This window comes from Methanomassiliicoccales archaeon, from assembly GCA_013415695.1.
Taxonomy (GTDB): Archaea; Thermoplasmatota; Thermoplasmata; order Methanomassiliicoccales; family JAAEEP01; genus JAAEEP01.
Genome location: JAAEEP010000010.1, coordinates 1 through 57,671, shown reverse-complemented (window position 1 = coordinate 57,671; position 57,671 = coordinate 1). Strand labels below are relative to the sequence as shown.

The following is a 57,671-nucleotide window of genomic DNA, read 5'->3' as shown; positions in this document are numbered from 1 at the left end:
AAGTGGAATATGGCTGGATTTTCGACCTCGTGCAAAGTCATCCGAGGTGATGCCTACAAAGACATCCAGTCCCCTGGAAAATGCAGCATCTAGCAGAACCTTGTGGCCCTTGTGGAGAATATTGAATGTACCACCAATCGCGACTTTCATTCATACCGCCATGATGATGACAGCTACAGTTAGTATGACAAGGGTAACTACATAGAGGATTAGCAGCTGCCTCTTGCGGGTTTTCAGTATCTTCTCCCCGCCTTTCTTGCATTCGGTGGAGCAGTACTTTTCGCTGCCGATAAATGCTTTTCCGCATTCGGAGCAGTGCTTGTGCTGAGGTATCTTCTCCATACTATCGGGCCGCTTAACGCTTTACCCCTAGAAGAACCTTTTTCCATTGGTCCTTGTAGTCCTAGCGAAGCCTCCGGTCTATCTCGTTATTCACCACAAGGATGCAATGATCTGAGTGATAGCTTATCGGTCCAAGGCTCACATTCTCAGGACTGTAATCCATCAGTATCTCCTCCTCCTCGGCGGATAGATCCTGGTCGTCACTCAGAACGAAGGTCACGTCATCACCCAGGTCAATATTCCTGATGTCCATTCCATCCTCTTTTAGATATACGAACTGGGTCCCCTTTGGAATGGTCGAAAGGACGTCCTTGTAAGACCGGTTCGAGATGTATATGCCAGGTGAGGATTTCTCCTCCCCTTTGGCTTTCTTCATGAGGGCGTTACGTATCAGCGCACCCGTGCTCCTCTCATCGGGATTCAGGTACTTCAGTTCAGATCCTACCAGCCTAACGGTCTTTGGAGGCTCAGGCTCACCCAGTAGTATCAGATGAAGCTCAACATCCTTCCTGATGTCATGTGAGAGAAAGAATGATGAATTGATGGCTCTCAATAGCACATCTAGTCTACCAGCACTTCCGCAAAGGTCATCCAGCTTGAAGTCGCCCGAGGTAATGGCCCGGTGACCCACCACGACGAATCTCCTCATGAGAATCCTCCAAAGTCCTCAATGCCCCCGGCCTGAAGCTGCTTCAACATCTGCTTGCGGAGCTTGCGGTTTCCCATGAATCCCTTGACCGCCTTCTTGGAGGTGTTGTATTGCCTAAGAAGTTCCCGAACATCCCTGGGATCGACTCCAGCGCCACGGGCGATCCTTATCACCCGTGATGACTTGATGATCTTCGGGTTCTCCATCTCCTCGTCGGTCATGGAATCGAGTATCACTCTGAACCTATAGAGTTTCTCCTGGGATGCCTCAAAGTCCACTTTATCTGTGAGTCCAGGCATGCCGGGTATCATGGAAATGAGCTTCTGCAGGGGTCCCATGTTGGTGAGCATCTCCATCTGCTCGTACATCTCCTTGAGCGTGAAGCGGCCAGCCATGATCTTCTTGGTGGTCTCTAAGGCCTGTTCTTCGGTCATTGACTCCTGGGCTTTCTCCATCAATGTTTGTATGTCGCCCATTCCCAGAAGGCGTGAAATGAATCTCGCGGGCTCGAATGCCTCTAGGTCCCGGAGGTGCTCCCCCGTGCCAATGAAGACGATGGAAGCTTCGGTCTGGGCCACGGCACTTAGGGCTCCCCCGCCCTTGGCCGTGCCGTCCATCTTGGTGATGATGACGGAGGTCACTCCTACAGCATCATGGAAGGCCTTTGCTTGGGGTCCCGCTTGCTGACCTGTCGCTGCATCAAGAATGAGGATACGTTCGTCCGGCTCTGCGACCTTGGACACTGCCTTGAGTTCCTCTATGAGATCATCCTCAAGTGCATGTCTGCCCGAGGTATCGATTATTACAATATCCGTGTCTGAGAAATGCTCCATCCCCTTTTTCACAATATTTGGAGCGTTTTTCTCATTCGGATCTCCGAAGACGGGAATACTGATCTTCTCCCCCAACTGCGCCAGCTGATCATAGGCCGCAGGTCGGTGAACATCGGCGGCTATGAGTCCAACACTCATTCCTTTTTTGTTGAAGTAGTATGCCAGTTTTCCGCAGTGTGTTGTCTTCCCTTGGCCGTAGAGACCGACCATCATTATGGTCTGGCCTTTGATGGGGATGCTGCGTTTCTCCCCCAGTATCTTCACTAGTTCCTCGTAAATGATCTTGACAAGATGCTCCCTTATACTCATGCCAGCAGGGGGCTTCTCGTTCAATGCCCTCCGCTCCAGGTCCTTGGTCAGCTGGAGCACCAGTTTGACATTAACATCTCCCTGGAGAAGGGCTCTCTGGATGTCCCTGGAGATCTCCTTTACGAGCTTCTCGTCTACATGACCCGCTTTGGCCACTTTAGCGAGAATATCCCTCAGTGATTTCCCCAGTCCTTCAAGTACCATGTTCTTGCACCTTTCACGGCTCAAATTACGAACTTTGTAATTAAGGTTTACATACAAAGGTCTTTGTTCGTAAGCGATGTTAGAAAAAAGGGTTGGGAAGGGCTAGCCTGTCAGAAGGGATGGGATGCACTCTACAACTAGCCCAGAACTTCCCGACAATATAATTAACTTAACACTATATAACCTTTGCCGTTTAAACATACCTTGATGAAGGAATCTTTAAGTAAGAAAACATTAAGATATCTTAACAATTGGCAAAAATAGAGGTCATAGATACCCAGATTTTTGAAGCGCCATGATGTCCTCGGTGGAAAGCTTCTCGCCGCTCCTGAATTTTTCGAAGATCTCCTCCGCTTCCTTCTTAGCATCGCTCTCTTCCTTCTTCTTCTTTGCTTTACGAACCTTCTGTCTGAGACCAGTGATTATCTTGTCGTAATCGTGCACCTGGCGGATGAAATCGATATGCTTTCTGTGTTCCTCGTCCGCCTTCAGCTTGCACTCGATGAATTTCTCCTGAGCCTCATCGGCCTGCTTTCTCATCTCATCGGCCTTCTCATAGAGATCTATCATTGAGTCATGCTCAGACTGTGCCTTCTCAGCAAGCACGCCCACCTGCTTGTGGTGATCTTCGGCCTTGTCTCTAGCTTCCCTCAGTTCCTTGATGGCCTCTTTGATCTCTGAGTTCTGTTCCATGGACTTCTCCCTCTCCTTGATCTGCGCCTGCATATCAGAGAGGAGATCGATGAGCTCTCTCTCCTTCTCAGGAGATAGGACTGAGGTCATCTGCTTGAACTCCATGTTCTTGAGCTCCTTCTTGAGCTTCTTGATGGGAGGCCCTTCCTTTGGCATGTTGTCCTTCTTGAGCTGCATGACCGTATCGTTGAGATCGCTGACCTTCTTGTTCCAATCATCCCGTTGTGCCTTGGCCTCTTTGACCTTGGCGTTCAACTGATCCCTGGTTTCTCTGTGTTTGGAGGCCTCCTCGATGAGCTCGCGGACCTTGGCATTGAGCTCATCCCTGGTCTCCACCCATTTCTTGGTCTCCTCGTTGAGCTGATCTCGCACCTGCTTGTGCTTTTCAGCCTCATAATTGCTGGCTTGTCTCTTTTTTTCAAGGTCCTCCAAGAGTTCGGTCATAAGTTCACACTCGGTTATTTAGGAAATGGAAGCAAGGTGGACATAATGAGTTTCGTTTATAACCCTTTCGGTGAAAACGAGCCTGATGTGGAGTAGGCCAGCCTCAGTTATTCTCGCTGTCATCACCGTTCTCGAGCTCCTCCTCACTCGTCTCCTCGGAGGTCTCGTTATAGGTGGTGATATCTATGTCGTGCCATCCGTCACCGTAGCGGTCCGCACCGCCTGTTTTGAGTTGGAAGCGCACCCGAAGTTTCCCGCTCTCGAAAAAGACATATGCGTTCTTCAGCAGGGAGATGTAGTACGAAATGCGTTTTCCTTGCCGGGAGAGGCGGCGCTCAGTACATTCTAGAAGCCCCAATCTCTCTAACTCCTTGATGCGCCGGTAACATGCGGCAATCGGTATCGCAAACTCATTGGAGATTTCCTGGGCACTGTGGGGACACCGAAGAGTGGCTACAAGTATCTTCACGGAGTACTCGTCGGTCAACAGCTGAGAGGTCTTCAGCATATCCATATTCCAATCCCCTGAGACTGAACCTTTCCTTTTTAGGTGAATACAAAATAGGATATTAATAAGAACGGTTCTATATCAAAGTCCTAGAATGGTCTTGGAATACACTCCTGGAGAATCGAAATCATAACACCATTCATTTGATGTGACTATTTTTCGAGGGTTGATCATCCCTCCGCGCCAAGCTCTTCACAAGGAGAGAGCTCTTCTTCAGGGATCCAATCGACCTCGATGGTGAAATCACCTTGGTCGAATAGGTACTTGACCAGCTTGACAGCACAGGAGAAGAACTTCACCTTTTTTCCTCTGTACACCTCCTCCTGCCTCACGCAGCGAACCAGACCATGCTCCTCCAGCTCTCCGATGCGTCGATAGGCCACCGCAATTGGGATGTCGCACATCCTGCTCAGCTGCTGCACCGACATGGGACGCTGGTACGTGGCTTTGAGTATCCTCGCTGCATATTCGTCAGCTATTAAACGTGATATCTGACCTTCGTTCAAGGAACCACTGCCCATCATCTTGGTTTAGTTGATACTCTTCTTAAAACATTTATTGTGAGGATATCAATGCTGATAGTAATATTCAGACCATGGGTATAAGTCTGGGTCTAAGTCTATCATCATTAAACTCTAGGTAGTGGTACTTGGTATGTGGCTTATCGCCGCAGATCATCACCGTTCCCGATAGGCTCTCTATTTTGATATGAACGGTAGATTGGTTGGCCAATGCTTTCAGGGAGTTGGATGAGCTGGTGGCCTCCGCCACGATCACATTACCCAAACGCCTCATGGCATCTAGATGGCCCGCAGTGGAGTTCATGACATCGGGGCCGTAGATAGATTCCAAAGCATCGTAGCCCAGCAGGGAGAGATGTGGAGAGGTGCTGCCCGAGAGCAGGTACTTCAGGGAGTTCCATTTGAGATCGTGGGACGCATCGGTTCCCTCGACCACATTGATGAATGGATATCCAGTTTCTGTGTAGCTGTCATGATGAAGGATCTTCAGGCACTTGTTCACACAATCGGGGTTGATGAGTTGGTTTATCTGCTGGTTGAACAGATTGTAGTTCATTGAAGTCAAGGGGAACCACACGATCCCTCTCATCTTAGAAAGGAAATCCGCAACCAGAGAGAGTTCGATCCTCTTCACGGCTTCCTGGGGCACGTCTGGTCCCACCTCTATCAAGGATATCGCCCCTCGCGGGAACCCGCCAAAAACAGTGTCGATGTTCTCGTTGCCGGAAGAGACTCTGCTAGGGTTGGGATCATTGACCGGGTAGTGAGGGTTGAACTGCTCAGGCATTCCAGGCCAAACTGGATCAAAGATGTGCATCCTCCCGTTCAGAAGTGTGAACATGTACTTCCATCGGTCTATCTTCGAGCCCCTGAGCTTCTCTGTGATTACCTCCCTCATCCTGCGACCTTTGTGCTCCTCTGAGTTAAGTATTACCACACCATCGCCTAGGTAATCGAGGTCAGTGTTCTCCCAGGCTTCCATCACATAGACGACATTGGTACCCGAACTCTCGACAAGATCCTTCTGGAGCGTTGACATGATCCGCTGGGCGGTTATGCCGTATTTCTCCGATAGTGCCTCAATACTGTCGATGACCATTAGCGACCTCTTGGGGAGATGAGACTCGGCTAGATCATAAGCCAGCTCCAGTTCCGGAAGCATTATTCCGAAATCTAGTGTCACTGAGCTTTCGTCATACTCCAGAGAGAAGTCCTCGCCATCGAGGTCACCTAGTTCTCCAGACTCTATCTGCCCTTCCAGCTTCTGCAGTTCAGAGCGGACAACGCTATACTCCCCGTTCTTTCCCGTGAAGGCGCTAATGAGTTCCTGGGCCGCCTTGAGTACGGAATCCTGTTCACTATCCTTACTCTTGGGTTCGGGAGGTCTTGCCTTGGTGAGGAAGATCTTACCCGCCTTCAGTATCTCGTTCCTCTTAGCCTTCTCCTTGAGCCACGGGAACTGCCTGTAAAGAGACTCGTCAGATACCCTCGTCGACAGGTAATAGTCCACCTGCTCCTCCGCCAACTCTTCAATGATCTGAAGTGCCAAGGTGGTCTTGCCCGTTCCAGCCCTGCCCTTGATCAGCAGGGAATGGCCTCCCGAAGATCTCAGAAAATCCAGTATTTCGCTGGGGGTCTTGCCAGTCTCGTATTCGCTCAAGTTGAACGCCGGGTATGATATCCTTATTTCACATTTTATTCTTTTGTCCCTATCTTCACTTACTGACGTCATGCTGGGGTGCCTCACCATAAGCTTAAAGTCCGACCATATTAATCTCCTCAAAGTGAGGAAATGCTTCTTTGCCCTCTAGACTACAGGTACGGAAGGGACGACATCAAGTCGATATTCGCCGAAGAGAGCAGGCTCCTGGCTCTATTAAAAGTGGAAGTATCTCTTGCCAAGGCCCATGCAGAGGTCGGCAACATACCTAGAGAGGCGGCTAGTGAGATCGCCAGAAAGGCCAATTTAGAGCATATCAAAATAGAGAGGGTCAAGGAGATCGAGGACGAGACTAAGCACGATATCATGGCTGTTGTCAGGGCCCTAACAGAGCAATGTGGAGATGCAGGAAGATTCGTCCACCTTGGGGCAACTTCCAATGACATCATAGATACGGCGACGGCGATTCAACTTGGTGAGGCTCTGAAGATAATCTCAAGGGATATCGACGAGCTCATCATTTCGCTGGCAACGGTGGCCAAGAAGCATCGAGGTACGGTGATGGTAGGAAGGACCCATGGCCAGTATGCCATTCCAATCACCTTTGGCTTCAAGGTTGCTGGATATCTCGCTGAGATGATCAGGTACAGGGAGAGGATCAACGAAGTGAGTGCGAGGATCCTCGTAGGGAAGATGTCGGGAGCTGTGGGCACAGGCGCTGCCCTGGGTGAGCATTTCTTCCGGATCCAGGAATTGGTCATGAAGGATTTGGGCATCGGCGTGGAGGAGGTCGCTACCCAGATCGTTGGCCGAGACAGATACACGGAACTCATAACACTGATGGCAAGCATCTGTACCTCGTGTGAGAGGTACGCAACTGAGGTTCGCAACCTGCAAAGGAGTGAGATCCAAGAGGTATGCGAGGCCTTCGATGCCGAGAAGCAGGTGGGAAGCTCGACCATGGCACATAAGAAGAACCCCGTGATCTCCGAGAACGTGTGCGGCCTAACGAGAATAGTCCGATCCTTCGTCACACCTACCTATGAGAATATGATCCTCTGGCATGAGAGGGATCTTACCAACTCAAGCGCAGAGAGATTCATCATACCACATGTCATAGTCCTGACCGATGACATCCTGGCCAAGACAAGGAAAATGCTCTCTTTCCTAGCGGTGAACAAGGATAGGATGCTGTCCAACTTGGCCATGGCCAAGGGAAAGATAATGGCTGAGGCTGTGATGATCGCCCTCGTAGAGAAGGGCATGGGACGTCAGGTAGCTCACGAGATTGTCCGTAGAGCGAGCATGGAGGCCGATGAAAAGGACGTCCATCTAATGGAGACGTTAAGGAATAATGACGAGGTCATTTCTCTGATATCCGATGATGAGCTTGAGAAGGTGATGGATCCCAAGAACTACGTGGGAAAGTCTCCAGAGATCGTCGACAGGACAGTAGCGAAGGCTGAGCTGCTCCTCGGCATAAAGATCTGAAAATGATCAATCCTTCTTGTCTTTGAAATCTGTCTCTCGAGTCTCTTTGTCAATAAGGTAATAATCTCCCAGATGGCCCTCTAGGTCCTCAAAGTCTGATGGCTCGCATCTAATCATTACATTGGTCTTGGGCATGCTTCCGCTTATCTCATCCTCAAGATGGCGGCATACTCGGAAGGCATCATTGAGCTTGACATCTGGCCTCATCACCAGATGCAGGTCAATGAATCTCTCTGCACCAGATTTTCTAGTCCTGAGTGCGTGGAATCCTTCGAAGTACTCTCTATGATTGTAAAGCACAGTCTCAATCTTACCAAGGTCCTCATCAGGTAGTGTTTCATCCACAAGCCCCTTACTAGCCTCCCTTGTGAGGTCTATTGAAGCCTTCACTATGAGCAACGCCACCCCTATCGCGATAATAGGGTCCAGAAAGGTCCATCCTGTGATGGTTATGGCCATCAGACCTAGGAAAACACCAATTGATGTGAGGACGTCGGTCCTGAGGTGGAGACCATCTGCAACAAGTGCCATGGAGTCCTCCTCCTTCCCAACCTGATACAGCTTTCTTGAGACAAAATAATTTATCACGGCCGAGAGGGCCATTATCGCAAGTCCCGCTATAAGGAACTCTACCTCCGAACCGAAGATCAGTCTCAGTCCTGACTCATAGACAATTATGGCGGCTGCGATGAAGATGAGTATGGCCTCTATCACTCCCGCGTAGTTTTCGAACTTGCCGTGGCCGTAGGGATGCCTCTCGTCCGCAGGTTCCTCAGATTTCTTGACTGAGTAATTGGCGATTATTGCAGCGACCAGGTCAATCGCTGAGTGTATGCCCTCAGAAATAACACTGACAGAACCCATTAGGAATCCGGTGATGAATTTGAGGACTACAAGGAAGGTGTTGCTGTACACCGACAGCATTGCGACCTTTCTTTTGCGAGAGACCATTTGGAAACCATAATATTACTGAGATATAGGGTTTACCTTTCGAAGACATGAGAAAGTGAATATGATTTGATGATGCTAGTGTGAAGATTCTTGTCTGGATAGATGCAATTAGTCAATCTCTAACTGGCCCATGGGTTGGTTGGGAAAGAGTTATATCCAACCTTCCGTTTGTGTGGTCGAAAGGGCCGATAGATCAGTGGAAGATCGCTGCCTTCGCAAGGCAGAGGCCGCGGGTTCAAATCCCGCTCGGTCCACCATCTTTTTCCCCCTAATATGGGTCCTAGGATAATTCAATTCGATTACTACAAATGAGATCCATCCTGGGCATCGAGGAAGTCATAGGGAGTGCTATGATCGAAACCGCCTTTCGCAATTCTTATTGTGAGGACAACGTCCATCACAATGCCCCCCGACCATCCAGACTTCAGAATCTGTCCTATCTTCTATATAATCATCTTATAGCAAGGTGGATTCCTTGTGAAATCTAATAAATCAAAGAAGCGATACCTTTTAAGAATAATGCTGGCCAATTATTCGGGTAAGGGCAAGGGGAGTGAGTTGAATCGAGGATCTTCACAATAAAGAGAGAGCACTTTGGCAGCTGCTTATCTGGGCTGCGATTCTTGGAGCCCTTGGTTCCGTCGGTATCCTTCTCTACATCGTTGGAGTGAACACAGTTAAAAGCCTAATTTGGCCAGAGATCAACTACGAACCCTTTGGAATGCCTTGGTGGATAATTCCTCTATTCACAATGGCCGGTCTGTTGGTGGGACTCATTTACCACCTCGTTAGCTTTGGAGAGGACAATATTTTCGAGTCAATGATGACCGGGGAAATCGAAGCTTCAAAGGTGTCGTGGAAGCTCCTCAATGGATTCATAACCCTTATCGGCGGATTCAGCCTTGGACCTGAAGCTCCAGCAGGACTGATGGCGGGCGGCCTGACTTCCGTGATTACCAAGAGGAGAGGATTCTCCGAGGAGGATAGCAAAGATACCTTCATCGCCAGCGTTAGCGGGGCGTTCGGCGGTCTGTTCACATCTCCCTTCGTTGGGGTTATGATGGCCTTGGAACTCTCGAATCCGAGCAGGCGCGAGTTCACCAGGGCCCTCGCCATGGATTCCATAGCAGCAGTGTCAGGGTTCGCCATCTTCTACACCCTGATCGGTGTTAACCCAGAGATAGGCTTCATCAACCTCCCCTCATATGATTTCCAGACCTGGCATATCCTCCTGGGCATATTCTTTGGTCTGGTGGGGACATGTTTTGGTCTAATCTTCGTCTTTAGTATGAAGTTGATAAAGAGTCTATTGAAACCATTGCAGGGGAGACCACTTATCAAGTGCACGATGATGGGCTTTCTATTAGGGACTCTTGCCTTCGCACTTCCACTCTCCCTGTTCTTCGGGTTGGAGGAACTTGCCCACGTTTTCGAGTTCGCCTCGACCATTGGCATAGTCGTTCTCTTGCTGGCGGTCATTGCGAGGATCCTCGCCACTTCGGGAGCCCTTGCAACCGGCTTCGTAGGCGGTCCCATCTTCCCCACATTCTTTATGGGTGGGACCCTGGGAACAATATTCACCCTGCTGTTTCCCGAGATTCCGATCGCGCTCTCGGCGGGGGCTTTGGCCGCTGCCATTCCCGCTGTCATCCTTCCAATACCCCTTAGCATCAGTCTCTTTGCCATGATGTTCCTAGGTCTATCCACAGGTGAGATGGTGCCGGTGGTAACAGCGGGAGTGGTCTCCTATGTGTTGACCCAGTCGATCAAGACCAGGATGGTCAGTCGCAAGGAAAAGAGTGCCCAAGGATGATCGGTGCGAATCCGTCTTAGAAGAAAGGATTGACCGCTATCGGAATCCTTCACTGCACTTGAGATGCGCGATAGAGACCTCATCTTTAGATAACATGTCAAGTCAGTGACATTTATATCTGCTAGAATGCATTAATCCCTAGTCATGGACTCGCTGTACTTCATCATTCTGGTCTCGGTCGTGTTCATACTGAACATGTACTCGTTCCTTCTTTTCAGGAGCGATAAGATGCGTGCAATGAATCAGAAATGGAGAGTCTCAGAGAGCAAACTACTGGTAGCCTCATTTTTCGGTCCGTTCGGTGCCTATGCGGGGATGAAGAGATTCCGGCACAAGACACAGAAATTGAAGTTCAAACTGGTGGCCGTCTTCCTGATCATCCAGATAATCGTGATACTGTTCGCCTTGGTCTACATCATATGGCCAGATATACTCGATCCATATATTCCGTTCTCTCTCTGATCCTTTACTATTGCGCACCATTACGATATCATACTGGAAAGGCTTCATTCTTACATAATCGGATATACTAAGCAGTGTCAACTTGAGAATGGGCTCATAGAGGTACGATAATGCCCTAGGATTTGAGACCGGTCGGTAGAGGCGGAGCAAGAAGAAGGACACGAAGGCTGAATAAAGAGGAGAATGGCACTTAGCGCTCAGCAGAAAGCAGTGGTTCAGCAGCAAAGCGATAAGAATCCAGATGATATGTCAGATGAAGAGCCAGACTACATGGACGAGCTCGAGAAATTGGCAGAGCTGAAGGACAAGGGCATAATACAGAGGAGGAGTTCGAAGCCAAGAAGAAGCATATTCTGGGCCTATGATCCTTAATGAATAGATTACTTATTTCTCATCCCTCACCAATGTAAAAAAGTAGATGGGAGTGTAATATCAACCTGATGGATAGAAGACCTGCCGGGATATGCGGGGCCTATTGTGGAGCCTGCACTATATTCCGGTCCTTCCAAGATGGTGGCGAGCTTCTAGAGGAGCTTTCAAATCAACCTAGGGCATCGAAAGAAGATATTCACTGCTCGGGTTATCGAGGTCCTTACGACCAGCTCTGGATGTACTGTAGGGCATGCGAGATCCGCAAGTGCATGGAAAAGAAAGGTATCGAGACCTGTTTCAATTGCGTAGAGTTCCAGAATTTGGGTTGCAGATCTTTTGAGGAAATTAGTGCTTTCGCCCAGGACAGGGGGAGGATCTCAGGGAGAATCTTATCCAATTTCACAAGGATGAATCTGGCTGGCTCGAGCAGCAGAATTCAAAATGGAGGTGTCCGAGCTGCGGTGGGCCAATCTCATGGTACGAATGCAGATGTCGTCACTGCCTTGGTCAACTGTGGCAAATGAACTACATGGAGGTGTGAAAATCGGACCGATTGTAAGGGAAGCACGCAAATCTGATACACTGATGATTGTCAAGAATAACATTCAACTCGCCCTTGAGACTGAGGGGATGAGTCTTGAAGAAGGAGTGGCGCTCAAGGGCGTGGAAACCGTTTTGAGCAGTTCAGACAGAGGGTTCTACTTAATCGTCGAGGATAATGAACGAATGATCGGTCAGTGCCTGATAACGAGGGAATGGAGTGACTGGAGGAATGGGTATTTCTGGTGGGTCCAGAGCGTCTACGTTTACAAGGATTGGAGAGGCAAAGGAATATTCTCCTCAATCTTCGAAAAGATTCGCTCTATGGCTCGTGAAAGGATTGATATTGTTGGGCTGAGGCTGTATGTTGACCGAGAGAATGCATCTGCTAGGGAGGTCTATCAAAGGCTTGGGATGAAGGAATCGAGATATGTAATGTATGATATGGATCTCTTGGATCCAGAAAGTGATTAGAGGTCTTTTCTCCTCGTCATTCTAATGAATCGATATTCGATTCCCTCAATATCATTGAAGAATTCTCCTTCACTTTGGAATCCAGCTCTCTCATAAACCCTTATCGCCCTGCCGTTAAGCTTCCATACTCCAATCCTGAAAATGTCGAATTCGAATCTGTGCCTTGCGAAATCCATCCCTGCCTGGAGAAGGGTTTTACCCATCCCCCTCCCCACCATATCTGGTCTCATTGCTATGCCAATTTCCAGCTCATTTCCTTCTTCCTGAAAGGACAGTTCCCCTAACAGTTCTCCCTTTCCGTTCAGGACAGAGAATAGGTTGGTTCCCCATTTACTTTCATCAAAGATCTCCTCGATGTCCTCAGGATAGTTTCTTAGATCGTAGAATGAGTAGAATCCAGGATAGTGCCAGTCGGTGATATCTCTTGCATGTTCCCATCGCATTGGAACAATCGTCAGCTTCCCCTGATAGGTCTCTTCATCTCTTTCGATACTATCATCTCCAACTGACCAGACAACCTTCTATCGAACCCAGTACTTGCAGATCCTTAGAAATTGCTGGCAAACCCAAGAACGCTATAACAGTGGGGACAGATGAACATGAAGTTCCTCATCTTGAACGGTTTGATCTTCACAACCTCCTCCACCTCCACATTGTCCTTGGTCACCTCTCCCTTGCAATGTGGACAGACCGCCATGGGTGTAGTATTGATGGTTTCAGAATATTAGAGTTGCGTTATCTAGATTCTGATAATTCGCGAGGCGATGGAGACGGGAAGTACTGCCGCAATGATGGCCAGAGCCGGTCCGACGAAGTAACCAGCCCACACGAACAGAGCGAGGATACCGATGATGAACATGGTGGCTCTGATCCCCCTGGAGGGCTTTCTAGATCCCATGAGTCCGATCCTGATAATCGCGATTCCCATGATCAGTGGTACTAGCGTGAATAATAATGTTATGATGATCTGCGAGTTGGCTGGCACCTGATTCAGTGCGTATATCATCTGGTAGAGCATAATGGCAGAGCTCCCTACGAAGAAGAGTCCCGCTATCGCACCCACCAGCCCATAGATGGGCACCTCCAAGCCCCGCTTTCTCATCCCGTACATCATCAGGATGAGTCCCATCACTACAGTGATGATGAACGGAGAGAGTACCTCTAGAAGGCTTTGACCTTCCCACTGGTACACGACAATCAGGTCAAGGGGAACCCTGATGAATTCAATGATGGTGAAGGATTCGATATAACCCACGACAAGAGCATAGTTGCCCTCTCCCTCCTCGGAATATACGGCAACATAATATTCACCCCCGGCTGGTGCGTTTATGTTAATTTCTGCCAGCTCGTAAAAAGTACTGGGTGAGAACCCCTCATACTCACCCTGTTCCGGGAGCATTCCCTCGATAACGATATATCCAGCATCTTCAGGTCTTTCTATGAAGGAGGGAAGCTCACCTTCTTCTCCCAATCCGGGCCCCATCAGTACGAAGCTGGGTATATAGCCCTCCTCTGAATTGATTGGAATTAACATTCCCAGGTAGATCCTCCCGCCTTGTTCAATGTGGAAGCTGTAGTATTGTGCCTCATCATTATGGTGGAGGTTGGAATAAACCACAATCGATTTGGCTGGATCATCGATATGAAGTGCAGTGTCGAGGGTATCATTGCCCTCGGGAAAGTTAGGAACATGGGCTGACACTATCGGGAGTGCTATGATCACCGCTATGAACAGGACTAGAAGTGAAGTTCTTGCTTTCAACAATGTAAGATTTGAGGTCATCCCTTATTTAATGCTCCTCAAATAGTGATGTGAAAGACCAGATTCATGCCATACGATCATTCTTGCAGAATAGGCCCTTCATTTCATTCGGTCGACGGTCACTATCCCCAAGAAACCGTCAACGGTTACCTTATCACCAGTCTCTATGACCTCGGTGGCGTCGGGTATCCCGGTCACGCAGGGAATGCCATATTCCCTGGCGATTATCGCGCCGTGGATGAGCATCCCACCCCTTCGTTCAACTATTGCCGAACAAAGGGGAGCCACGAATGTCATGTTAGGATCAAGCGAATCGCAGACCAGCACTTCCCCCCTCTTGAAATCGAAAAGTTGTTCCTCATCAATAACGACTCTTGCTCTTCCCGTCGCGATCCCCTTTATGGCTGGCTGGCCCACGAGTTGTCTGGATTTGAGGTGCTGCTCACTCTCTACCTTCTCCTCATTGAATTCCAACTCCATCTCAGGGTTTCGAAGCAGGCCAATGATAGAGGTCAGAGGAATGGACTTCAGATCAGGCGACTTATCGGCGATCCTTGAGATCCCCTCCACCTTCGATCTTTCCAGTTCCCCCTCGATCCTTCCCAGCAGAATGTTGTCATCATCTCTGAGACGATAGCTGGTCCGTCCTAGATCAAGGAGTTTCTTGGCCCTTTCCACTTCGTTTCCCGAGAATTCGGCCAGAAATTGATTCTCGAGTTCATCGACTCTTACCCGTTCCTCGCGATCAAGATCTCCAATTTCCACCATCTGGACTATGATCCTGCCGAGTCCCTCAATGGTACTGGAGGAGCCTCGGAGTCTACCTCCCATATTCTTCACTATCAGTTCCATTTCCTCCCTCAATGAGGAATCTTCGACCCTCCCATATCTGATCTGTTTCAACAATTCCTCATCTTGGGCCGCTCTCTTGGCTATTCCCACGAGGGCTTTATTGCGTTGAATGCTCAGCATATCATCGGAAGCCAGCACCTCTAGGAACTGATGCGGGTCCTTTGGCTTCATGGTAGCGTTGTAGACCTCTCCGAAAAGCCTCATGCCATGGGCAAATGGTATCAGATCATCTTTGTACACTTCTTCCCAAGAGTCCAAAATGGCCTTCCTATTCTCAATCTCACCTGCCAACTCTTCGTCTGATATTATGGCAAGGTCGATGGACTCCAGTTTGCGAGATTCATCTATCATATCCGGTAGAATCTCACCCTCTATCTTTTCCTTGAGCGCGATCAGGTTATCGAAACTGCGTCTAAGGGTCCGATACCACGCCCTTTGCCCGTCTTCAGTGATAGTGGTGATCGGTCTCGACTGAAGGATGAATAGCTCATGATCATCAAAGGTGAACTCGATGTCTTGAGGGGCTTTGAACAATCTCTCGATGGAGTAAGCCCTCTGGAAAACCTCCTTCACATCTTCATCTGACATGTTGACCGCTCCCTTGTCACCAATATTCCGATACTCAATCCCCTCCGAAGCGGGCACAGCCATCTTGTCTCGAGATGAAGGAGTGAAGCTCACGATCTCCCCTGATGAGCGGTTGATCGTCCACCTATCTGGTGGCACCGTACCGTCCACCATTCCCTGGTTCATGCCCGGGACAGCCTCCAACATAGCCAGGTTTTCATCGTCTGGATCGCGGGAGAATATCACACCCGACCTTTCCCCTTTTACCATCTTCTGTACGAGCACCGCCATGGCACTGCTCTCGAGATCAAGCTCAAGCTCTCGCCGATAAAGGAATGCCCGATCCGACCATAGCGAGGCCCAGACCATTCGCAGGTGGTCCATAATCTTTGAAGTTCCTTGCACATTTACGAAGGAATCATGGACCCCGGCGAAAGAGGTGCTACTACTGTCTTCAGCAAGGGAAGAAGACCTCACGACCACGGGGTCCGCCTCAAGAGTATTGAGCTTCTGGAGTAATGCTTTCTCGAGATCTCCCGGGAGGGCTGTGTTGAGGAACAGCGTCTTCATACGAAGGCTCAGATCCCACATCTCTTCCCATCGCATCTCCTCAAATATTTTTCTGGATAGTTCCAGGGTCATCTTTCCCTTGATGGGGGTTCTTCTCAGGAACTCCCTATAAGCGTCCGTCGTCACGCAGAGGCCCAGGGGAACTCTGAAGCCCCTTTGAACCAGAGACCCCAATGAGGTGGCCTTTCCACCACATCTGCCCCTGTCTTCCTCCTGGATAGAATCCAGGGAAATCACCAGTTCACCCATGCATCTTCAACTCCAGCACCCTCTGGAAACGCGTCACGATGTTGTACATCTCGACATCTATCACCAGTAATGCGATGGTGGGCGATTCCGCGAAGTCGCCCAAGTAGTCATGTCTTTCCATGTAGAGCCTTAGAAGCCCCTCCCTCTCCACTCCCTTGGGTTCTCTGGCCTTTCCCAAGGCGGTAACTGCCATGGCGTCCTTGAAATCCATAATAGTGTTTACCCTGTTATCCACAAGCATTGCCACATTCGGATTAAAAATGATGTTGGAGCACTTCCTCGAAGCGCGTGTAGTTGCGAATATGATCTTTTTAAGATCCTCGGTGAATGCGAATGCCACCAGGCTGGTGTGCGGCTTGCCATCTCCCTCAGTAGCCAGAACTCCAAGGGATTGTGAACTGAAGAACCTTCTCAGATTGTCTTGGGTCTCCATTCTTCCAACCATTTTTCCTCAGAATTAAATTGCATGACATCAGCCATTACACTTGCGGAGGGAAATGTTTGATATATTCTAAGGGGCGCATCAATCAAAGAGTGAGGTGAGAATTGTCCTCATATGACAACCTCGTGATCTGTCTCTTGAGAGAACATCGAATTTTCAAAATGGCATCAGTGCTGCTTCAGATAGTTAAAGACCCCCACTGCCAGTAAGAATCCACCTATCGCGGTCATCCCTATGCCCGCAATTCTTGTGATCAGTAGAACTACCAGACCCAAAGAAAAGAGAATCGATCCCATAAGGATGAACATTCTTGCATCCTCTTTTCCAAGTGATGTTCTGTCTGCCATTAATGTCTAGAAAGAACCCAACGATTATAATAAGCAATCATCTGGGACGGCACGCCTTCAATGAGAAGATCATCGGAACGTTGAAATTCTCATCCTTGAAGTACCAATAGCCATCTTCACCTTCATTCATAGAGGGGTGAATTGGGAAGAAACCAAAGGGGAACTCGTGCAGAAACTCGATGACCAGACCGTTCCGTATGAGCGAGTTGATTATTCCCCCCATGGTGTGCATCCACTCGTAGCTCAGCTTGTTCTCCAGCCTTTGATCCGGATCGATATAAGTCCCCTCGTCCTCGAATCTCAAAGCCTCATTGCAGAAGTAGGGGTAGCTAACCTGAAATCGGTCCTCGACGTTCTCGTCGATCATTATCCCGAACGGATGGTTCTCCACGATGTAGAAGAACCCGCCCGGGGCGACAAATGACGCGGCGATCTCCCCCCACCGATCGATGTCCGGAAGCCAGCATAGCACGCCGTAGCTGGTGAACACGATATCGAATTCCTCGTCCAGCACCTCATTGAGCTTGTAAATATCTGACTGGATGAACCTAGCACTAATTCCAAGCTCTTCGGAAAGCGATCGGGCGAGTGATATCGCCTCTCCAGAGAAGTCGACCCCCGTCACCTTAGCTCCCTTTCTAGACAGGGAAAGGGTGTCCATCCCAAAATGACATTGGAGGTGAAGAATACTTTTTCCAGAAACGTCTCCCAGCTCTCCGATCTCGATACTCTTGAGACTTGTATGACCCTCCTTGAAACCCTTTAGGTCATAGAACCTAGAAGCTGCGTTCTGGTGTACCCTCTCATCCCATCGCTTGCGGTTGGTTTCTTTGAACTGGTCCACGGCTCACCCTCCATGAAATGTGAAGTGGGCATCATTAATAAATGTCATGCTCGAATAGATATCAGAGAATATGGTGGAATCTCCAGAGTATGATGTCCTCAGGGTCCTGGGAAATGTAGAGATCAGACGCTATCAGACGATAACAATGGCAACCGTTGAGGGAATGACCGATGGCGATGCATTTGGAATACTCTTCAGGTACATCAGTGGCAACAATCGCTCAAGAAGAAAGATCCCCATGACCGCACCAGTAATCAACGCCGAGAGGTACTTCGAGAAGATCCCCATGACCGCACCTGTAATCTCAGACAAGGGTGCGATGTCATTCATCATGCCAGCTGGATACACCATCGACACCATCCCCGTGCCTATGGATGAGCGTATCATCATAAGCGAGGTCAAGGGGAGAACTCTTGCCGTCCTAAGGTTCCGGGGACATTCCAGCAGGGAAGTAGTGAAGGAGAAGGTCGAGGTTCTCCTGGACATCATCGGTGGGGAGGGAATATCGACTCGGGGTGAACCATTTCTATTGCGATACAATCCCCCATTTACCCCTGGTTTCCTCCGAAGGAATGAGGTCGCGGTAGAGGTCTCCTAGTGGTTCAGATCCTCTCCCTCATTGCAACCAGGGCTCCGAGCGACACCATGGTGACTATCGCCAAGGCAGCCAAGGCGGCCGCGGAGGACAAACCAATCTCTGCTAGGAATGTCAATGAAAGGACTGCCAGGGAAAGCACCATTACCCCGAATATGGCTAGGAGAGAGATACCAATAGATCTCAGTACCTCCCTCAGTAGATACCGTTCCTGGTCTTCATCCATCTCAGCTATGCCACTAACGATCCTCGATTGACCTGCCGCTGCAATGCCCAGTATGATGGAGAAGATCCCGATCGCAAGCAAAGACCACAGATAAAGGACGTCGAATCCCCTGACAATGGATGCGACCATGAGATCCACAATTATCAGGACGCCCGCTACCAGCGTGAAACTTGATATCCTATCGAAAAGCAACAGAGCTCCCATGAAGAACACCAAACCAGTCGCTACAAGTATCCAGGGTAGATCCTCTGAGGGTCTCTGGACTAGTGCAATGAGGCTGGCTACCTCCACAAAAAGAATGGACATCAACTTCATAACGATGAGGGCTCGCTTCAGGCCGAAGGCCTTCCCGTCCCGGATCTTCTCACCTCCATCAGGTGTTTTTCCAGAGGCTCATAGGTATTCCAGTCGTACACCTTGCAGTACTTCCTGAGCTCGGACACCAGGTTCGATCTCCTTACGCTCCATATGCGATATGCCAGATCCAATGAGGTCGATGGTTGCAGATTGTTCCTCTCCATCTCAATGGGAGATGGAGACACAATGGCCACACTATGTCCCTTCGCTACAAGTTTTTTCACACCTTCGATCACTCCTCTCCCAGTAAGAGGCGAAACGATTATCAGAGTGGATTCGAATGGGAATCTCCCTTCCAGGGAGGTCAGGGTGTTCCATAGCGATCTCACCTCTCCCGATTCCACCGAGAGCACATGGTCCACGATGCGGTAGAACTGCCGTCTCCCATATGCGGGCATAACCGTATCGATGTATTGTCCCACTATGACCATTCCCACCCTATGTCGGTTCCTGAGAACATTCGATGAGATGCTGACCGCCGCCTCCATTGCCCTATCCATCGTCTCCCTTCCCAACGCGGACTCGTCCTCTCCAGTTGCATCGAGTACGACGGTGATGTCGCCACTGCGCTCGCTCTCGAAATCATTCACTAGCAGTCCATCCATCCTGGCTGATGCCTTCCAGTTGACCCTCTTGAGCTCGTCCCCTGGGAAGTACTCCCGAATCGAATGGAAGTCCGTCCCCAGACCTCTACGCCTTGACCGGGTGCTGCCAACCGGCATGCGGAGCCTTTCGGGTGAAAGCGTTTGTCGACCGATTTCGTGAACATAAGGGATGACCGTAAGCCCACTCTCAACGTCTAGGAATTTCTCTTCCTGAAAAACGAAAAGGGGATCCCTCCAACGTACAATGATCGGGCCAATTCTTGGCTTCCCCCTTCTATCAAGGCGGATCGTGTAGCGGAACATCGCCTTCTGACCCGGGCCAAGGGCGATTGGATGGCGATTGCTTCCCCGGATCAATGTAGAACTCCTGGGAATCTTATCATGGATTTCGATGTGGCTGGAATGGCTTCCACGGTTCTCCACCTTCAGCTCAACCTCCACTGTGTCGCCCTCCATAACGCGGTTCAAATCGACCGCTCTTTCGGCAGCCACCGATATGTCTGAAGGGGGACGTAGAAGGCTAGCGACGAGAAGATAAAGGGAAATTGGGAGCACAAGACTGATCAGCTCCCAGTTCCTAGTGGAGAATCCCACCACGAGGATCACTATAGCCATTACAAAAAGGGCATAGGCCCCGCCGAACCTCACTCACTCCACCTTCGGAACGGGAATCTCCATGAGTATGCGGCCCAGGATCTGCTCGGCCCTGACACCCTTTATCCAGGGATCGGGCTGCAGGATGAGTCTATGAGCGAGGGCTGGAATCGCCACCTTCTTGACATCATCAGGGATGATGTAGTCCCTTCCGTTGATGGCGGCCAAAGCCATAGAAAGCCTCATCAGCCCCAATGAGCCTCTAGGACTCGCTCCAACCTCCAGCTGAGAGTTATTTCTAGTAGCATCCACGATACTTACAATGTAATCACGCATACTGTCTTCAACATGGACCTGCTCCACTGCGGCCTGCATTTCCATTATGGTTTCGGGGGAACACACCTGAGCAAGGTCAACCTCCTCGCGCTTCCTTTCCTTCCTCCTGTCAAGGATCTCCCTCTCCTCTTCGACCGAGGGATACCCTACCTCCGTCTTGAGAAGGAATCGGTCAACCTGAGCTTCAGGGAGGGGATATGTTCCCTCGTACTCCAGCGGGTTCTGGGTGGCGAGAACGATGAAAGGTCTTGGCAGGGGGTGGGTATTCCCTTCCAAGGTCACCTGCTTCTCCTGCATGGCCTCCAGCAGAGCGGCTTGGGTCTTGGGAGGAGCCCTATTGATCTCGTCTGCCAGCAGGATGTTTGCAAACACCGGCCCCTTTCTTAGGTCAAAACTGCCGCCATCCCTTCGGAAGACGTAGGTGCCCGTGATATCGGCGGGAAGCAGGTCTGGGGTAAATTGAATTCTCTTGAAATCGCAGCCACTGGCCACCGCGAATGACTTGGCCATTAGGGTCTTGGCCAGACCTGGGAAGTCCTCGAACAAAAGATGCCCGTCACAAAGCACGGCAAGAATGACCCTCTCCATGATCTCTCTCTTGCCAACTATCGCCTTCCCTATCTCGTCCATTATCGCGTTGCATGTCTTCCCCACCTGTTCAAGTCTCATCTCCAGTCCTCCACCTTATCCGTAAGCTTGTTGATCATTTGCCAAAACTCCCCCCCGCCATGATTCCCATCTTTGACCATATAGGTTTTCTTGAGGTCGATGTTCAGTAACTGCTCAAGCTGCTCATCCCTGATCACTCTGTGAAGGGCTGATCGGTCATTGATCAGGGTATTCAGCTCTTCTCTTGTATATCCCCTCATGACCATGATCTTCCCCCTGAAAGCGCTTCTCAGCTCCAGCATGGACAGCATCTGGCCATAGCTCGATCCTCCAGAGGCGGAATCGATCGACTCCTTCAGTCTTTCAAGTGGACCCCTGGAACCTTTCATCCTTTTCTTCGCGGTCAAGCTCGGCCCTGGCGGCTCTGCCAGCGCCACCTGCCTGAGAACGAGGATAGCCATGGCCACTACTATCAGGATTAGTGCTGCCCAGCGGGTATTGGGATCTTCCACGATGATATCGATGGCTGGGAGGAGCACGACGAGGAGTGATAGGGAGATGCTCACTATCACCAATAGGTCGAAAGCTCTCTTCCTTGCTGCCCTCGACCGATCAACCCAGCTGTATGACTCAATGTCATCCAAACGCTCAAGATACCGATCCAATGGATCCCCTCTTCTCATTTTCAAGAGATATCTTGATCGCCCTCAGGCACCGTATCGACCGCTCCTTCATCCCTTCGCCCACGAGATGATCGCTGTACCTAGCCTCCTCGAATAGCTGGGTGAGCTCCTCCACTTGCTGGTGGGGCAAATGGAACTCCCCGACCGCTATCGATGCGAACTCTCCCGGGGTCAGATAGGATATGTCTGTAAGCCCCCTTCGTTCCAGCAGGTTACACATGTTCATGTAGCTTCTGTACACTACCGTCCGTGGGTCACCGCCTGCCTCCAATGAGTCCACTGCTCTCTCGATTATGACCTTCATCTCATTATCTGAGGTCATCGTAGGTGGACGAGGCCTCCTGGACCTGAGCTCCCTAACTACGATGAACAGCACTACGCCGATTATAACGGCAGTGATTATAAAGATCAGATAGCTTTCCGGTCCCCCACCTCCCGTTCCCGGAATTATCTCTCCCGCTCCACCTCCACCTTCGCCATCATCAGATCCAGCCCCTCCCCCACTATCTCCAGTCAGGATCTTGATGACCACAATGAAGCCGATCAGAACCATGATAGATAGGGGCCCGGCCCAGGAGAACCCTCCATTAGTCTCTATCCCCTTGCGAGTGCCGGCCTTTCCCTTGAAGTTAATCACCATAAAGGAGATGAAGAGCGCGATCCAGAACACGAACAGAATCTCGGCGATTCTTTCTGCGATCAGGTTCCCTGCAGGTCCCAGTATTCCCTCTCCTTCCTCATCGGTGACATTTCCTATATTGGCGATTAGCAGAAGTACTGCAACGACGCAGATCAGCGCCAACAGGATGGCGATTGCCGGGGAACGTCTGAGCCCGAACCCAGTCACATAAATTGGCAGGTGGTGTACACTATATAAATGCTGTTCGTAGGTTATGTATATGATTAAAAATATTAAAATCTGGATAGTGGTTTTTCAAGCGAGTATTCATGGTAAGTCAGGAAACCAATCCTTCATCGATATGTGTCCATCCGGCGGTCATAAACATTGCTCCAGTGGTATGGTAAATAGTCGCTGAGACGTCCTTTAAATAAAGCGGGCAATCATCCTATTCACATTAAGGGGGGAACCGATGGTAAAGGAACTTGCTTTCCATGAGTGTCGCAATATTTGTGAGGACGTGACTTTCGAATGCAAGTCGACTGAGGAACTCACTCCTCTTCAGGAGATAATAGGCCAAAATAGGGCGGTTAAGGCCCTTAAATTCGGACTCAACATCAAGGAAAAGGGATTCAACATCTATGTGTCAGGTATGCCAGGTACTGGAAGGAAGACCGCGATAGTAGAGTTCATCAAGCACTTGGCGAAGGACATGCCCGCTCCACCGGACTGGTGCTATGTGAATAACTTCAAGGATGTAAACAGTCCCAGGGCGCTTAGGCTCCCAGCTGGCCGGGGAGTGGAGTTCAAGAAGAACATAGAGCGTTTCATTTCTGAGGTGAGGGAAGGCCTGAAGCAGGCCTTCGAGAGCGAGGAGTACGCCGATAAGAGAAGCCAGACACTGGAAGCGATAGAGGGAGAGCGTAACAATCTGACCAACATGATCGGCCGCACCGCAGCAGAATCAGGCTTCCAACTTCAACAGTCACCCATTGGATTGGTGCTAGTACCTATTATAGATGGACAGCCAGTGTCCGAGCAGCAACTTGCCCAGCTTTCTGAGGATGTTAGAAATCAGATCCTTGTTAAGAGAAAGGAGACTCAGGATAAGATTGGAACCACCTTTCGACAGCTTCGTGAGCTGGAGAGAAGGGCTAATGAAGGGATCAAGAAGCTGAACAATGAGGTTGCACGCTTTGTCATGGAACCATTCCTGGCGAACATCAGGGAGCTCTTCAGCGACTGTGATGGAGTGATCCAGTACCTATCTGAGGTGGAGGAGGACATATTGGAGAACCTCTTCATCCTTCTTCAGGAACCCCAAGCAGTCCAGGGTCAATTTCCTCAGGCACCCATGCCCGATCCTACCGAGAATTACATGGTTAACCTTGTGGTGGACAACTCTCATCTTGAGGGAGCCCCGGTGGAAATGGAGTGGAATCCCACATACCCCAGGCTCTTCGGGGCCATTGAGAAGGAACCGAGGTTCGGTGCCCTAATAACCAGTTACATGATGATCAGGGCAGGAGCGGCCCACAGGGCGAACGGTGGTTTCTTGGTAGTGCCAATCGAGCGCCTAGCCGTGGATCCCATAGTCTGGGAGAGTCTCAAGCAGACAATATCCAATGAGAGTTTGGAGATAGAGGAGCCAGCCCAACGCTTCGGATACATGGTGACCAAGACCCTCAGGCCAGAGGCGATCCCGTTTGAGGCTAAGGTGATCATTCTCGGAGATCCGATGATCTACAGCATCCTGTACGCTCAGGATAAGGACTTCAAAAAGCTGTTCAAGGTCAAGGCCGAATTCGACACCACCATGGACCGCAATGAGGAGAACATCATGAGATACGCGTCCTTCATCTGCACCCTCTGCGAGAAGGAGAACCTCTATCATATGGACCCTACTGGATTGTCAGCGATAATTGAGTACTCCTCTCGAATGGTATCGGATAAGGAGAAACTCTCCACCCAGTTCTCCGAGGTCGCTGACATCGTAAGGGAGGCGAACTTCTACGCAAAGGAGGAGGGCGACCAGCTAATCACCAAGAAGCATATCGACAGGCAGCTGGAGGAGAAGGTGTACAGGTCCAACTTGATCCAGGAGAAGATGCAGGAGATGGTGGAACGAGGTTCGATTCTGGTGGACACCGAGGGGGAGAAGGTTGGCCAGGTGAACGGTCTGGCCGTCCTTGGCTTGGGAGATTACGCCTTCGGGAAACCATCCAGGATAACCGCTAGCATCTCTGTTGGCCGTAAGGGTATAGTAGACATCGAGAGAGAGGCAGAGATGGGAGGCCCGACGCATACCAAGGGCGTGCTCATTCTGAGCGGTTTCTTGAGCGATCGTTACGCGAGAGAGAAGCCTCTGAGCCTCACCGCTAGATTGGTCTTCGAGCAGTCATACAGCGGCGTGGACGGTGACAGCGCTTCCAGTACCGAGCTCTACTCGTTGCTCTCTGCATTGTCTGGAAAGCCCATCAAGCAAAACTTCGCAGTAACGGGTTCTGTGAACCAGAAGGGCGAGGTCCAGGCCATTGGAGGCGTGAACCAGAAGATTGAGGGATTCTTTGAGTTATGCAAGGCTAGAGGCTTGACGGGAGAACAGGGATGCCTCATACCTCATAGCAATGTCCAGAATCTGATGTTGAAACAGGAGGTCTTGGACGCGGTCAAAGAAGGCAAATTCCACATCTGGCCGATTAGTACCATCGACGAGGGTATAGAAGTTCTCACGGGCGTATCGGCGGGTGAGAGGAAGCCGGATGGAAGCTGGGAGGAGGGGACCATCAACCAGCTTGTCCAGGAGAGGCTCAACCAGCTGGCGGAAACGATCAAGGGGTTCAAGTCATAGAGCCCAATGGCTGCGCCATAGCACAGTTCATTGACCGCTGACTGTCGAACTAGGGCCTCTTATCAGTCCATTCCTTCCATACCGTAGGTTTGAAGTGGTCTGAGTATTCCCCTATACATCCGCCTGGAGATCATCTCAACCCGAATGAGATAGCAGAAATGGCAGGCGTCAGCATAATTGTCTGAAGGCATCATCCCGCAGGTTCTAGAGAGTTCGGAAAGGCCACCCCTCATGAGTGGTCCGATTATCGGATGCTTCTCTGGAACGAATGTTACCACGATCTTGGACAAGGGTTGGATCCATATGTTTCCTATGGAAACTCCCTGGCAAAACTGTAGATTCCCGAAACAATCGACATGAAGCCTTCTAATGTTGGGAGGGTTCTCTGGACAGCCCCCCAATTGGTCGTGGGGGTATCTAGAAGCATTTTTCACAAGCTTCTCAGCCGCTCTTCCTCTGAAGTACAACTTATTTGCATCACTCTGTACAGGAATTTCCCTATCATACGCCTTTATGCCTTGTATCTCCAGAACATTGACTGGGAGCCCGACTTCCCTGGCAGCCTTAACAGCCCTCTCCACATTGCGCTTAGGCTCATTCGTCCCATGGTACTCATCGATGCTGATGCTGAGATCGACTATCCCTTTGTCCAGAAGAGGTTCAAGCCATAGAGAAGCGTCATCCTCATTGTTGGCCCAGTATGCGTTGGTCACCACACCTATATCGAATCCTCTGATTCTCGCATACTCGATGCCCTTCAAAAGGAGCGGATAGTACAGGAAGGGCTCCCCACCCTCGAAGTAGATGGTCTTGATGGTCGGGACCTCAGCAGCCTGATCGATTATGGATGTGATATCCTTCAGGTTCATCGTCGCCCAGGACCGGGGTGAGCTCCAGACGAAGCAATGATCGCACTCCATGTCGCACCTGTAGGTTAGCAGCAGGTGCAGTTCCTCCAAACCTGGAATTCCAGTCATCTGCATCTCCCATCGATCTATCGGGTTCAAAGAATATTTTCTTATCGATGATGCGAGTAAAATCGAGTTGAAACCTAATGCTCTAGGACTATTCTGAGCTATAGGATTGATCCAATCAAGCAATTGCTAACAAAGAAGTCAAGACTCTCAAACGTGACAGGTTCCGCCTCCCTTCTTCTCGAAGTAGCGCTGATGATATTCCTCCGCTCTCCAGAAATTTGGCGCTGGCACGATCTCAGTCACGATCTTCTTCCTGTATCGTCCCGAGGCATCGAGAGCCTCCTTTGACCTCTCAGCCAATTCTCTCTGCTCCTGGTCGTAGTAGAATATGACGGATCTGTACTGGGTCCCCACATCCACCCCCTGCCTGTTAGGGGTGGTCGGATTATGCATACTCCAGAATGTCTCCAGAAGCTCATGGTACGACACTTTATTCGGATCATAGAACAGATGCACGGTTTCGGCATGACCGGTCTTGCCTGAACACACCTCCTTGTAGGTGGGTTCTTCCTTGATGCCACCCATATAGCCAACCTCAGTGTTAACAACACCCTCGACCTCTAAGAACCTGGCTTCCACTCCCCAGAAGCATCCAGCCGCGAAAGCCGCCTCTTTTACATTCTCTGAAATCTGCATTTCTATAGCTCCTCCGATTAAATTGCATCACCGCATACTTAGAGTCTATCAATCTACAATCTCCCCCAAGAAATGGGAAAAACGATATCTGGGTTGAGAGATTCTGGTAGTGGTATTTGATGAGGTGTGTCACATGAAGTTCTCCGAGGCGCGGTTGGGCCGGATATTCATTCTGAGGTTGGAGGATGGAGAAGATCTCCACGGTATCCTGGAGCGATTCGCCGAAGAAATGAGGATAGAGACAGGGGCGGTCCTTGCTCTCGGAGGTGCAGCAGATGGCTCTAGGCTCGTTGTCGGTCCCGAGGATATCAAGGCCAGCCCCATCAATCCCATGAAGAGGATACTAAACGGTGTCAACGAAATCTCCGGAGTAGGGACGTTGGTGAGGGACGAAAAAGGAAAGGCAGTCCTCCACATGCATGTCGCGGCTGGGAGAGGAGACAGCACGGCAGCTGGCTGTACAAGGGCAGGTGTGAACATCTGGCAGGTGGCGGAGATAGTGGTATTTGAGCTGGTCGGTTCTGGGGCATTGAGAAAATTCGAGGAGGACACGGGGTTCGTTCTGCTAGACTTCGAATGATTGCCGCCTATCGAATATCTTCTTCAGGTCGGCCATCATACTCAATGTCAAAGGATGAAGTGCCAAATATGTAACCCCTTTCGTCACAACAGGGCTCGAATTTGAATTTGTTCGTACTTGAATCTTCAACAGGGTCGGTAAATTGCGATAATCAATTGATCCGGATGTGAAAAGCATAACTATCCTGATGTCCATGGCCCAATCTCGAGGGAGGCTCGTGCAGGCACTCATTGACCGACTTGAAGCGTTCAGAGAAAACTCAATGATATACGGAAGTGCGATCTCTGACATGATCGGTACTCGAAGGGTGCCCAACGACCCAAGATACGGCTGCTTCTTCTTGATCCACAACAAGGCGACGGTCACCACAGAGGTGCTGGACTATTTTCTGAAGGTCTGGAAGAACTACGAGCCGGTTCGTGAGGATTTACTAGCACAACTCATGATGGAGGAGAACACCGAGAGGTGCGTTGAGATAACGAGGTCCCTTTTCGTCGGGTGCATGTCAGTAGTGGAACACTGTGCGAAACGCTCATTGTCCATTTACCCTGATTCTAGGCTTTCCAGGAGACTGGATGAGCTGAGGTCTCGCAACCGCTACATCTTCCTGAAGGGGATCATTCAGGAATCTGGAAGCTTAGAATTGATACCGAAGGAACAGGAGACAGAATGGATGAACATCATGCTTCTCCGCAATCTCGCTGTACACAACAACTCAATATCAGATACGAATACCGATATCGAGGTTGGAGGCCGCAGCTTCAACCTCAGAATTGGTGAGATGATGCGGGGCGATCTAGACACCTATGTGCTCCTTTCGGAGAGATCGATGGAGCTGTATCACCGCTGGATCTGCAAGCTGGATTACGATGCCCTTTCAAATACAATAGAATAGGATTCATTCATAGGAATTGAAACCTGGACCCAATAGATCAGGGATTTCCAATTGTTTTAATATCCTTAGGATTCATTCTAATGGTATCATGAGGAAACATCTGTGGCGATGCCATGTCTGCAACGATATCCACCTGGGCATAAAAGGACCCGAGGTGTGTCCCACCTGCGGGGCCAGGAACGCTTTCGCTAGGTCTGACATGAATGAGGCACTGACGATTATAGGAGAGGGGGAGGACGTCACCTCTAAGGAGCAGATAATCGATATCTGGGAGGAGTTCACCAGGGGGAAAGAGTACACCCTGAACAAGGACATGCACGTGGTCGAGACACTTGCATCAGGCGTCCTAGAGAACCAGAAGAACCACGGCCTCAGGTTCTGCCCATGCCGCATCACCACAGGAGATTTGGAGAAGGATCTGAAATTGGTGTGCCCCTGCAACTTCCCCGCGCAGAAAACCTATAAGGAAGAGGGCGAGTGCTGGTGCAGCTTGTTCGTGAAGAGGTGATGACATGAAAGGTAACAGATTGATCTGGTTCTTTGGAAGGGAGTGCCCGCATTGTGCTCAGATCAGACCGCTGGTGGAGGCTTTCAAGGAATCCGAAGGTGTGGAGATCGTGGAGCTTGAGGTCTGGCACAGCGAGGCCAACGCTAACCTGCTCAGGGAGTACGGTGAACCGATAGCTGAGGCATGCGGAGGCGATCTAGGCGTCCCATCCTTCTACAACGAGAAAACCGGTAAGGCCTTGTGCGGAAGAGTGACCCAAGAATCACTGAAAAAGTGGTCAAAGGGATGATCGGGCAACGAGAGCTGCTCCAGGGCTTCTCCGAGAGGAAGGTGAAGGGTGGCAAGTTGGTGAGGGTGCGTCTCATCCACGATGGGGAGACGATCAGATCGGTGAGGATAACCGGAGACTTTCTTCTTCATCCGGAGGAGACGCTGGTAGATATTGAGATGGGGCTTTTTGGCATCCCTCTAGATAAGGGAAGGGACTTCTTCCTGGAAGTGGTGAATGGCATTGCTGCAGAAAGGAACGCTCAGTTCATCGGTTTTTCGGCCGAGGATATCGCCGACCTGCTTGAGGAGGCACTGATCTGAAGTGGAGATTAATGGATTTCGAGCTGAAGACCGCCTCCGTGAACATGGCAATTGACGAGGCCGTCTCGATCGCTGTGGGCAGGGGAGAATCGCCTCCCACCATTAGGTTCTACGGCTGGGAACCGAGTGCGGTCTCCATAGGATGTTTCCAGAGCGTGGAGGAAGAGGTCGACGTTGAGGTCTGCAAGGAGATCGGCGTGGACATTGTGAGGAGAAGGACGGGCGCTGGTTCAGTATATCATGATAGGGATGGAGAGATCACATACAGTGTGATATGCCCCCTAGAAATGGTAGATGATGATATCTCCGCTTCCTACCGCACGATCTGCGGCTGGATTATCGATGCACTGGACCTTCTCGGCCTTCAGGGCCAGTTTCACCCGATCAACGACGTTCTGGTAAGTGGAAGGAAGATATCGGGGAGTGCCCAAACACGAAGGGGTGGGGTATTCCTCATGCACGGAACATTGCTGTACGATCTTGATCTAGGAACCATGTTCTCGGTTCTCAAGGTAGGTAAGGAGAAACTTTCCGACAAGGATATCGTGGAATTCGATGAACGAGTCACATGCATCCTGAACGAGATCGAAGTTCCATGGCATCTGGTCCTGAGGGCATTGAGGGTGGCCTTCACCTCTGAAAAGGACTGGGAAATGGGAGCCCTTTCCAAGAAAGAGATGGTGCAAGTCCATAGGCTCGTTGTCGAGAGGTACGGCAGTGATGAGTGGACCTATTCCCGTTAGCCAATTCTCGCAAAATGATCGCAACGTTGTGGAAATGCCTTTGACCTCCCAGCATCACTGAACGCCCGATTTCGAACGCTGATAGAAGATCTGGCGAAACATCGAGATATTATGTTGGATGGCACCTATTTCCATCAAATTATATATTGTAACAGGTGATGCTAGTCCGATGGACGAGGTGGATATCGAGATCACCATTAGGCTTGCCCAGAACTCGAGGATTTCGTTCAGGGAACTCGCGGACACGCTGGATCTCTCCGTCAACGCAGTTCACAAGAGGGTCCAGACCCTGCAGGAGCTGGGCATATTCAACCGCTTTCAGGCGACTGTGTCCTTCATGGTATTTCGACCGGTCCTGGTTCTCGTCAGCGGTTTCTCCCAATCATCCTATCTTGATAAGGCGGTGGAGGAACTGGGCAAAGATCGGCGAATATTCAAGGTGATCATGGCGGGAGGTAACATGATCTACGTTCATGCCTTTCTGCGCGATCTATCAGAACTGCAGGACCTCCTGGAAGTGACAAGGAAGAAAGGAGAGATGATCAATCCATCATTCGGGTTCTTCCAGCCCCCCGAGATGGTCTTACCCCCTTTGAGCAGTATGGATTATCGCATACTAAATGTCATAAAGGATGATGCGAGAATGGCAGTGTCCGATATTGCGGAGGAGCTAGGGGTCACCACCAAGACGGTGAGGAGGCGTCTTTCCCGGATGGAGAAAGAAGGACTGATAGCTCTCACGATTGACTTCGTTCCCACCGCATCCAGCGACATCATCACCATCCTCCATCTCAAGGTATCGGATCCTGAGAAGAGAAAGGAGATGGTGCCCTCCCTCATGGACAAATACCGCCCTCACGTGATAGGGCTTTCCTGCCTCTTCGACCCCCACGACATCGTGTACTGCAACTTATGGACCAAGAACATGAAGGAGATGACAAGGATCATCGAGGATATACGCAAGGACGAAAGGGTGGAGAGTGTGGTACCCAATATCTACTATAATCAGAAAACCTTCGAGACCTGGATAGACGATCTCATTAGGGAAAGGGCCGGGGTTCGATAATAATTATCTGGCCTATCTCAGAATGTCCGGAATTTCATCAGACCGGTTGAGAAATGAGAAGATCGAACCGATCTCGGTGTCCCATTCTGATAGTCCCTATGGAACGAGAGTTCATACCTTATCATGAAATCCACGAGTCCGTGGAAAAATGAACACGAATGCGAACGATATCGTGGTCTTCGATCACATTTCTAAGGAGTTCAAGGGGTTCCCCGCTCTAAGGGACGTCACTTTCACCATGAGAAGGGGAGAGGTCCTTGGGTACGTTGGCCCCAATGGAGCGGGCAAGACAACTACCATAAAATCACTGGTGGGGCTGATCACTGATTTCAGGGGTCAACTGATTATTGATGGCAAATTCATCTCCTCCAACGGAGGATCGCAAGCCCTTGTAGGCTATCTCCCCCAGAAAGTGGCATTCCAGGAGTGGAAGACTGTGGAACAGGCCCTCAGCACATTTGGGAGGCTATCCGGACTATCTGGAGAGGAGCTAGAGGCAAGGCTAACAGAGGTCTTGGAAATGGTCGGTCTTTCTGAATCGAGGAGAAGGAAGATATCCAACCTTTCAGGGGGGAATATTCAGAAGGTGGGACTGGCACAGGCCATGATTCATCATCCGAAGATCCTTGTACTGGACGAGCCACTGGCCGGGTTGGATCCCACCAGCCGCTATAATCTCAAGAAGGTTATCAGGCAGATAAGCGAGACGGGCACCACGGTGTTCTTCTCTTCGCACATTCTCAGCGATGTTGAGGATGTCGCGGACAGGATATGCATCGTAAATCAGGGAACGGTTCTCAGCATTGGAACGATTGAGGAACTGAAGAGGATGTTCCTGATTGCCAATGCCTTCGAAGTGACCGTGTCTGATAGGCCAAAGAAGGCTGCGAGCCCCCTCGACATCGAGGGTGTCAATGATGTAAGGTGGACATCCTCCAACACATTCATCCTGGAGATTGATGGGAGGGCTCAAGAGACAAACTCCCTACTTAGACAGCTTATAGACATGGGATATGGCATCGAGAGCTTCTCTCCCGTTATGCCTAATCTGGATGATCTGTACATGAGATTCGTGACTACGGAGGTAGTGGCATGAGCTTCAGCATTCTTTTCAAGGACGAGCTGAATGGATTCTACCGCTCAAAGGTCATGCTTTTCCTTTGGATGGGGTTGCCGCTTATGGCTATACTGCTCAAGCTGTGGTCTCCGGATATGCAGGGTGAGATTCCCTTTAGCACATTCACTGCCTTGATGATATCAAGCATCGGAGGAACCCTGGTCTCGGTCATGCTTGCCGTATCAATAATAAACGAGAAGAGCAACGGGGTCTACGATCTCTTCGTCATCAGACCCATCAGGCGCAGGAATCTCCTCATATCCAAGTTCCTGACCGTATTCCTGTGCGTGGTGGCAGCTGCCCTCATCGCGCTTTCGCTCACAATGGTACTGGATCTCGGAACCAGTGGTGTCCTTCCACCCATGGAATCCCTGATGGAATCCTTGGTACTGAGTGTCTCGATAATGGGAGTTGCGAGCGCGGTGGGTGTGCTCATCGGGGTAGCCTCGCCCTCTGTGCTGGTGGGTGCGATACTGGTCGTCTACGGAGGTGCCCAGATTTCTGCCCTAAGTGCACTGCCCTCACTCATGGGATGGGAAAACGGAACAGTGATGACCGCCCTGATAGCAATGGCAATCACCATTGTTTTCATGACAATCGCCGGGGTCTACTTCAGCAAGAAGCAGTTCTGAGGTGAGCCAATGGATCAAAGTGAGAGAGAGTCTACAGATCGATTTCAGGAGGGGGAGAAATCTCGAACCCTCTATAAGGATCGACATTCAAGGCTCTGCGTGGTGAGCAATGAACAGGGCACCCCAGTCATTGAGCTGGTGATTGACATGTTTCCCCAATGCCCACGAGTTGATCTGGAGATGATAAAACTGAAGTTCATGATCATCCAAGATATCCGTGAGCGTGGATATGAACTCGCATGCGACCACGACAGTTTCATATGCGCTGAGAGAGAGGTCGGTGACGAAGGGCTGGAGGCGGAGATCGGGACCCTAATTGAGATTATCTCCAGACTGAATGGATGACGGATTCATATCGTCTCTAGGCGGACATCAATATTATCTCAGGATCCTCCAGATATCTCACAAGGGTATTGAGGAACTTCTGACCCTCAGCCCCATCCAGGACCCGGTGATCAAAGGTGAGCGAAAGGTGAATGATCTTCCGTATCTTCACCTCGCCATCGATGACAATGGGTGTATTCCTTATTGCACCTGTACCGAGGATCGCGACCTCAGGGTAGTTGATGATCGGTGTTGCGTATAGACCGCCGAACACCCCGTAATTGGTTATGGTGAAGGTGCCCCCCTTCAGATCGGCCATATCGATAGTCCGGTTGTTCGCCGCCTCCGCCAGCCTCTGAATCTCCTCCGCCAGCTCGAAGATGCTCTTCTGATCCGCCCCCTTTACTACGGGTACGATGAGCCCGTCCTCTGTAGCCACTGCTATCCCAATGTTGTAGTACTTCTTCAGGATGATCTCCTGGTTCTCGTCATCCATGGTGGAGTTCAAGTAGGGATGCTCTTTCAGCGATTCCACCAGCGCCTTCACGATGAACGGCATGTAGGTGAGCTTGATTCTGCGTGTCTCCATGACGGTCTTCTTTTCCCTCTCCCTCAGCTCCACTAATTCCGTGACGTCCGCGATCTCGGTAGCGGTCACTGGAGCGGTCTTCTGAAGCGATTCGACCATCCGCTTGGCAATGGTCCTCCTAACTCCCCTGACCGGGACCCTATCTACCCACCCATATATGTCGAACTTCGGGATCTTCTTGGGCTTCTTCTCTTCCTTGGGTTTCTCCTCGACCGCACCTTTGATATCCCTCTCCAGCACCCTGCCTTCCTTTCCAGTACCCTTGACCTTGGAGATGTCTACTCCAAGTTCCTTTGCGAGCTTGCGCACTTTTGGCATGGCCAGGACACCCACTGGTTCCGCTTCAAGGATCTGCTCCTCCTCCGGGGCTTCTGGCAGCTCCCCGACCACAGAGACGGATTTCCGTCTCTCCTCGGGTTCCCTCCGAACTTCAACCGGTACGATCTCTTCGGGCTTCCCTTCCTCCTCACCGATTACAGCCAGTATTTCGCCCACGAGGACAACTTCGCCCTCCTTATAGTTGAGCTTGAGCACCTTTCCCGCGCTGGGAGATGGCACCTCAACCACCGCCTTATCTGTCTCCACCTCGGCCAGGGACTGATCTGCCTCGATGACATCTCCTTCTTTCACCAGCCACTTCTTGATCTCACCCTCTGTTATTCCCTCACCCAGATCCGGGAATTTGAACTCAGTTGTCATTTCATCACCTTAAAACTCCATCACCTTGGCTATGCCTCTCATAATCCTGTCAGGATTGATGTAATAGTAATCCTCTGACCTGGGCAGAGGCACCGTGATATCTGGGGCTGCTACCCTCTCCACCGGAGCCTCAAGGTGCAGAACGGACTTCTCCATGATCCTTGCCGATATCTCGGCACCAACGCCGAAGCTCCTTGGAGCCTCCTGAACCACCACGACCCTTCCCGTCTTCTTGACCGATTCCAGTATGGTTTCAGTGTCCATTGGCGAGATGCTGCGAAGGTCGATGATCTCCGCGGAGATATCCTCCAGCTTCTTTGTCGCCGTCTCGATCAAAGGGAGCATGGCCCCCCACCCCACCACGGTGACATCATCGCCTTCCTGCATCACCCTTGCCTTTCCGATCGGTATGGTGTAGGCCTCTTCAGGAACTTCTTCCTTGATCAGGCGGTACGATCGCTTCGGCTCAAGGAAGACAACTGGATCTGGATCCCTGATGGAGGATGTAAGCAACCCTTTGGCCTGTTTTGGTGACGACGGGACCACCACCTTCAATCCAGGTATCTGGGCATAGAGAGCCTCCGTGCTCTCCGAGTGATGCTCGAGAGCCTTCACTCCTCCGCCATAAGGCATGCGGAGCACCATGGGGACAGACAGTCGTCCTCTGGTCCTGTTCCTCATCCTGGCCGCATGGGTTATCATTTGATTCAGAGAGAGGTAGGAGAATCCCATGAACTGCATCTCCGCAACGGGCCGAAGACCGTTCATCGCCATCCCGATGGCCGTGCCCACGATCCCTGATTCGGAGAGGGGCGTGTCGATGACACGGTCGGGACCGAACTTCTCGATCAGGCCTTCCGTCACCCGGAATACCCCTCCATCGACGCCGACATCCTCTCCCATCACCACCACGGTCTCATCCCTCTCCATCTCCTGATGAAGCGCCAGGTTGATGGCCGATACCATGTTCATCTTCATTCGGACCCCTCCCTCTGTTGCAGGCGGTCCATCTGATCCTTCAGTTCTGGTGGCATCTCGGCGTAAGTGTGCTTGAAGATATCCTCTATGGAGGGTTTATGATAGGCCTCTGCCTTGGCAACGCACCTCTCCACCTCATCCTGGATCTCGTCCAGGAGTTTCTTCTCCTTCTCATCATCCCAAAGCTTCTTCTTCTCGAGATACTTCCTGAAGCGAAGGATGGGATCCCTTTTCTCCCACTCCGTGACCTCCTTCTCAGGGCGGTAGCGGCTGGCATCATCGGAGGTGGTGTGGTCCCCTCTCCTATATGTGAATGATTCGATGAGTGTGGGACCTTCACCATTTCGCGCTCGGTCGACGGCCTCCTTGGTAGCCGCATACAAGGCCAGTAGGTCATTGCCATCGACTTGTATTCCCTCGAATCCATATGCAAGTGCTTTCTGTGCGATCGTTTGGGAAGCGGTTTGCTTGGCCCTTCTCATAGAGATTGCGTACTGGTTGTTCTGGCAGACAAAAACGGTGGGAGTGTTCAGCACTCCCGCCATGTTCAGCCCCTCATGAAAGTCCCCCTCGGACGACCCGCCATCTCCGAAGTAGACCAGCGCCACCGAGCCTTCCTTCTTGATTTTTGAGGCATAGGAGATTCCCACCGCATGCAGTATCTGCGATCCAACCGGCACCGAGGTCGGGGTCACCCTGATCCCGTCCGGAAAATTGTTACCCTCCTCATTGCCCATCCAGTAAAGGAACTGCCGCCAAAGGGGAACGCCCTTCCAAATGAGAGCCCCCATTTCTCTGAATGCCCAGATCAACCAATCATTCTTATCCAGTGCCATGGCCGGTCCAAGCTGGCTCGCCTCCTGGCCAAGGCCAGGCGGATAGGCGCCCAACCGACCCTGCCTCTGCAGCTTCACTGCCTTATCGTCCGCGGCCCTGGTCAGCACCATGGTTCTGTATGCCTTCAGGAGCACGTCCTCTTCCAGCTGTGGCTCCAGCGTCTTGATTACCGTTCCGGTCTCCTTCAGGATCTGAAGCCTCTTACCCTTCAGTGGGTCATAATCGTCAATCAGCAAGACAACACCTCAAACCGAATCTAAAGCCTCCATGGCCTTGTACGAGCTACGTACGAACGGACCTGCCGCTACAAATCGAAATCCGATATCCAGGGCGTTCTTCCGATAGTCCTGAAATCGATTGGGGGGAATATATTCCGATACTCGCAACCTGACACCCTTGGGCTGAAGATACTGGCCCAGTGTAAGAAAGTCCACGCCGGCCTCGAGCAGATCCTCCATGGCCTCCAATACTTCCTCCTCGCTCTCTCCAAGGCCGAGCATTAGGGAGCTCTTTACGAAGATGGTCTCGTCGAACTCACCTATCCTTCTCAGGACCCGCAGGGACTGCTCATACGATGCCCTTCGGTCGCGAACCTTGGCCTGGAGTCTCTTGACAGTCTCTAGGTTGTGGCCGAGCACATCGGGATGTGATTCGACCACGGTCTGGATGGACGTTTCCTCTCCATTGAAATCGGGTACGAGGAGTTCGATAGTGGTTTCCTTGCTCCGCTTCTTTATGCTTGTCACCACCGATGCAAACTGCCCTGCTCCCCCATCAGAAAGGTCATCTCTGGTCACCGAGGTGATGACAATGTGGCTAAGTCCCAACTTTTCGACGATCTCCGCTATCTTTTCACCCTCGTCGGAATCGATCTCCCCTTTGGGATTGCCATACTGAACTGCGCAGAATCCGCAGTTCCTGGTGCAGGTGTTTCCGAGGATCATGAGGGCGGCATTGCCAGAGCTCCAGCACTCAGATATATTGGGGCACCTGGATGCCGTGCATACCGTTCTTAATCCCATGGTGCTGATGAGGTCCATCATCTCCTTGAACTTGGGATCGGTGGGCGCCCTCACCTTCAACCATGGGGGCTTGTCAAGACTCCTCGGCAAAGGTCTCCTTCCCTCTTGATGTTAGATATTGCAGCCTGTCCTTTTACATATTTTCGGAGATGAGTCTTTCTAGGAGATAGAAGAAAAAAAGGATAGGGGGAGTTGGAATCACTCCAGGCAGTTCAAGAATTGCTGGTGGGTCATTACCTCCCCGATCAGGGGGAAGAACTTCTCTTCCACGTACTTCTGCTCCTCTCCGGATAGAGCGGCGCAGCAGTCCTTCAACAGAAAGACCTTGTACCCTTTGTCATAGGCCGATCTTGCGGTACCTTCAACGCAGACATTGGTAAGGAATCCACAGAAGGCAACATTCTTGATACAGTTTACCCTCAGCAGGAAGTCGATGTTGCTGGAGTTGAATCCATCCAGTGTACGCTTCCCATCTACCACGATGTCCATGTTGGTGGGTTTTAACTCGTCGATAATGGCACCGCCCCAAGTTCCTTTTCGGAACGACCTGGATTCGATGGCTCCGATATGGATGGGACCAAGCACTCCCTCGCATCCAGCGTCGCAGTAGTCCTCCTCGAACAATATGGGCATGATAAGGGTCAGCACCTTACCTCTGGCCTTCTCGATACAGTCCTTCGCATTCCCTACGGTGTTCTGAGCAGCGATCTGCTCCTTGACTCCTCCATAGAGCCCCCCGCCTTCCTTGCAGAAGTCGTTCTGGAACTCTATGAAAACAATTGCAGTCTCCTCCGCTTTCAAGAAATCCCCTCGGTTAACATATGTGAACTAGCACCTAATAAAGATATTGTGGGTCCATCGCGCCTAACCCGATATACTGAAGATAGCGGTTTGAAATGTTCACGATAAAGGATACCTTCCGTACTTCCTGCAGGAATTGACCATAGCCTGCAAGTGCTCGATGGGCAAGCCCCTATGGAGCGATCCTGAGCACATGAACACGTATCTTCCTCCAGGAGCGCACGAATCCATGAAACGTCTGACATCCTCCTCTATCCTTGAAGAGGGACCAAGTAGCAATGTGGTAAACGCATCCACACCTCCCAGTATGCAGGTGCGCGATCCCCATCTCTTCTTCGCTGCGGGGAGGTCGTTCCTCTCGGCGAACTGGAATCCCGATATGCCGGTCGACATCGCCTCATCGACCAGAGGGGCGAAATCTCCTTGGAATACCCCGTGAGGATGAAAGATGGTCTTCAGACCGACCTTCGCCGCCTCTTTCACGATTCTCTCTAATGGTCTCAGGGAAAACCGTTGAAACACCTCTGCACCGAAAAGATCTGGATTGTCGGTTGCGGATGCTAGGAAGACGAAAGGGGCGGCCCCCTTCTCAGCCGCACCCCTTATGAAATCCAAGGCCATCTCGGTCGAGAAATCGATGAGCCTTTCCACGAGTTCGGGTCGGGTCACCAGATCCAAAGATAGATTGTCGATTCCTCGGAGCAGGCCCGCCTTGGTCATTGGCCCTTCAACGTTGGGAATCACAGCAACCCTTCCCCCGATCTCACTGCATACCCGATCGTAGGACTCCATTATCGAGCACAATGGCTCATCACGATTCACATCGGGGACCTGGGCGGAATCGATTCTCTCGAAATTCTCGAAAGGATGTCCCGTCACAGAGGGTATTCCCCACTCTGGAAAATTCAATTCGCCTCCCAGCGCGGGGAGCTCCATGCCCATGTAGTGAATGGCACCCACAACCGCATCATGTCCGATCATCCCCTGGAGGGCTATCACAGATCTGGAAGCTTTTTCCGCATCGTATCCATCGCCACAGACCTCAGATGTGGTGAAAGGCACGACATCGAGCGAGAGCGTCAGGTCCCGGGGGAAAACGGGGACAATGTCTGGAATCTCACCTTTCAAGGTGGACTCTATCCTTTCCAGTGAGGTCATTCGATGATGCATGTCGCAGTCTCCACGGGGTCGCAGCACCCTCCCACTCCAAGGAAGCGTCTGTCCACGAGATCATCCAATGGAGGGATCTCCTGTATCTTTCCATACTCTACCAGGAAGGATGCGGTCAGCTCCATGCTGTCCTGGTCGGTCTGGTTGAAATCCATTTCGTAGAATAGCGGTTCCATGCAGCGGAGCTGATCTTCGGCGCAGAGGCCTGTCAGGTTGCAGCAGATCGAGGCCGAATATTCTCTGTCCTGGTTGATGATGTCCACCGCCATTCCTATGGCATTCATGACCGACTGCAGTTCCGAGCTCCTGGTATCGATAACGGTCTTGGTGGTAACCAGCACCAATGGGAACGTATTTCCCAACCCGCTGGAATTGCCGATCTCGTGTACCTGGTCTCCACAAGTGTTCTCCACGTTCGTTGGCCATGGCTCGCTCCCCGCCATGGCGTCGATCTGCCTCGTGGCTATGGCCTGAGGCATGTCGGTGGGGGAAAGGGGAACCAGATTGACCTCTGAGAGGTTCAGGTCTTCAGAGTCGGCCCAGCTAAGGAAGGCCCCGTGCGTGCTCGAACCGAACTGGATGCCAACACTCTTTCCTATAAGCTCCTGAGGAGTCGTGATATCGTTCCATCCCACAATCCTGTGCATACCCTCCCCACCGCCGTATCTTCCGACTATCCTCATCTCTGAATTCTGGGATAGAAGAAGCAATGCCGGTGAATCACCCATCGCGGCCAAATCCACTGCTCCGGTGGCAAGTGCCTCTGCCGCTTGTATTCCGCCAGTCACCGTGTAAGTTGTGACCTTAACACCCTCTTCGGAGTACAGGTCCAACTCGTTGGCGATTATGAGTGGCTCATAGTCCACCTTGTTGGAGTATGCTATCCTAAGACTCTCGTCCGCCGACCCATTTAGGGCGAGGGCGGCAACCCCGACCGAAGCCGCCACCACAACTATGACGACCAGCATCACTAGCTTACCGTTCTTCATTTCCATACAGTTCATCTCCTCATCTTCAACTTCTCAATTGAATGTTCAGCCAGTTTGTCCCTCAATGAGGAACATTCTGTCTCGATTTCTACAGGGATCTGTCCATGGTTCTGTTCACCATTCTCGGGATGATAGACGCCCGTGAGTCTGGCGGAGATCTCCCGCTTGAGCTCGCACATGCAGGGAGACATCGGATCCCGGGGCCTTTCCCTCCGCACGATCCACTCGGCCTCTACCTCACCCGGCCTTGTGGACATCAGGACGATCCTGTCCGCCAGGAGGACGGCCTCCTCTAGGTTGTGGGTGATGAAAATCACCGTTTTCTTCTCCTTCTTCCAGATGCTGAGGAGCTCCCTATCCATTCGGCGTCGTGTCTCTTCATCCAAACTGCCAAAGGGCTCATCCATGAGAAGAAGGTCAGGTTCAAGGGCCAGGGTGCGTGCCACAGCGACTTTCTGCATCATGCCTCCCGAAAGCTCGCATGGTCTCGCATCCTTGAAATCGGACAATCCCACAAGCTCCAGGTAGTGGAGGGCTGTTTTCCTCCTGACCGAAGGGGAAATTCCGTTGGATACCAGGCCGAACTCTATGTTCTCCATCACGGACATCCAGGGGAAGAGGGAGTGGTCTTGGAATACCACTGCTCTTCTCGGCGATGGTCCTGTAACCACCTCCCCCTCGTGAAGGATCCTACCCCGGGTTGGTCGGTCGAATCCTGCTATCATGTTGATGAGGGTGCTCTTGCCACAGCCACTGGGTCCAATGATGACCAGGAACTCGTTCCTAGCCACGGACAGGTGGATATCCCTGAGAGCGATAACTCCCCGACCTTTTCGCCGGTCGTGGAAAACCTTGGAAACCCCGCCGATCTCTAGCATTCTCTATCCCTCCTCCGTCAAGCCCATTCTCTGCCTGATCTTGTCCTCCAGCACAACGAAGAGTAGTTTCTCGATGACCAGGCCGATCATACATATTATCACGATGCAAACGAAGGCGGCCTCGAAGTCAAGGGACCAACGGGACTGGAATATTGAGTATCCTAGTCCGATCGCGACACCCACCACCATCTCCGCGGCGATGAGAACCCTCCACCCGTTCGCCAGCCCTATCCTCAATCCGTTTATGACCGACATTGCGGAGGCGGGAAGAAGAACGTGGAAGAATATCCGCGACCGGCTTGCTCCGGTCATCTGAGCCGCCTTTACGAGGTTTGGAGGGACCGCCCTTATTCCGCTGGAAGTACTAATGGCGATGGGAGGAAGGGCGGTCATGAATATCATGAATATCGTGGAGATATTTCCCAGGCCAAAGATCAGCATGGCTATGGGGACCCAAGCAAGCCCCGGTATCATTTGGAATATGTATATGGGTATTATGCCAACGTCGTGGGTTCTCCTGGAAACTCCTAGAGATATGCCCATGACGATCCCGAAAAAGACCGCCAGCGCATAACCGGCAGCCCATCGGGCCAAGCTAGCGCTCACATGGCTGTAAACGGTCACACCATATAGTTTCTGTCCACCCAGAAGGTCAACGAGTCTGGAAAGGGTCTCAGCCGGTGTCGGGAAAAGTGTAAGCCCCTTCCACAAATTGACCAGTTCAGCCACTAGGTACCAGATCACTAGAAGCAGGAGAACTCCGAGAACGATATTGAGGAGGTGGTTACGAATTCCAAACCACAGATCCTTCCTGTAGAAGAATATGGCATCTCCCTCTTTCAAGGCGTCCTGAGTGGCCTTCCCCCTATCCTTGTCTGTTCCTCCCTCTTTCTCATCGGACGTAAAGGGACCTAGGCGCATGTTAATCCCCAACTCAAAGATTAAGCTTCAAACATTATTATTAGAGTTTAATCTTAATTAATCGGAACTTGAATACAATACATATTCTTTTCTATCAATCCCGCAATATGCTGGAAGTAACACTGTGAAACCCGCTTGAGGGTGGACCCAGGTTAATTATAAATAGCTCCTAACCTTACTTCGGAGTTTGCTAGGCTTGACCGGGGCGTTCGGCGTGCCCTTCTACATCGAAATCGTCGATAGCGAGGGTGACAGCAGTGGACGTCGTAACCGGAGCGTTGAAGACCCGATCAACAACTATGAAGCCCTGTCCTTCGGGGCCAGTGGCGGCATCGCGATGCAGCCGGAGGGCGGCATTCCTTGCTCTAATCATGGGGAACGGGCCAGGCCCTGACGGGAGCAGTCCAACCGTGGACTACTGACGCTCGAAGGGGTGCGGGGTTGAGAAGTCGATCGAACAATCTTCCTCGGACCGGCCGGCAACCGCTGTGGCCTAGCACCTTCTCCTCTCTTCAATTCAACAATGCTAGAATTATGAATCGATCAGAACCTGTGGTTCATACCGGCCATTGTAGAGGGTTTGCACCCTGTTATGATATCACTGTTAAAGTCGAAGAGAACGTCTTCCTTTCCACCGGAGGTGAGCACGAGTTTGTTGGAATCGTCGATGCTTCCTACCACCGATGCCGTCACCTCGACTCTCTTGAACATATCGATGACCTCCTCCGAGTTCTGGGGCGGGCAAGTGACCACGAACCCACAGCCCTGGTAGGCCATTATCCACTGAATGAAATCCGTATTGTCGGGCCGGGGGATGAGATCTACATCCACAGTCCCTCCCTTGGCACTGGTCTCGAGGAGCATACCCAATGTTCCTATGGATCCAGGATTGCTCATATCCTTTCCTGAATTGACCAAACCCTTGCTGGAGATCTCGTTCATAATCATCACCTGCGCCCTCACCAGCTGGTTGTCTTTCATGGTGGTGGTGTCCCAAGCATAAGGAAGGGCATCTGGATAGAAACCATCGAGATCCATGGCGAATATGATGTCGTCACCGACCTTGGCCGTATGACTATAGATCACCTCGTCTTTTTTAGCCGTGCCCAGTATGGCGATATCGATGGCGTGGTATTCGCAGTCAGGATGGGTATGTCCCCCAACTATGGGGACTCCAAATTTCTTGACCGCTATCTCCACTCCTCTCATTACCTGAGCACATATCTTGAGGTCCTTCATAGAGATTATATCGACCATGGCGATTGGTATTCCGCCCATTGCCGAAATATCATTGATATTGACCAGAACCGAATAGTAACCTGCATAGTAGGGGCTGGCCTTCATGAGGGGCTCCATTATGCCATCTGCGGCCAGAAGTAGAACAGAGTCTCCGTATTCCAGCACGGCGCAATCTTCACCGCAGGATGCCAGGACCTTGTTGTGGCCAATTGATGGAATGAAGTGCATGACTTCAGAAATGCTCCTCTTCCGTGTAACCCCTGGATGATTCCGGATAGCCTGAGCAAGGGCCTTTAGGTCCATGGCCACGAGTATGGACTTTAAAGATAAATAGATTCTTGAAAATTGACAATTGGCTTTCGTCCATTTGGCTCCTTTATCTGCTAATCGTGAACATACTCAATCTCAAATGACTAAGGAATCATAAGCTGAGTTTTGTCTGCTTGATCTCTTTGACCAGATGTGAGAGCCCGTAATCATCACTGATAATGGATTCCAAGATCTCCAGGTGGATCTCGTGAAATTCCCTCTGGGGCATGAAAGCCCTGTTGCTGTTCGCAATCTTAAACCCCGAGGACATCAGAAACTTCTTGGCTTCTTGTCTCTCTTCCTGAGTGGCAATTCTACCAATGGGTTCATCCCTGATCCCCGTTCTCTTGAACTCCTCTTCAAAGATTGCCCTGCCGAAGAGCTTGCTGAGGCAGAATAATGAGATTTCATTGGTTTCCTCGGAGGATGCACCTCTCTCCAAGGCTCTTTCTCCCACAATCTCATAGATGTCCTTCCTCCTGACCTTTGCTGGCAAATATATTTTGGCGGGTGGAACATCTCTCTCCTTCAGTATCTTCATGTCTGCAAGGGCTCGCAGATAACCTGTGAGTATGAGGCGATGGAACTTGTATCCGTTTTTCTCCAATTCTTTGGACAGAGCGCTGATTGATTTTCCATCTTTCTTTAGTAGTTCGAAGATTATCACGTTGAGTTCCTTCTCTGGATGGAACGCTTGATCACCAATATGGTAACAATATTGGTAACTAATAAGCCTTTCTCGTGGTGATAACGGGGTTTATTTGTTACCTCATTGGTATCCTAACTGGATTCAAAAATAGCTTTATTTAAAGAGAGGAATAGCAAAATTTACTCTACGGCGGGGATGCGCTTGGATCCCGTTTTGGGAAGTGGACAGAATGAAAGCAGCAGAGCATATGCACGATCATAAAGAATTACATTCCGATGATAAGGAATCTACCGAATTGTCCTTATTCGTCAGGACATCAGATGAAGAGATCAAGAAATGGGACAAATCGAGGATATACGACGCTTTGGTACGTGAGACAGACATCAGTCTGGATGCTGCCCGAATCGTTGCGACCGAGGTCGAGAAACTAATCGCGGAACTTGATCTTGATATCGTTACAGCACCTTTGATCAGAGAGCTGACAAACGCCAAGCTCGTTGAGTATAGCTTGGCAGGGATCAGGAAGCAGCACACCCGGCTTGGTGTTCCACTGTACGATGCCCGTCAGATCATCATGTGTCCAAACAAGGAGAATGCCAATGTTCCACATGGGCCAGAGGCTACTAATCTCACACTCTCTGAGAGGATAAAGAAGGAATTTGCTCTGCTAGAGGTATTCAGTCAGGAGATGGCAGATGCTCACATGAGGGGGGACATACATCTGCATGACTTGGGTATGGTCGACCGTCCTTACTGTAGCGGTCAATCGATAGAGTACGTGAAGAAGTTCGGGTTAAATCTACCCAATGCCATCTCTATTGCGAAGCCAGCAAAGCACCCAGAGGTGCTTATCGAACAGATAATAAAGTTCTCGGCAGCACTGCAGGGGCATTTCGCAGGGGCCATAGGATGGGATGCGTTTAACATCTTTCTTGCACCATACCTGGAGGGCATTGATTACTCCAGGATGAAACAGCTTGCCCAGATCCTCGTTTTCGAATTTGCCCAGCAAGCGGTAGCCAGAGGAGGTCAATCGATCTTCAGCGATCTGAATCTCTACTGGGAGATACCGGATCATTTCGTGGGAGTGCCTGCAATAGGCCCAAAGGGAGAATTCACGGGACAGAACTATGAGGATTATCTCGATGAGAGTCAGAGATTCATCGATGCTCTATTCGATGTATATATGGAGGGGGACGCTTTGGGGAGACCATTCTTCTTCCCCAAGCCCAATGTCCATATGACGGAGAAATTCTTCCGTACAGAAGGCAGCGATCAGTTCCTGGAGAAGATATCCCAGGTTGCAGCGGAAAAGGGCAATACATATTTTGTTTTTGACCGTGGAGATACCGCGAAGATAAGTGAGTGTTGCAGATTGACGTTCAAGCTCGACAGGAGCGACCTCGAGGATGCCAAGACTCCTTGGAAGATGCGATACTCCGCGATGCAGAACGTCACCTTGAATCTTCCCAGGATAGCATACGAGGCGCATCAGGACGATACCAGGCTCAATGAGCTCATCCGGGAACGGATGGAAATGGTGGCGAAAGCACATGTTCAGAAGAAGGAGTTCATTGCTCAGCTCCTGGATATGGGAAAGATGGGCCCCCTGTCACTGCTAACCATGAATCTCGATGGTGAGCCATATTATAGACTGGACAAAGCCTCTTTCTTGGTAGGAATGGTCGGACTCAACGAATTGGTCCAATATCATACCGGAGAGGAACTGCACGAGTCCAAGGACGCACTGAAGTATGGTCTGAGGGTAATAGCCTCAATGAAGAAGGAGGCCGAGAGCATCGGTGAGGAGTACGGTATACGAATGCCGTTGGAGCAGACCCCCGCCGAGAGTACGGCATACCGCTTTGCCAAATTGGATATGAAGTACTTCCCATTGCAGGCCCCCACCGCGATAAGGGGGAACAGGACCACAGGGGAGATCTACTACACAAACTCCACCTACCTGAATGTGGGATCGAACATAGGTGCGATCGAGAGGGTCAAGATGGAGGGACTGTACCACCCGCTGATAGAGGCTGGTGCGCTGACACACGTCTGGCTTGGTGAGTCGAAACCACCGGCAGAGAGTATCGCTGCCTTTGTCAAGAAGACATTCCATAACACTCAGAATACTCAGATCGCTTTTAGCCCCGAGTTTACCTCCTGCCTTAGCTGCGGGCAAACTGTGAGAGGACTCCACGATACGTGCCCTAAATGCCAATCGCCCAATGTGGAAGGCATAACCCGTGTGACTGGATTCTTCTCGAAGATCAGCAGCTGGAACAAAGGAAAGCTAGGAGAACTTAAGGAAAGGCATCGTTCAGCCCTCAACTAAACCCCTTCCCCTTCTTCTTTTTCAATTCGAGCATGCAAGACTCATTCCCTTGATATGATAAAGAAAGTTGAAATACGATCTATCTTGATGATAGAGATTGAAGCAGGGCGATTACTTGACTAAAGTGAGGATCGGTGAACATCGATATATCAATGTCAGCCGTAGAAGCCTATGTGACAACTGCGAGGCCACCCTCTGTAATCGAAATCGCCGTGGAAGGGTAATGGATTGCGATGATTTCCGCCCAGTATTCTTAGCATTCAAGAAATGCTCCAGGTGTGAGAAGGTCTTCGACGTGTTCTCCAATATCAGCTCGCTCGACCAAGAACTCTGCCCGGATTGCAACAAGAACAAGAGTCCATGATTTCTTCGACTTATGGATCACAATATTCGCGGGCCTATCAACTGCCATATGATCAAGAATAGCACGACCATTGCCAATGCCAGAGTTATACTGCCAACGTATCTCTCGATGTCCTCCTGGGATGCACTCTTCTTCAATCTCCTGATAATGGAATCGATTCCATCGCGGAAGAGATAGCCACCATCTAGGGGAACTGCAGGGAGGACATTCGTCATTCCAACCATGAGGTTGATCCAGAATATCCAATAGAAAGAGTTCGCAAGTATCCAGAAGAGATCAACCGGAAGAGCTCCAAGGGCTCCGGTCACATCGAATAAGTCTGTGATAGGCGATTGAACGGGAGCCAATCCTCTGAATGGAAGGGCAATGTAGATGATGAATCCACTGAACAGATCCCCAGCTGAGGTTGCCCCCTCTAAGGGATTGGAAAGCACTGTGAGCAGAGCTTCCGGAGTGGTGGTACCCACCCCGAGGAAAGCGCTGTTCACACCTAAGAACCCCTTATCCGGTTCATCGCCTGGGTCCACCCCAATGCTCCTCAGATAATCATTTCTGCTGGTCAGGGTCACTTGATGAATGCTGGCTACAGGCAGGTAGCTCTGGGTCGTATCATTCCAGGACATCACAGTGACATTGACGGTCTGCTGAGGGTGGGTTCTTGACATCGTCTCTGTAAAATCATCAGGATTGTACAGCACTGTGTCATTGATCGATTGCAATATCATTCCTGTTTTCATTCCCGCATCCGCGGCGGGAAGACCCTTTGATGAAGAGGTGATGGTCACACCTGAATAGAACAGACTATTGAACTCCTGACTCTTGAAGAAATACTTGACCGAAACCAGATCACCTGGATATGGAGCATCGATGTCGTTCAGATCATCTGGATCGACCACAACGGTCCCACCGATCTCCACTATCTGTGAACCGAACTCCAGATCTCCATGGGATGCCGGACTGTCACCGGCCACCGTCACCACCACGGGGCCGTCCCTGACCGGTGCCACCGAGGAGAGAAATACCGTCGAGAACAGGAAGGCGCAGAACACCGCAACAATGATGTTCATGGATGCTCCCACCGCGAAGACATTCATTCTCTTGCGTTTGGTGGTCTTCGTTAGCTCGTCCTCATCAGGTTCTACGAAAGCTCCCATAGGGAATATGAAGAATATCAGTCCCAGCGTCTTGAGCTTGAGGTCACCCACCCTAGTCAGTATACCATGGGCGAATTCATGAAACACGATTGCTACGATTAAACCCAGTATACCATACCAGATGGGTATCAAGGGATTGATACCTGGAATTCCTATGATCATCTCTGGCGTAGGGGCGCTTTCGGCCGGAATGTTGGTTACTAAGGTGGCCTCCCATATGAGCAGGCCCATGATGAAGATCATTACGAGAAGGCAGAGGACCTTTGAGAAAGCCGCGAAAACAAGCCAGAATCGGCGCGGTTTGGCCAGCTTATCGATGAAATTCTTACCTTTTTCTGTCTTCCACATCAGAAATGGACCCCAGTTGGACAGCCCTACCTTCTCCAAGGTCCCTTTCTTCTTCAGACCGTAGACCATCGCGGTCCATCCAAGGATGACGATAAGTGCTATCAGGTAGGGAGTAAGGTCCATCGAATTCCTCGAGTCTCGCTTAACGGGAAGGCACTATTAAAAGGGTTGCCAGGTGATCTGACTGGTAATAAGTCAGCTCCTGTCCCAGGCCTCCTCCGATATATCATCATAGACGGCAGAGAAATCGTCCTTCTTCTCCTCTGGCTTTTCCTCTATCCTGGCCATTCGGAGGATCTGTTCTCTCTTCAGTATCCAATAATGGATTCTCCAGAGCTTTCCTTTCTTGAGGTGAACCTCTTCTTGAGTGGTTGTGAGGAAACCCTCCTCTTCCAGCATGTAGAAAACATCTCGATCCTCGGAGGTGAGTCGGTTATCGATCACTTCATCTGTGTAACCGAAGAACGAAAGCAGGTACTCAGCGAGCTTCTCGATATCTTCATCTGCCATACCCTTCTTTCCTAGCGTGTTCTTCAACGCTAGAACTACGTCCTCCATGCTTACAACCGTCACCCTCTCTCCCGCCACCGAAATGACATTTCCAGTAGATTAAAATGTTGCAAGAATACCAGTCTACGAAGCGATATCGCTCTCGCTCTTCGAATCCAAGAAACGTCTCAATGCAGGGACGCCCGCTTGCACGCACCATAAGATCGAAAGTGCTACCACTCCTGTGAGGAAGATGAAGTCCAGTATGCCTCCTGCTCCCATTATCAACATAGTGCCTCCCGAATCAAGCATTTCTGGTAAATGGAGGAGATCCCCACCTACGAGCATGCCAAGGCAGCCAGAGGCGAAGGCTATCGCCCCACCCCTGATTAAAACGGTCTCTGGGTCCATGTTTCTGGTAAAGAAGAAACCACACGCGGCCGCAACACCCGCGGGTATCAGCCAGAACGGGAAGAATATGTAAGCTCCACCATCCACGATCTGTGTCAATGGAAAACCAACAATGGCCACTAGCCCTATAGATATCAAGGCGGCTGCGAGATCTAACCGACGGGTGATCATAAGGAAAATTACAATCCCAGTTGGTATGAACACCCCTGTCACATTCAAGCTGATGGATATGGGCTCCTCCGTGATGCCCAGGTTAAGGAAGGAGAGCGCCACCATTGCGAGGACGGCAAGTATTGCATAGAAGATAATCTCGTCCCAGTCATCCCTTTCGGTGTAGTCCACCAGGGATAGTTGGAAAACACCCATGACTGCCGCCAGCATGATGAGTACAATTATGACGGCAGTAATTAATATGACCAGTGTGACACTAGCTGCCATCAAAAAGAGCTAAGAGATGCCCAGCTATATTAATCTTCTATCTCCAAAAAGAAAATCGAGGCCACCCCAGAGGCGGTGGAAGAGGTATATCTCCAACATGACCAATATCAGCACCACGATCAAAGGAACAAAGTAGATCCATGATCCAGAAAGATATCGTGATACCTCAAGGGCCAGGAAAAGATCTACGATCATGCAGAGGAGACCATACCACCACTTGGCGTAGGACTCCTTGAACCACTTGTTCCAACCCTCATCCCTGAATTTCTTGGGGATATCCTCATCAGAAGGTTCCGTTGCGGAGACTCTCTCAACCTTTATCTGTCTCTTCCTGGCCATGCCCAGCTCACTTGACCATGTGGCATGCCACGTAGTGGTCCTTGGCGATCTCCCGTAGTAAGGGTTCCTCTCTCTCGCAAACCGCTTCACGGAACTTGCATCTGGTGTGGAACCTGCAACCAGAAGGTGGGTTGGCAGGGCTTGGTACATCCCCGCTCAGCACAATGCGTTCCTTTGAGTAGGTCGGATCTGGAACGGGGAGGACAGAAAGTAACGCCTTGGTGTAAGGATGTTTGGGATTGTCGAAGATGCCATCTTTCGGTGCCGATTCCACCACCTTTCCCAGGTACATGACGTTAATGCGGTCACACATGTACCTGATAGTGCTCAGGTCATGTGAGATGAAGAGGTATGTGAGATCGAACTCATTCTGAAGATCGTTTAGGAGGTTCAATATCTGAGCCTGAACAGAAACGTCCAAGGCTGATGTGGGCTCGTCCAAAACAATGAACTCCGGGTTGAGCGCGAGTGCCCTAGCCACTCCGATCCTCTGTCTCTGGCCTCCTGAGAATTCGTGCGGATAACGATACAGGTGCTCGGGATTAAGTCCAACTCTCTCCAGCATCGATGTCACCCTATTTCGAAGCTCCTCTCCCTTTGAGATGCCGTGGACAAGCAGGGGTTCCCCGATGACATCTTTAATCAGCATTCTCGGATTAAGTGATGAGAAAGGGTCCTGGAACACGATCTGCATCTCCTTGCGTAGCATTCTGAGAGTCTCGGAATCCTTCTTGTCAAGTGCGTACTTCTCTTGGATTTCCAGGATCTCGTCCCACTCGCCAGTCTTGCTATCGATCTCCCGACCATTCAATTCCTTTTCCAATTCAATAAGCCTTTTTCGATCCTCTTCTGGCATCTTCCAGTAAATGTGACCAGCAGTAGGTGGAGTAAGTTGCAGCATTGTCCTACCTGCGGTTGTCTTGCCGCAACCGCTCTCACCGACGAGGCCAAGTGTCTCACCCTTACGTATCGGGAAGGTCACACCATCCACAGCTTTGACACTGCCAATTGATTTCTTGAACAATCCTCCCCTGATCGGGAAGTATTTCTTCATGTCCCTCGCTTCGATGAGAATGTCTTCCATCAACTTCCCTCCGAATAAAGATGACAGGATACGAAGTGATTGGGTTTGACCTCGATCAGTGGCGGTTTCACTTTCCTGCACACTCCCATGGCGAAGGGGCAGCGGGGGTTGAACCTGCAGCCTAGGGGCGGGCGAACAAGGTTTGGCACATTGCCCTCGATGATCTCCAGTCTGCTCAATTCCTCAGTCAATTTTGGGATTGAGTTCATGAGTCCCTGGGTGTAGGGATGCAAAGGTTCTTTGAATATCTCTATCACGGATCCGATCTCTGCCATGTTGCCTGCGTACATCACTCCCACACGTTGACATGTCTCTGCCACAACGCCGAGGTTGTGAGTTATTAGGAGAATGGAGGTCCCCATGTCCTCCTGGAGTTCGTTCATGAGTTTGAGGATCTGAGCCTGGATGGTAACGTCCAGGGCTGTGGTGGGTTCATCAGCTATGAGCATTCGTGGCTTGCACGCCAAGGCCATAGCGATCGTGACCCTTTGTTGCATCCCACCACTCAACTCGTGTGGATATGATGTTAGAACATTGGAAGGGTCCGGGATCCTGACCAGCTCTAGCATGGTCTTTGCGCGATCTCGTGCCTCCTGCTTGATAATCTTCTCGAACCTGTTCGCAATAGGAATCTTCGATTTGATTCTTAACCAGGTGTTATTTGGATTCTTGCCCAGATTGACGCAATCCTTGCGATATGAGCGCAGTATGAGGATCTTGAAGGCTTTGAACGATTCTGAGTAAAAAAGTGATCCGCAGTTGGAACAGGATTCGTCCTCAGCATTCACGATGTTCTTGCAGTGAGAACATTGCAGATCTCCTGATCCAGTCTTGACCTTCTTGGCCTGGGAGGTTCTCAGCTCTTTGATTCTGCGATCGATCAGATCAACGGCAGAGGTGGCCACATCCTTCCTTTCATGGAGGAGGATGTTCTCCGCGATCTGGTCTCCCGCCGTGAAGGTGGGATTCAGTGATGACATGGGTTCCTGGAAGATCATTGAGATGTACTTTCCTCGAATCTTCCTGATATGTTTCTCACTCGCCTTGAGGAGATCATAAGGAGTCCTTAGTTTCTGAAGCTCATTGAAAACATCTATGTAATCCCGCGAGTTGGAATCCATGGCACCGTATATCTGGCGTTTCTTATCCTTTGAAATCTTCTTTCCGTTACCGTAGAAGTAGTTCTGGATCGTTCCGACATCCGCTTCAGAGAGCCCTTTTCTTATCTCGGACAGCCTACTTTCGAGCGAGAGCATCTCCATGCGCTTTTCATTAGGCATGGCGAAATATATGGACCCCTTCTCTATCTTGCCAGGCGGTGAAGGAATTAGTCTAAGGATACAGTTGGCCGTTACACTTTTCCCGCATCCAGTCTCACCAACAAGGCCGAATGTCTCTCCTTTCCTGATCTGTAGATTAATGCCATCCAGCGCCTTTACCACGCCTTGGTAGGTGTAGAAATTGGTGTAAAGGTCCCTGATTTCAATCAAGACATCTTCATCCACCGTCATCTCACCTCCTCAGCCTGGGATCGAGTATATCCCTTAGACCGTCACCAAACAGATTGAATCCCATTACGAATAAGAATATGAATATTCCTGGGAAGACCCACATCCACCATGGATTATACGCCACCCCCTGATAGTAATGGGTGGTCAGGAAATACTGCTGACCGTCAGATATGAGCTTTCCCCATTCGGCCGTTCCTGCTGGTACGCCGAATCCGATGAAACTGAGTCCTGCGGCTACAAGCACCACGACACCCAAATCCATGGTAGCCGCCACCAGCATTGGGGCGAGTGAATTGGGTACTATATGGTTAAAGAGAATCCTGCTCCTTTTAGATCCGACTGCCTTAGCTGCTTCCACATATGTGTTTTCCCTGATCGAAAGGACCTGACCTCTGACCAATCTTGCATACGGTGGCCACCACACCACGATCAAGGCGAGCATGATGTTCTCCAATGATCTACTTAGAACGGCCGCAACTGCCATGGCCAAGATCAAGCCAGGGATGGAAAGGAACACATCCGTGACCCTCATAAGTAGTTCGTCGACTACCCCACCGAAATAGCCGGCTATCGCTCCCAAAACTATGCCAATGATGGCTGCTATGGTTACAACCAATAACGAAATGTAAATTGATGTCTGAGTGCCCCATATTACGCCGTAGTAGATATCGATGCCAAGCTTTCCCGACCCGAAGATCATAGTCCAGTTCGTTGGCGTGGTTCCCACCATTATGACGGTCTCGGCTCCGGGTGGTTTTGGGGTTTGCCAATCCCTTGGAATGTATGTAGGGTCATCGGCATGATACGGGGGCGCAAGCACTGGGGCCAAAATAGCAATGACAAAGAAAGCGATGACAATGACAAGCCCGACAATTGCCAGAGGGCTCTTTTTCATGAGGAATAAAGAGAATCTCCACTCTCTAAATCGAGGAGCCATATTCTTCTTTAACAGATCCCATTGTTTCGAAATTACACCTTTCTCCCTCGAACCCCTGGTGACATCATCGGATTGAGCCTCCGCCTCTGTTCTCTCTTCGTCGTGTTGATCCTTCAACGATATCACTCCAGTCTTACCCTCGGGTCAAGGTATGCATATAGTAAATCGACAATCAGATTCGCCAATACATAGACTATAGCTATCAGTATGGTGAATCCTAATATGGAATTCCAGTCGTTCTGTAGGAGCGCATCGACAGACCATCTCCCAAGTCCTGGCCAGTAAAATATAGATTCGGTGAGAACAGCCCCTGCTAATAGGCCTCCAAATGCAAGTCCGATTATAGTGGTCGTCGGGATTAATGCGTTCCTCCTTGCGTGTTTCTTGATGACTGTTTTATCAGGAAGTCCTTTCGATCTCGCGGTCTTAATATAGTCCTGTCCCAACACCTCTAGCATGCTAGATCTCATCATACGGGTGATTATTGCGATGGTGCCGAAGGCAAGCGTGATGGCAGGGAGGGCAAGATGCCAAGCCACGTCCGCGAAAAGATCCAATTTACCGTTTAGGAGGCTATCTATCAGATAGAAGTTGGTGTACTCGGTGAATCCTTCTAAGATGTATTGGTTGCTGATTCGTCCACCTGAGGGAAACCATCCCAGATGGAAGTAGAATATGAATTGAAGAATGATTGCCAAAACGAAAACGGGTAGTGATACCCCCGATAACGCCATGATACGGGTCGCATGGTCGATGGGTTTGTCTCTTCTAACAGCAGAAACCGTGCCCAAACTAATTCCCACCATGACAGCTATGACCATACTAACCATTGTTAGCTCGAAAGTTGCAGGAAAGAATTCTGCTATACTTTTAGTAACTGGTTGATTTGCATTGACTTTACTAATCCCCCAATTCCCTTGGACCATATTAACGAGCCAATACCAATACTGTACGAAGACAGGGTCATTGAGATGCATACTCTCTTTGATGGCCTCTACCGCATCGGGGCTCATCTTTTCCGTGATGTATGCTGCGGCAGGATTACCGGTTACACGAGTAAGAGTGAAAACGAGGATAGAGACGCCCAGAAGAACTGGGATGAGTAGTAACAACCTCCGTATGATGTATGTCCGCATCTTCAAGCCGTCACTCCCAGACCGGAAAAACACTATCATGCTATAAAAGGCTTTTTTCAAATTGTTTATACACGTTTTGGTACTATAAATATGATGGCCATATAATCTGCAAATCGTCCAGTTTTTTACTACGAAATCAGTCGTGGGAAAAATATCATATTATCTATTTAATATAAAAAAATAAGGAAAAAGAAAAAGGGGTTTTACCTACTTGCTCATGTCGTAGAAGATAAACTGAGAGAACATTGGGTTGAAGTAGTATCCAACCACCCAAGCACGCTCGACATGGAAGTTCGTTGGCTGAGCTGTCCAGACATAGTACGCGTTCTCGTAGACCGCCTGAGAGATTTCAGAGTACATCTCGGCCCTGAGGGTATCATTGAGCTCCATCGCAGCTTCCACGATCATTGCATCGAGGGTTGCATTGCTGAGGCTCAGGAAGTATGGGTACGCACCGTTACTGTGCAGGAATGGATTGACGTAGTCATCCGGATCCGCGTAGTCAGGTCCCCATCCAAGGAAGAACACTGGAAGAGCAAACCCATAGAGCGCGTCGAGGTATGTAGGCCAGTCAAGTGCCTGTACTTCAACGTTGATCTCTCCGGCAATCAGATTCGACACAATATCAAGACCATCCCTCAGCAGGAAGCATGCGGCTTCTCTCTCATCGTTGCCTGCATTGTAATACAGTCTGATAGTGAAACCATCTTCCCCATAGGTAGTCTTGTTCAGGAACTCAGCGGCCAATGAGAAGTCCGTGGTGTAGTTGGGAATACTCGAGTCGTAGCCGAACATTCCCAGAGGTATTGGACCATTGGGCTGTATAGCCGTATCCAACCAGACGTTTGCCAGGAAGCTCTCGAAGTCGAATGAATGTATGAACGCGTTACGGATATTCATATCCGCAAAGAAGTCCGCGGGTACATCTCCGACATCCAGATCCATAGACATATTCCAGTTGAATCCGAGGAAGTCCATGTTGAATGTTGGCAGCCCTTCGACGATCCTGAGATCAGGGTTATTGATCACGGATGGTCTTTGAACCCTTGGTACGTAGGCGAAGTCCGCGTCACCGGCAAGCAGCATCATGAGCCTGGTTCCAGTGTCCTGGACCTTCTTTATGATGACATACTTAACGGGAGCAGGCTCCCTCCAGTAGTCGTTGAACCTCTCCATCAGAATGTATTGGTTGGCCTCCCATGTCTTGAGCATGTAAGGTCCAGTACCGGCCTCGTTTCTGATCATCCACTCGTTCTGAGTGATCGGAATAACGCCACCATGATCTTCAACTGCCTCAGTGCAAACCACGGAACCGACGGTATACGCCATAACCTTCAGGAATCCGGGATATGGACTGATCAGGTGAATTGTAACTTCGAATGCATTAGTGGCATTGACTTCAACTGAGGCATTTATGAGATTCGGGTCAAGCACTTTGTTTGGACCGGGCCAGTCAGGGTACATGATCTGGGCGAGCATCCACCCAGGACCCTCGGGATCGTTCATTGTAAGGACTCTCTCGATGGAGTACTCCACGTCATAGCCGTCCATTGTGTAGGCTACACCAGTTGCATTGGTGTAGTGGAACTTCACACCTTGCCTCAAGGTGAACGTGTAGTTGAGACCGTCCTCAGAGATGCCGTTGCCCACTGTTGGGACAGCGGTAGCCAGCTGAGGCACAAGGTTTATGGTGCTCTCCCGGTCGTAATAGACCAGGTGCTCGTAGACGTTCTCCAGTATCTCACCACTAGCGGTGTCGTAGGCAACTGAAGGATCGAGAGTCTTCGCTTCCCCGATAGTAACCTCTACGAATAAGTCAGGGTTCTTGACAGCGCCGCCACCGGTCACATCGGCCGGTAGTATGACGATGGTGTGATAGTACCTCTGGACAGCATCGTGAATGCTGGTGACCCTCAGGTATGATGCGTAGACAACCCCATCACCGGTGTAAGTGTAAGAGGCAGTACCTGCCTCGGAATAGTTACCCGAGAAAGAGTTACCATTACCCCAGGACCAGAACATCTCTTCAATGTTGGCTACAGAGAAATCATCTCCGCTGTATGCCCTGGATGCATTTCCATCGAAGTCGATAGCAGTGTTGTTCTCAATTACTTGGGCAGAAGCTGCCGCAATCGCGAATGGCACTGTATCATTGGTGACATCTCCGGTTGTCTCAGGGTTCAGAATCTCAACGTAGAGGAGTGAGTTCCAGGTTGTATCTGACTTGTCCTTGTCATCTGTAACGGTCAGAATGATGATATACTTCCCTGGATAATCGTATGAGTGTTCGACGATTGACGCAACGCTCATGTTTCCAGAAGTCGTTACACCATCACCGAAGTTCCAGGAAAATTCAACAATGTCACCATCTGGATCTTCACTTTCCGTTCCATCGTAAGTTATTGTATCGCCAGGCATGGCCAAGACCGCACTTGCTGTTGCCACAGCAGTGGGTTTTTGGTTCTCCGCCTCACCTCCCATCAGAATCAGGGCTCCGGCTATCGCCGCCACAACAATAATAATGACGACAATGGCCGCGATGACCTTGGTCATCGAGCCTCCGCCGCCGCCCCGCTCTTCAGGAAGGGGTATTTCGCCTTC

61 protein-coding genes, 1 tRNA gene, 1 other RNA gene and 1 pseudogene are annotated in these 57,671 nt (G+C 50.5%); 22 read left to right on the top strand and 42 right to left on the bottom strand.

Going from position 1 to position 57,671, the window contains the following annotated elements; genetic code table 11:
• Positions 1 to 150 precede the first annotated feature (150 nt).
• The 7 genes and pseudogenes from GKC03_06305 to GKC03_06275 all read right to left on the bottom strand — a co-directional run bounded on the left by GKC03_06305 (position 151) and on the right by GKC03_06275 (position 6,163).
• Entirely contained in the window at positions 151 to 342 is a 192-nt protein-coding gene (locus GKC03_06305) for a DUF2116 family Zn-ribbon domain-containing protein (protein ID NYT12150.1), read from the bottom strand.
• Positions 343 to 403: 61 nt separating this feature from the next.
• Positions 404 to 991, bottom strand: a complete 588-nt coding sequence (trmY, locus tag GKC03_06300) for a tRNA (pseudouridine(54)-N(1))-methyltransferase TrmY (protein NYT12149.1) — start codon at positions 989 to 991, stop codon at positions 404 to 406.
• Positions 988 to 2,337, bottom strand: coding sequence for a signal recognition particle protein (gene ffh / locus GKC03_06295; GenBank protein ID NYT12148.1), 1,350 nt, complete (start codon positions 2,335 to 2,337; stop codon positions 988 to 990). Before ffh ends, trmY begins: the two co-directional genes overlap by 4 nt.
• Before the next feature lie 267 nt (positions 2,338 to 2,604).
• Positions 2,605 to 3,462 (bottom strand): phosphoserine phosphatase, encoded by an 858-nt coding sequence (locus tag GKC03_06290; protein NYT12147.1) that lies wholly within the window; start codon positions 3,460 to 3,462, stop codon positions 2,605 to 2,607.
• A 250-nt stretch (positions 3,463 to 3,712) separates the two neighbouring features.
• A pseudogene (locus tag GKC03_06285) lies at positions 3,713 to 3,988 on the bottom strand (winged helix-turn-helix transcriptional regulator).
• 164 nt (positions 3,989 to 4,152) lie between these two features.
• Entirely contained in the window at positions 4,153 to 4,503 is a 351-nt protein-coding gene (locus GKC03_06280; GenBank protein ID NYT12146.1) for a helix-turn-helix transcriptional regulator, read from the bottom strand.
• A 67-nt stretch (positions 4,504 to 4,570) separates the two neighbouring features.
• A complete protein-coding gene (locus tag GKC03_06275; protein NYT12145.1) occupies positions 4,571 to 6,163 on the bottom strand; it encodes a hypothetical protein in 1,593 nt (530 codons plus the stop codon).
• Positions 6,164 to 6,295: 132 nt separating this feature from the next.
• On the opposite strand from GKC03_06275, the gene GKC03_06270 reads away from it, so the two are divergent.
• A complete protein-coding gene (locus tag GKC03_06270) occupies positions 6,296 to 7,654 on the top strand; it encodes an adenylosuccinate lyase (protein NYT12144.1) in 1,359 nt (452 codons plus the stop codon).
• Positions 7,655 to 7,660: 6 nt separating this feature from the next.
• On the opposite strand, the gene GKC03_06265 is transcribed toward GKC03_06270, so the two are convergent.
• A complete protein-coding gene (locus GKC03_06265; GenBank protein NYT12143.1) occupies positions 7,661 to 8,605 on the bottom strand; it encodes a cation transporter in 945 nt (314 codons plus the stop codon).
• 182 nt (positions 8,606 to 8,787) lie between these two features.
• Here GKC03_06265 and GKC03_06260 point away from each other — a divergent pair.
• The 6 genes from GKC03_06260 (at position 8,788) to GKC03_06235 (ending at position 12,266) form a co-directional block, all read left to right on the top strand.
• A tRNA-Ala gene (locus GKC03_06260) sits at positions 8,788 to 8,862 on the top strand.
• 464 nt (positions 8,863 to 9,326) lie between these two features.
• The gene (locus tag GKC03_06255) at positions 9,327 to 10,418 is read left to right on the top strand and encodes a chloride channel protein (GenBank protein NYT12142.1); all 1,092 of its coding nucleotides are present in this window, start codon (positions 9,327 to 9,329) and stop codon (positions 10,416 to 10,418) included.
• 144 nt (positions 10,419 to 10,562) lie between these two features.
• A complete protein-coding gene (locus GKC03_06250) occupies positions 10,563 to 10,880 on the top strand; it encodes a DUF1294 domain-containing protein (protein NYT12141.1) in 318 nt (105 codons plus the stop codon).
• A gap of 183 nt (positions 10,881 to 11,063) precedes the next feature.
• Positions 11,064 to 11,252, top strand: coding sequence for a hypothetical protein (locus tag GKC03_06245; protein ID NYT12140.1), 189 nt, complete (start codon positions 11,064 to 11,066; stop codon positions 11,250 to 11,252).
• A gap of 68 nt (positions 11,253 to 11,320) precedes the next feature.
• Positions 11,321 to 11,776 (top strand): DUF3795 domain-containing protein, encoded by a 456-nt coding sequence (locus tag GKC03_06240; GenBank protein NYT12139.1) that lies wholly within the window; start codon positions 11,321 to 11,323, stop codon positions 11,774 to 11,776.
• A gap of 106 nt (positions 11,777 to 11,882) precedes the next feature.
• Positions 11,883 to 12,266, top strand: coding sequence for a GNAT family N-acetyltransferase (locus GKC03_06235; GenBank protein NYT12138.1), 384 nt, complete (start codon positions 11,883 to 11,885; stop codon positions 12,264 to 12,266).
• Here GKC03_06235 and GKC03_06230 read toward each other — a convergent pair.
• From GKC03_06230 to GKC03_06200, 7 genes are all read right to left on the bottom strand, one after another.
• Positions 12,263 to 12,709, bottom strand: a complete 447-nt coding sequence (locus tag GKC03_06230) for a GNAT family N-acetyltransferase (GenBank protein ID NYT12137.1) — start codon at positions 12,707 to 12,709, stop codon at positions 12,263 to 12,265. The genes GKC03_06235 and GKC03_06230 overlap by 4 nt on opposite strands.
• 104 nt (positions 12,710 to 12,813) lie before the next feature.
• Complete coding sequence (locus tag GKC03_06225) at positions 12,814 to 12,963, bottom strand: hypothetical protein (protein ID NYT12136.1); 150 nt, start codon at positions 12,961 to 12,963, stop codon at positions 12,814 to 12,816.
• 42 nt (positions 12,964 to 13,005) lie between these two features.
• Positions 13,006 to 14,028 carry a hypothetical protein gene (locus tag GKC03_06220; protein NYT12135.1) on the bottom strand — a complete coding sequence of 341 codons (1,023 nt, stop codon included), beginning with the start codon at positions 14,026 to 14,028 and terminating at the stop codon, positions 13,006 to 13,008.
• 99 nt (positions 14,029 to 14,127) lie between these two features.
• The gene (locus GKC03_06215) at positions 14,128 to 16,266 is read right to left on the bottom strand and encodes a hypothetical protein (GenBank protein ID NYT12134.1); all 2,139 of its coding nucleotides are present in this window, start codon (positions 16,264 to 16,266) and stop codon (positions 14,128 to 14,130) included.
• The gene (locus GKC03_06210) at positions 16,259 to 16,711 is read right to left on the bottom strand and encodes a pyridoxamine 5'-phosphate oxidase family protein (protein NYT12133.1); all 453 of its coding nucleotides are present in this window, start codon (positions 16,709 to 16,711) and stop codon (positions 16,259 to 16,261) included. The genes GKC03_06215 and GKC03_06210 overlap by 8 nt, the downstream gene beginning before the upstream one ends.
• A 164-nt stretch (positions 16,712 to 16,875) precedes the next feature.
• Complete coding sequence (locus tag GKC03_06205) at positions 16,876 to 17,055, bottom strand: hypothetical protein (protein ID NYT12132.1); 180 nt, start codon at positions 17,053 to 17,055, stop codon at positions 16,876 to 16,878.
• A 37-nt stretch (positions 17,056 to 17,092) separates the two neighbouring features.
• Positions 17,093 to 17,899, bottom strand: coding sequence for a class I SAM-dependent methyltransferase (locus GKC03_06200; GenBank protein NYT12131.1), 807 nt, complete (start codon positions 17,897 to 17,899; stop codon positions 17,093 to 17,095).
• 70 nt (positions 17,900 to 17,969) lie between these two features.
• On the opposite strand from GKC03_06200, the gene GKC03_06195 reads away from it, so the two are divergent.
• On the top strand, positions 17,970 to 18,497 hold the full coding sequence (locus GKC03_06195) for a heme-binding protein (GenBank protein NYT12130.1): 528 nt from the start codon (positions 17,970 to 17,972) through the stop codon (positions 18,495 to 18,497).
• Positions 18,498 to 18,501: 4 nt separating this feature from the next.
• On the opposite strand, the gene GKC03_06190 is transcribed toward GKC03_06195, so the two are convergent.
• The 5 genes from GKC03_06190 to GKC03_06170 are packed head-to-tail and all read right to left on the bottom strand — an operon-like array spanning position 18,502 to position 22,751.
• Positions 18,502 to 19,026, bottom strand: coding sequence for a hypothetical protein (locus GKC03_06190; protein ID NYT12129.1), 525 nt, complete (start codon positions 19,024 to 19,026; stop codon positions 18,502 to 18,504).
• A gap of 26 nt (positions 19,027 to 19,052) precedes the next feature.
• Positions 19,053 to 20,330 carry a DUF58 domain-containing protein gene (locus GKC03_06185; GenBank protein NYT12128.1) on the bottom strand — a complete coding sequence of 426 codons (1,278 nt, stop codon included), beginning with the start codon at positions 20,328 to 20,330 and terminating at the stop codon, positions 19,053 to 19,055.
• Complete coding sequence (locus tag GKC03_06180; protein NYT12127.1) at positions 20,331 to 21,281, bottom strand: MoxR family ATPase; 951 nt, start codon at positions 21,279 to 21,281, stop codon at positions 20,331 to 20,333.
• Positions 21,278 to 21,886, bottom strand: coding sequence for a hypothetical protein (locus tag GKC03_06175; protein NYT12126.1), 609 nt, complete (start codon positions 21,884 to 21,886; stop codon positions 21,278 to 21,280). Before GKC03_06175 ends, GKC03_06180 begins: the two co-directional genes overlap by 4 nt.
• On the bottom strand, positions 21,870 to 22,751 hold the full coding sequence (locus tag GKC03_06170; protein ID NYT12125.1) for a DUF4129 domain-containing protein: 882 nt from the start codon (positions 22,749 to 22,751) through the stop codon (positions 21,870 to 21,872). Before GKC03_06170 ends, GKC03_06175 begins: the two co-directional genes overlap by 17 nt.
• A 244-nt stretch (positions 22,752 to 22,995) precedes the next feature.
• On the opposite strand from GKC03_06170, the gene GKC03_06165 reads away from it, so the two are divergent.
• Positions 22,996 to 25,374: an AAA family ATPase gene (locus GKC03_06165; protein ID NYT12124.1), complete on the top strand. Its 2,379-nt coding sequence runs from the start codon at positions 22,996 to 22,998 to the stop codon at positions 25,372 to 25,374.
• 62 nt (positions 25,375 to 25,436) lie between these two features.
• Here the strand turns inward: GKC03_06165 and GKC03_06160 are convergent, their stop codons facing one another.
• Both GKC03_06160 and msrA read right to left on the bottom strand, forming a co-directional pair.
• Positions 25,437 to 26,351 (bottom strand): radical SAM protein, encoded by a 915-nt coding sequence (locus GKC03_06160; protein ID NYT12123.1) that lies wholly within the window; start codon positions 26,349 to 26,351, stop codon positions 25,437 to 25,439.
• A 147-nt stretch (positions 26,352 to 26,498) separates the two neighbouring features.
• Entirely contained in the window at positions 26,499 to 26,987 is a 489-nt protein-coding gene (gene msrA, locus GKC03_06155) for a peptide-methionine (S)-S-oxide reductase MsrA (protein ID NYT12122.1), read from the bottom strand.
• 133 nt (positions 26,988 to 27,120) lie between these two features.
• On the opposite strand from msrA, the gene GKC03_06150 reads away from it, so the two are divergent.
• From GKC03_06150 to GKC03_06105, 10 genes are all read left to right on the top strand, one after another.
• Positions 27,121 to 27,567, top strand: coding sequence for a DNA-binding protein (locus GKC03_06150; protein ID NYT12121.1), 447 nt, complete (start codon positions 27,121 to 27,123; stop codon positions 27,565 to 27,567).
• 217 nt (positions 27,568 to 27,784) lie between these two features.
• Positions 27,785 to 28,462: a hypothetical protein gene (locus GKC03_06145; protein ID NYT12120.1), complete on the top strand. Its 678-nt coding sequence runs from the start codon at positions 27,785 to 27,787 to the stop codon at positions 28,460 to 28,462.
• Positions 28,463 to 28,550: 88 nt separating this feature from the next.
• Entirely contained in the window at positions 28,551 to 28,970 is a 420-nt protein-coding gene (locus GKC03_06140; GenBank protein ID NYT12119.1) for a hypothetical protein, read from the top strand.
• Between the two features lie 4 nt (positions 28,971 to 28,974).
• On the top strand, positions 28,975 to 29,259 hold the full coding sequence (locus GKC03_06135) for a hypothetical protein (GenBank protein NYT12118.1): 285 nt from the start codon (positions 28,975 to 28,977) through the stop codon (positions 29,257 to 29,259).
• Positions 29,256 to 29,561, top strand: a complete 306-nt coding sequence (locus GKC03_06130; protein NYT12117.1) for a biotin--protein ligase — start codon at positions 29,256 to 29,258, stop codon at positions 29,559 to 29,561. Before GKC03_06135 ends, GKC03_06130 begins: the two co-directional genes overlap by 4 nt.
• Before the next feature lie 11 nt (positions 29,562 to 29,572).
• Positions 29,573 to 30,304 (top strand): lipoate--protein ligase family protein, encoded by a 732-nt coding sequence (locus tag GKC03_06125; GenBank protein NYT12116.1) that lies wholly within the window; start codon positions 29,573 to 29,575, stop codon positions 30,302 to 30,304.
• 169 nt (positions 30,305 to 30,473) lie between these two features.
• Positions 30,474 to 31,370, top strand: a complete 897-nt coding sequence (locus GKC03_06120) for a winged helix-turn-helix transcriptional regulator (GenBank protein ID NYT12115.1) — start codon at positions 30,474 to 30,476, stop codon at positions 31,368 to 31,370.
• 148 nt (positions 31,371 to 31,518) lie between these two features.
• Complete coding sequence (locus GKC03_06115) at positions 31,519 to 32,466, top strand: ABC transporter ATP-binding protein (protein NYT12114.1); 948 nt, start codon at positions 31,519 to 31,521, stop codon at positions 32,464 to 32,466.
• Positions 32,463 to 33,119: an ABC transporter permease subunit gene (locus GKC03_06110; GenBank protein ID NYT12113.1), complete on the top strand. Its 657-nt coding sequence runs from the start codon at positions 32,463 to 32,465 to the stop codon at positions 33,117 to 33,119. The genes GKC03_06115 and GKC03_06110 overlap by 4 nt, the downstream gene beginning before the upstream one ends.
• A gap of 9 nt (positions 33,120 to 33,128) precedes the next feature.
• Complete coding sequence (locus GKC03_06105; GenBank protein NYT12112.1) at positions 33,129 to 33,464, top strand: hypothetical protein; 336 nt, start codon at positions 33,129 to 33,131, stop codon at positions 33,462 to 33,464.
• Positions 33,465 to 33,480: 16 nt separating this feature from the next.
• On the opposite strand, the gene GKC03_06100 is transcribed toward GKC03_06105, so the two are convergent.
• The 9 genes from GKC03_06100 to GKC03_06060 all read right to left on the bottom strand — a co-directional run bounded on the left by GKC03_06100 (position 33,481) and on the right by GKC03_06060 (position 42,327).
• Positions 33,481 to 34,731, bottom strand: a complete 1,251-nt coding sequence (locus GKC03_06100; GenBank protein ID NYT12111.1) for a 2-oxo acid dehydrogenase subunit E2 — start codon at positions 34,729 to 34,731, stop codon at positions 33,481 to 33,483.
• A gap of 9 nt (positions 34,732 to 34,740) precedes the next feature.
• Entirely contained in the window at positions 34,741 to 35,709 is a 969-nt protein-coding gene (locus tag GKC03_06095; GenBank protein NYT12110.1) for an alpha-ketoacid dehydrogenase subunit beta, read from the bottom strand.
• Positions 35,706 to 36,782, bottom strand: coding sequence for a pyruvate dehydrogenase (acetyl-transferring) E1 component subunit alpha (gene pdhA / locus GKC03_06090; protein ID NYT12109.1), 1,077 nt, complete (start codon positions 36,780 to 36,782; stop codon positions 35,706 to 35,708). The genes GKC03_06095 and pdhA overlap by 4 nt, the downstream gene beginning before the upstream one ends.
• A 9-nt stretch (positions 36,783 to 36,791) precedes the next feature.
• Positions 36,792 to 37,658 carry a lipoyl synthase gene (lipA, locus tag GKC03_06085; GenBank protein ID NYT12108.1) on the bottom strand — a complete coding sequence of 289 codons (867 nt, stop codon included), beginning with the start codon at positions 37,656 to 37,658 and terminating at the stop codon, positions 36,792 to 36,794.
• Positions 37,659 to 37,766: 108 nt separating this feature from the next.
• Complete coding sequence (locus GKC03_06080; protein ID NYT12107.1) at positions 37,767 to 38,369, bottom strand: cysteine hydrolase; 603 nt, start codon at positions 38,367 to 38,369, stop codon at positions 37,767 to 37,769.
• Positions 38,370 to 38,468: 99 nt separating this feature from the next.
• Complete coding sequence (locus GKC03_06075) at positions 38,469 to 39,566, bottom strand: hypothetical protein (protein NYT12106.1); 1,098 nt, start codon at positions 39,564 to 39,566, stop codon at positions 38,469 to 38,471.
• Complete coding sequence (locus GKC03_06070) at positions 39,524 to 40,543, bottom strand: ABC transporter substrate-binding protein (protein NYT12105.1); 1,020 nt, start codon at positions 40,541 to 40,543, stop codon at positions 39,524 to 39,526. Before GKC03_06070 ends, GKC03_06075 begins: the two co-directional genes overlap by 43 nt.
• Positions 40,540 to 41,406, bottom strand: a complete 867-nt coding sequence (locus GKC03_06065) for an ABC transporter ATP-binding protein (GenBank protein ID NYT12104.1) — start codon at positions 41,404 to 41,406, stop codon at positions 40,540 to 40,542. The genes GKC03_06070 and GKC03_06065 overlap by 4 nt, the downstream gene beginning before the upstream one ends.
• Positions 41,407 to 41,409: 3 nt before the next feature.
• The gene (locus tag GKC03_06060; GenBank protein NYT12103.1) at positions 41,410 to 42,327 is read right to left on the bottom strand and encodes an ABC transporter permease; all 918 of its coding nucleotides are present in this window, start codon (positions 42,325 to 42,327) and stop codon (positions 41,410 to 41,412) included.
• A 188-nt stretch (positions 42,328 to 42,515) separates the two neighbouring features.
• Here GKC03_06060 and ffs point away from each other — a divergent pair.
• Positions 42,516 to 42,826: signal recognition particle sRNA (gene ffs / locus GKC03_06055), an RNA gene on the top strand.
• Between the two features lie 44 nt (positions 42,827 to 42,870).
• On the opposite strand, the gene GKC03_06050 is transcribed toward ffs, so the two are convergent.
• Positions 42,871 to 43,869: a methanogenesis marker 2 protein gene (locus GKC03_06050; protein NYT12102.1), complete on the bottom strand. Its 999-nt coding sequence runs from the start codon at positions 43,867 to 43,869 to the stop codon at positions 42,871 to 42,873.
• A gap of 118 nt (positions 43,870 to 43,987) precedes the next feature.
• The gene (locus tag GKC03_06045) at positions 43,988 to 44,542 is read right to left on the bottom strand and encodes a hypothetical protein (GenBank protein NYT12101.1); all 555 of its coding nucleotides are present in this window, start codon (positions 44,540 to 44,542) and stop codon (positions 43,988 to 43,990) included.
• A 211-nt stretch (positions 44,543 to 44,753) separates the two neighbouring features.
• Here GKC03_06045 and nrdD point away from each other — a divergent pair, with 211 nt between their 5' ends.
• Both nrdD and GKC03_06035 read left to right on the top strand, forming a co-directional pair.
• The gene (gene nrdD / locus GKC03_06040) at positions 44,754 to 46,859 is read left to right on the top strand and encodes an anaerobic ribonucleoside-triphosphate reductase (protein NYT12100.1); all 2,106 of its coding nucleotides are present in this window, start codon (positions 44,754 to 44,756) and stop codon (positions 46,857 to 46,859) included.
• Positions 46,860 to 47,082: 223 nt separating this feature from the next.
• On the top strand, positions 47,083 to 47,223 hold the full coding sequence (locus GKC03_06035) for a hypothetical protein (protein ID NYT12099.1): 141 nt from the start codon (positions 47,083 to 47,085) through the stop codon (positions 47,221 to 47,223).
• A 17-nt stretch (positions 47,224 to 47,240) separates the two neighbouring features.
• Here the strand turns inward: GKC03_06035 and GKC03_06030 are convergent, their stop codons facing one another.
• The 9 genes from GKC03_06030 to GKC03_05990 form a co-directional block, all read right to left on the bottom strand.
• Complete coding sequence (locus GKC03_06030; protein NYT12098.1) at positions 47,241 to 48,848, bottom strand: peptidase M50; 1,608 nt, start codon at positions 48,846 to 48,848, stop codon at positions 47,241 to 47,243.
• 72 nt (positions 48,849 to 48,920) lie between these two features.
• Positions 48,921 to 49,283, bottom strand: a complete 363-nt coding sequence (locus tag GKC03_06025) for a hypothetical protein (GenBank protein NYT12097.1) — start codon at positions 49,281 to 49,283, stop codon at positions 48,921 to 48,923.
• A gap of 75 nt (positions 49,284 to 49,358) precedes the next feature.
• Positions 49,359 to 50,063 (bottom strand): DUF1614 domain-containing protein, encoded by a 705-nt coding sequence (locus GKC03_06020; GenBank protein NYT12096.1) that lies wholly within the window; start codon positions 50,061 to 50,063, stop codon positions 49,359 to 49,361.
• 24 nt (positions 50,064 to 50,087) lie between these two features.
• A complete protein-coding gene (locus GKC03_06015; GenBank protein NYT12095.1) occupies positions 50,088 to 50,402 on the bottom strand; it encodes a hypothetical protein in 315 nt (104 codons plus the stop codon).
• A gap of 7 nt (positions 50,403 to 50,409) precedes the next feature.
• A complete protein-coding gene (locus GKC03_06010; protein NYT12094.1) occupies positions 50,410 to 51,486 on the bottom strand; it encodes an ATP-binding cassette domain-containing protein in 1,077 nt (358 codons plus the stop codon).
• Positions 51,486 to 52,997: an ABC transporter ATP-binding protein gene (locus tag GKC03_06005; protein ID NYT12093.1), complete on the bottom strand. Its 1,512-nt coding sequence runs from the start codon at positions 52,995 to 52,997 to the stop codon at positions 51,486 to 51,488. Before GKC03_06005 ends, GKC03_06010 begins: the two co-directional genes overlap by 1 nt.
• A 1-nt stretch (position 52,998) precedes the next feature.
• On the bottom strand, positions 52,999 to 53,934 hold the full coding sequence (locus tag GKC03_06000) for an ABC transporter permease (GenBank protein NYT12092.1): 936 nt from the start codon (positions 53,932 to 53,934) through the stop codon (positions 52,999 to 53,001).
• A gap of 122 nt (positions 53,935 to 54,056) precedes the next feature.
• Entirely contained in the window at positions 54,057 to 55,076 is a 1,020-nt protein-coding gene (locus GKC03_05995; GenBank protein ID NYT12091.1) for an ABC transporter permease, read from the bottom strand.
• 201 nt (positions 55,077 to 55,277) lie between these two features.
• Positions 55,278 to 57,623, bottom strand: a complete 2,346-nt coding sequence (locus tag GKC03_05990; protein NYT12090.1) for a PKD domain-containing protein — start codon at positions 57,621 to 57,623, stop codon at positions 55,278 to 55,280.
• Positions 57,624 to 57,671: the final 48 nt, after the last annotated feature.

Coding starts and splice junctions, on each gene's coding strand:
- GKC03_06305 (NYT12150.1), bottom strand. CDS start 342: ATGGAGAAGATACCTCAGCACAAGCACTGCTCCGAATGCGGAAAAGCA.
- trmY (NYT12149.1), bottom strand. CDS start 991: ATGAGGAGATTCGTCGTGGTGGGTCACCGGGCCATTACCTCGGGCGAC.
- ffh (NYT12148.1), bottom strand. CDS start 2,337: ATGGTACTTGAAGGACTGGGGAAATCACTGAGGGATATTCTCGCTAAA.
- GKC03_06280 (NYT12146.1), bottom strand. CDS start 4,503: ATGGGCAGTGGTTCCTTGAACGAAGGTCAGATATCACGTTTAATAGCT.
- GKC03_06270 (NYT12144.1), top strand. CDS start 6,296: ATGCTTCTTTGCCCTCTAGACTACAGGTACGGAAGGGACGACATCAAG.
- GKC03_06265 (NYT12143.1), bottom strand. CDS start 8,605: ATGGTCTCTCGCAAAAGAAAGGTCGCAATGCTGTCGGTGTACAGCAAC.
- GKC03_06255 (NYT12142.1), top strand. CDS start 9,327: ATGCCTTGGTGGATAATTCCTCTATTCACAATGGCCGGTCTGTTGGTG.
- GKC03_06250 (NYT12141.1), top strand. CDS start 10,563: ATGGACTCGCTGTACTTCATCATTCTGGTCTCGGTCGTGTTCATACTG.
- GKC03_06245 (NYT12140.1), top strand. CDS start 11,064: ATGGCACTTAGCGCTCAGCAGAAAGCAGTGGTTCAGCAGCAAAGCGAT.
- GKC03_06240 (NYT12139.1), top strand. CDS start 11,321: ATGGATAGAAGACCTGCCGGGATATGCGGGGCCTATTGTGGAGCCTGC.
- GKC03_06235 (NYT12138.1), top strand. CDS start 11,883: ATGAGTCTTGAAGAAGGAGTGGCGCTCAAGGGCGTGGAAACCGTTTTG.
- GKC03_06230 (NYT12137.1), bottom strand. CDS start 12,709: ATGCGATGGGAACATGCAAGAGATATCACCGACTGGCACTATCCTGGA.
- GKC03_06225 (NYT12136.1), bottom strand. CDS start 12,963: ATGGCGGTCTGTCCACATTGCAAGGGAGAGGTGACCAAGGACAATGTG.
- GKC03_06215 (NYT12134.1), bottom strand. CDS start 16,266: ATGGGTGAACTGGTGATTTCCCTGGATTCTATCCAGGAGGAAGACAGG.
- GKC03_06210 (NYT12133.1), bottom strand. CDS start 16,711: ATGGTTGGAAGAATGGAGACCCAAGACAATCTGAGAAGGTTCTTCAGT.
- GKC03_06205 (NYT12132.1), bottom strand. CDS start 17,055: ATGGCAGACAGAACATCACTTGGAAAAGAGGATGCAAGAATGTTCATC.
- GKC03_06195 (NYT12130.1), top strand. CDS start 17,970: ATGGTGGAATCTCCAGAGTATGATGTCCTCAGGGTCCTGGGAAATGTA.
- GKC03_06190 (NYT12129.1), bottom strand. CDS start 19,026: ATGTCCATTCTTTTTGTGGAGGTAGCCAGCCTCATTGCACTAGTCCAG.
- GKC03_06180 (NYT12127.1), bottom strand. CDS start 21,281: ATGAGACTTGAACAGGTGGGGAAGACATGCAACGCGATAATGGACGAG.
- GKC03_06165 (NYT12124.1), top strand. CDS start 22,996: ATGGTAAAGGAACTTGCTTTCCATGAGTGTCGCAATATTTGTGAGGAC.
- GKC03_06160 (NYT12123.1), bottom strand. CDS start 26,351: ATGACTGGAATTCCAGGTTTGGAGGAACTGCACCTGCTGCTAACCTAC.
- msrA (NYT12122.1), bottom strand. CDS start 26,987: ATGCAGATTTCAGAGAATGTAAAAGAGGCGGCTTTCGCGGCTGGATGC.
- GKC03_06150 (NYT12121.1), top strand. CDS start 27,121: ATGAAGTTCTCCGAGGCGCGGTTGGGCCGGATATTCATTCTGAGGTTG.
- GKC03_06140 (NYT12119.1), top strand. CDS start 28,551: ATGAGGAAACATCTGTGGCGATGCCATGTCTGCAACGATATCCACCTG.
- GKC03_06135 (NYT12118.1), top strand. CDS start 28,975: ATGAAAGGTAACAGATTGATCTGGTTCTTTGGAAGGGAGTGCCCGCAT.
- GKC03_06130 (NYT12117.1), top strand. CDS start 29,256: ATGATCGGGCAACGAGAGCTGCTCCAGGGCTTCTCCGAGAGGAAGGTG.
- GKC03_06125 (NYT12116.1), top strand. CDS start 29,573: ATGGATTTCGAGCTGAAGACCGCCTCCGTGAACATGGCAATTGACGAG.
- GKC03_06120 (NYT12115.1), top strand. CDS start 30,474: ATGGACGAGGTGGATATCGAGATCACCATTAGGCTTGCCCAGAACTCG.
- GKC03_06115 (NYT12114.1), top strand. CDS start 31,519: ATGAACACGAATGCGAACGATATCGTGGTCTTCGATCACATTTCTAAG.
- GKC03_06110 (NYT12113.1), top strand. CDS start 32,463: ATGAGCTTCAGCATTCTTTTCAAGGACGAGCTGAATGGATTCTACCGC.
- GKC03_06105 (NYT12112.1), top strand. CDS start 33,129: ATGGATCAAAGTGAGAGAGAGTCTACAGATCGATTTCAGGAGGGGGAG.
- GKC03_06100 (NYT12111.1), bottom strand. CDS start 34,731: ATGACAACTGAGTTCAAATTCCCGGATCTGGGTGAGGGAATAACAGAG.
- GKC03_06095 (NYT12110.1), bottom strand. CDS start 35,709: ATGAAGATGAACATGGTATCGGCCATCAACCTGGCGCTTCATCAGGAG.
- GKC03_06070 (NYT12105.1), bottom strand. CDS start 40,543: ATGAACTGTATGGAAATGAAGAACGGTAAGCTAGTGATGCTGGTCGTC.
- GKC03_06065 (NYT12104.1), bottom strand. CDS start 41,406: ATGCTAGAGATCGGCGGGGTTTCCAAGGTTTTCCACGACCGGCGAAAA.
- GKC03_06060 (NYT12103.1), bottom strand. CDS start 42,327: ATGCGCCTAGGTCCCTTTACGTCCGATGAGAAAGAGGGAGGAACAGAC.
- GKC03_06050 (NYT12102.1), bottom strand. CDS start 43,869: ATGGACCTAAAGGCCCTTGCTCAGGCTATCCGGAATCATCCAGGGGTT.
- nrdD (NYT12100.1), top strand. CDS start 44,754: ATGAAAGCAGCAGAGCATATGCACGATCATAAAGAATTACATTCCGAT.
- GKC03_06035 (NYT12099.1), top strand. CDS start 47,083: ATGGATTGCGATGATTTCCGCCCAGTATTCTTAGCATTCAAGAAATGC.
- GKC03_06030 (NYT12098.1), bottom strand. CDS start 48,848: ATGGACCTTACTCCCTACCTGATAGCACTTATCGTCATCCTTGGATGG.
- GKC03_06025 (NYT12097.1), bottom strand. CDS start 49,283: ATGGAGGACGTAGTTCTAGCGTTGAAGAACACGCTAGGAAAGAAGGGT.
- GKC03_06020 (NYT12096.1), bottom strand. CDS start 50,063: ATGGCAGCTAGTGTCACACTGGTCATATTAATTACTGCCGTCATAATT.
- GKC03_06015 (NYT12095.1), bottom strand. CDS start 50,402: ATGGCCAGGAAGAGACAGATAAAGGTTGAGAGAGTCTCCGCAACGGAA.
- GKC03_06010 (NYT12094.1), bottom strand. CDS start 51,486: ATGGAAGACATTCTCATCGAAGCGAGGGACATGAAGAAATACTTCCCG.
- GKC03_06005 (NYT12093.1), bottom strand. CDS start 52,997: ATGACGGTGGATGAAGATGTCTTGATTGAAATCAGGGACCTTTACACC.
- GKC03_06000 (NYT12092.1), bottom strand. CDS start 53,934: ATGGCTCCTCGATTTAGAGAGTGGAGATTCTCTTTATTCCTCATGAAA.
- GKC03_05990 (NYT12090.1), bottom strand. CDS start 57,623: ATGACCAAGGTCATCGCGGCCATTGTCGTCATTATTATTGTTGTGGCG.